Source organism: Bradyrhizobium hereditatis (assembly GCF_020329435.1).
Taxonomy (GTDB): Bacteria; Pseudomonadota; Alphaproteobacteria; order Rhizobiales; family Xanthobacteraceae; genus Bradyrhizobium; species Bradyrhizobium hereditatis.
This window is the reverse complement of record NZ_JAGKJK010000004.1, coordinates 1-57,671: the sequence shown is the minus strand read 5'-3', so window position 1 is coordinate 57,671 and position 57,671 is coordinate 1. Positions and strand designations below refer to the sequence as shown.

Sequence of the window (57,671 nt, the reverse complement as noted above, 5' to 3'; positions counted from 1 at the left end):
CCAAGGCGCAGCGCTACGCCTTCTTTGCCGAGCGCGAGGCCTCCAAGATCGCCGGCGTGCCCGAGGGCACCAAGCCGCGCAAGGTCGACCGCGTCGCCATCATCGGTGCCGGCACCATGGGCGGCGGCATCGCGATGTCCTTTGCCAATGCCGGTATCCCGGTCACGCTGATCGAGACCGGCGAGGAGCAGCTCAAGCGCGGCATGGGCATCATGCAGAAGAACTGGGAAGCCACCGCCGCGCGCGGCGGCATCCCGGCGGATGCGCCGGCCAAGCGCATGGCGCTGATCGACGGCAAGGTGGGCCTGGAGCACGTCAAGGACGCTGACCTGGTGATCGAAGCTGTCTTCGAAACCATGGCGGTGAAGAAGGAGGTGTTCGGCAAGCTCGACCAGTACGCCAAGCCGGGCGCCGTGCTCGCCTCCAACACCTCATATCTCAACATCGACGAGATCGCCAAGGAGACCAAGCGTCCGCAGGACGTGCTCGGCATGCACTTCTTCTCGCCCGCCAACGTCATGAAGCTGTGCGAGATCGTCCGCGCCGAGAAAACCGCGCCGGATGCGCTCACCACCGCGGTGGCGATCTCGCGCAAGATCGCCAAGGTGCCGGCGGTGGTCGGCGTCTGCGACGGCTTTGTCGGCAACCGCATGCTCGCCCAGCGCGGCAAGCAGTCCGAAAAGCTGCTGTTCGAAGGCGCGCTGCCGCAGCAGGTCGACGCTGTCGTGACCAAGTTCGGCATGCCGATGGGGCCGTTCGCGATGAGCGATCTCGCCGGCCTCGACATCGGCTGGCGCTCGCGCAAGGACCGCGGCATCAAGTCGGAGATCGCGGATGCGCTCTGCGAAGCCGGCCGCTTTGGCCAGAAGACCGGCAAGGGCTACTACAAATATGAAGGCGGCTCGCGCGCCCCGCTGCCGGATCCGGAGGTCGAGAAGCTGATCGAGGAGACTTTGCAGAAGCTCGGCAAGAAGCGCCGCGCCATCAGCGACGAGGAAATCCTCGAGCGCATGATGTACCCGATGATCAACGAGGGTGCGCGCATCCTCGAAGAAGGCATCGCGGCGCGTCCGAGCGATATCGACGTGATCTGGCTCTATGGCTATGGCTGGCCGATCTACCGCGGCGGCCCGATGTACTGGGCCGACCAGGTTGGGCTCAAGCACATCGCCGACCGTCTCTCCTATTACGCCAAGGAAACCAACGATCCCTCGCTCGAACCGGCGCCGCTGCTCAAGCGCCTCGCCGCGGAAGGCAAGACGTTTGCGTCACTCGCCGCGCAGTCGAAAGCGGCTTGATCTTGGCGAGTATCGGCACAATCTCTCCGTTCCCTCCCCCCTTGCGAGGGAGGGTTAGGGAGGGGGGTGGCCGCGTCGGGACTGCCCGAGTGGCCCCCCTCCCCCAACCCCTCCCCGCAAGGGGGAGGGGAGCCCATCCGCTCGTGCCTGCCTCACTCGTCACGAGGCATCCATGACCTACCCCGGCGAACAGTTCTATCCGCAAGGCGTCCGCTGGGACGATGTGATCGAACGCGGCACGCTGCCGGATCTGTTGTCGACAGCCGCCGCCGAGTTCGGCTCGCGCCCCGCGATCGAATTCCGGGAACGGCCGATCAGCTACAGCGACCTAGAAGCATTGGTGGAAACCGCCGCCAGCGCCTTCCTGCGCGCCGGCTACGGCAAGGACAGTTCGGTCGCGCTGTTTCTCGGCAATTCGCCCGATCACCCCATTAATTTTTTCGGCGCGCTGAAGGCTGGCGCGCGCGTCGTGCACCTGTCGCCGCTCGACGGCGAGATCGCGCTCTCGCATAAGCTCACCGATTCCGGCGCGCGGGTGCTGGTCACCAGCAATCTCTCGGCGCTGTTGCCGACCGCGCTGAAATTCCTCGATAGGGGCCTGCTCGACCGCCTGATCGTTTGCGAGGACGATCATTGGGGCAAGGTCGGCACGCCACAGACAGCACTGCCCGATAATCCGCAGATCATCACCTACAGGCAGTTCGTCGATAGTGCGGCTAGGCCGGCGCAATGGCCCGCGATCTCGGCAGACGACGTCGCGCTCCTGCAATATACCGGCGGCACCACCGGCCTGCCGAAGGGCGCGATGCTCAGTCACGGCAACCTGACCGCTGCGGTCTCGATCTATGACGTCTGGGGCAGGCCGTCCCGCGCCGAGCGCAACGCGATCGAACGCGTGATCTGCGTGCTGCCGCTATTTCATATCTACGCGCTGACGGTGGTGCTGCTGTCCTCGATCCGGCGCGGCAATCTGATTTCGCTGCATCAGCGCTTCGACGTCGAAGCAGTGATGCGCGATATCGAGGTCAAGCGCGCGACCGCTTTCCCGGGCGTCCCCACCATGTGGATCGCAATCGCGGCACTACCCGATCTCGACAAGCGTGATTTGTCCTCGCTGGTCAGTGTTGGCTCCGGCGGTGCGCCGCTGCCGGTGGAGGTCGCGCGGATTCTCGAGCAGAGGGTCGGCATGAAGCTGAAGAGCGGCTGGGGCATGACCGAGACCTGCTCGCCCGGCACGGCGCACCCGAAGGAAGGGCCGGATAAGCCCGGCTCGATCGGGCTGATGCTGCCGGGCATCGAGATGGACGTGGTGTCGCTGGAAGACCCGACCAAGGTGTTGCCAGTGGGCGAGACCGGCGAAATCCGCATCCGCGGTCCGAATGTGACACAAGGCTACTGGAACCGGCCGAAGGAAACCGCAGAGGCTTTCGTCGGCGACCGTTTCCTTACCGGCGACATCGGCTACATGGACGCCGACGGCTATTTCTATCTGGTTGACCGCAAGAAGGACATGATCATCTCCGGCGGTTTCAACGTCTATCCGCAGATGATCGAGCAGGCGATCTATACGCATCCTTCCGTGCAGGAGGTGATCGTAATCGGCATCCCCGATGACTATCGCGGCGAGGCCGCAAAGGCCTTCATCAAATTGCGCGATGGCGCCAAGCCGTTCACGGTCGATGAGTTGCGCGCATTCCTCACCGGCAAGCTCGGCAAGCACGAGCTTCCGGCCGCGGTCGAATTCGTCCAGGAGCTGCCGCGCACGCCGGTCGGAAAACTATCGCGTCACGAGCTGCGCATGCAGCAACAGCCTTCGCGCACCGCCAACACCAAAAAAGACGTCGCTTAGCCGGAATGTAATTCATTCGCTCACAGGAGGATCCGATGGATCTCGCGTTCAGCAAGGAAGAAATCGCGTTTCGTGAAGAAGTAAGGGCCTTCTTCCGGGACAACGTGCCGCCGGAGACTCGGCGCAAGATGGTCGAGGGCCGTCATCTTTCCAAGGAAGAGATGATCACCTGGTGGCGCATCCTCAACAAGAAGGGGTGGGGCGTTTCGCACTGGCCGAAGGAATATGGCGGAACGGGGTGGACCTCCGTTCAGCACTACATCTTCAACGAAGAGCTGCAGATGCATCCGGCGCCCGCGCCGCTCGCCTTCGGCGTCAGCATGGTCGGTCCCGTCATCTACACCTTCGGCAACGAAGCGCAGAAGAAATACTATCTGCCGCGCATCGCCAATGTCGACGACTGGTGGTGCCAGGGCTTCTCGGAACCGGGCTCCGGATCGGACCTCGCCTCGCTCAAGACCAAGGCCGAGCGCAAGGGCGACAAGTACATCATCAACGGCCAGAAGACCTGGACCACGCTCGCCCAGCACGCCGACATGATCTTCTGCCTCTGCCGCACCGACCCGACCGCGAAGAAGCAGATGGGCATCTCCTTCATCGTCTTCAGCATGAAGTCGAAGGGCGTCACCGTGCGACCGATCGAGACCATCGACGGCGGCCATGAGGTCAATGAGGTCTTCTTCGACGACGTCGAGGTGCCGGTCGAGAACCTGATCGGCGAGGAGAACAAGGGCTGGGACTACGCAAAATTCCTGCTCGGCAATGAGCGCACCGGCATCGCCCGCGTCGGCGTCTCCAAGGAGCGTCTGCGCCGGATCAAGGATCTGGCCTCCAAGGTCGAACAGAATGGCCGGCCTGTCATCGAGGACCCGGGCTTCCGCGAGAAGTTAGCTGCCTGCGAGATCGAGCTGAAGGCGCTCGAACTCACGCAGCTCCGCGTCGTCGCCGACGAAGGCAAGCACGGCAAGGGCAAGCCCAACCCGGCGTCCTCGGTCTTGAAGATCAAGGGCTCGGAAATCCAGCAGACCACCACCGAGCTCTTGATGGAGGTGATCGGTCCATTCGCCGCGCCTTACGACGTGCATGGCGATGACGGCTCCAACGAGACCATGGACTGGACCGCCCAGATCGCGCCGAGCTACTTCAACAACCGCAAGGTCTCGATCTACGGCGGCTCCAACGAGATCCAGCGCAACATCATCACCAAGGCGGTGCTGGGGCTTTGATCCTCTCCCTCTCCCCGCTCTTCGCGGGAGAGGGCAGGGGTGAGGGGCCTCTCTCAGAGCAATGATTGTCGAGAGACCTGTACCCCCTCACCCGGCGCCGCGCCGACCTCTCCCCGCAAGCGGGGCGAGGTTGAAACAGAGTTCGTAGGATGGGTGGAGCGAAGCGATACCCATCAAGGCAAGACCGAACAGTGCGATGGGTTTCGCTTCGCTCTACCCATCCTACGGGTTCGATTTGAGAGAGCAAAAGAACATGGATTTTGATTTGACCGAGGAGCAGCGGCTTCTCAAGGAAAGCATCGACGGTCTGTTGACCGACTCCTACGATTTCGATGCGCGCAAGAAGTACCAGAAGGAGAAGGGCGGCTGGAGCAAGGCCGTCTGGGGCAAGCTCGCCGAGCAGGGCCTCTTGGGCCTGCCGTTCGCCGAAGCCGATGGCGGCTTTGGTGCCGGCGCAGTCGAGACCATGATCGTGATGGAAGCGCTCGGCAAGGCGCTGGTGCTGGAGCCGTATCTGGCGACTGTCGTGATCGGCGGCGGCTTCCTGCGCCATGGCGGCTCGGCCGAGCAGAAGGCCGCGCACATCCCCGGCATCATCGACGGCAGCAAGACCTTTGCTTTCGCGCAGCTCGAGAAGAACTCGCGCTACGACCTCGGCGATGTCACCACCACGGCCAAGAAGAAGGGCGACGGCTGGGTGATCGACGGAGAAAAGTTCGTCGTGCTCAACGGCGAGAACGCCGACACGCTGATCGTCACCGCGCGCACCAAGGGCGGCCGGCACGACAAGACCGGCATCGGCGCATTCATCGTGCCGGCTGACGCCAAGGGCATCACCCGCAAGGGCTATCCGACCCAGGACGGCCTGAATGCCGCGGATATCACCTTCACCGGCGTCGAGGTGGGGGCGGATGCCGCGATCGGCGATCCCGAGAACGCCCTGCCGCTGATCGAGCGCGTGGTGGACGAAGCCCGCACCGCGATGTGCGCCGAAGCGGTCGGCGCGATGGATGAATCGCTGAAGACCACCGTCGAATATCTCAAGACGCGCAAGCAGTTCGGCGTGCCGATCGGCAGCTTCCAGACCCTGCAGCACCGCGCCGCCGATATGTTCGTGGCGCTGGAGCAGGCCCGCAGCATGTCGATGTTCGCGACCATGGCGTCCGATTTCGACAACGCGAAAGAGCGCGCCACCGCGGTCGCCGCCGCCAAGGTGCAGATCGGCAAGTCAGGCAAGTTCATCGGCCAGCAGTCGATTCAGCTTCACGGCGGCATCGGCATGACCCAGGAAGCCAAGATCGGCCATTACTTCAAGCGGCTGACTATGATCGAGAATACGTTTGGTGACACCGACTACCACCTCCGCCGCGTGGCGGAAGGCGGGTTGGTGTAGCGGAACTGTCATTGCCGGGCTTGACCCGGCAATCCATCGCTCTTCGAAAAGATGGATGCCCGGGCCTTCGCCGCGCCGAAGGGGCTTCGGCCCCGCAGGCGGGTCAAGCCCGGGCATGACGAGTCTTTGCGCTCGTCAACAGCAAACTTTAGGGAGCCAACAACAATGAAAAACACCCCGTTCGATCTCACCGGAAAAGTCGCCGTGATCACCGGCTCAAGCCGCGGCATCGGCCGCTCTTCGGCGGAGCTGCTCGCAAAGCTCGGCGCCAAAGTCGTGATCTCCAGCCGCAAGGCGGACGCCTGCCATGAAGTCGCTGACGGCATCAAGAAGGCCGGCGGCGATGCCCATGTGATCCCCTGCAACATCTCGCGCCGCCAGGAAGTCGAGGCGCTGATCGCGGGCACGATGAAGCATTACGGCAAGATCGACATCCTCGTCTGCAACGCCGCGGTGAACCCCTATTACGGTCCGCTGCTCGACATCACGGACGAGGCCTTCGACAAGATCATGGGCTCCAACGTCAAGAGCAACATTTGGCTCTGCGCGCTGGCGATCCCGCAGATGGCCGAGCGCGGCAACGGCTCTGTCGTGATCATCTCCTCGATCGGCGGCCTGCGCGGCTCGACCGTGATCGGCGCCTACGGCATCTCCAAGGCGGCGGATTTCGCGCTGTGCCGCAGCCTGGCCGGCGAATGGGGTCCGAAGGGCGTCCGTGTCAATTGCGTGGCGCCGGGCCTCGTCAAAACCGATTTCGCCCGCGCGCTGTGGGAAGATCCGGAGAATCTGAAGCGCCGCACCGCCGGCACGCCGCTCCGCCGCATCGGCGAGCCCGACGAAATCGCAGGTGCAGTGGCCTATCTCGCTTCCGATGCCTCCACCTTCATGACCGGCCAGACCATCGTGGTGGATGGTGGTGTTACGACGGCGTCGACGTGATTAATCCCTCTCCCGCTTGCGGGGGAGGGTGCCGAGCGAAGCGAGGCGGGTGGGGGACTCTCCACGAACTCGATTTGCATTTGTGGCGCTAATCTCTGACGCCATCATCTGCGGCGGCACCCCCACCCCGACCCTCCCCCGCAAGCGGAAGAGGGGGCGCACCGAACGCGCGGCAAGCTTCTCATATTGACCTTCGCGCCCCAATCGGATTGCCTCTCACCAACCAACAATCCTCCCGGGGAAGCAACGTCATGTCCTTTGTGCTGGCCATCGATCAGGGCACCACGTCCTCGCGCGCCATCGTGTTCCGTAGCGATATTTCCATCGCCGCCACGGCGCAGCAGGAATTCCCGCAGCATTTCCCTGCTTCCGGCTGGGTCGAGCACGAGCCGGAGGATATCTGGACCTCGACGTTACAGGTCTGCCGCGAGGCGCTGGAGAAGGCCGGCCTGAAAGCGAAAGACATCGCCGCGATCGGCATCACCAACCAGCGCGAGACCACGGTGGTGTGGGACCGCGCGACAGGTAAGGCCGTGCACCGCGCCATCGTCTGGCAGGACCGCCGCACCGCCGACATCTGCGCCAAGCTCAAGGCCGAGGGTCACGAGCCCGCGATTTCGGCCAAGACCGGCCTGATCATCGATCCCTATTTCTCCGGCACCAAGGTCGCGTGGATCCTCGACCACGTGCCGGGTGCACGCGAGCGCGCCGGCCGCGGCGAATTGATGTTCGGTACCGTTGATTGCTATCTGTTGTGGCGGCTCACCGGCGGCAAGGTGCACGCCACCGACGCTACCAACGCCTCGCGCACGCTACTGTTCAACATCCACACCGGCGAGTGGGATGAGGATCTCTTGAAGCTGCTACGCGTGCCGCGCTCGATGCTGCCGGAGGTGAAGGATTCCTCCGCCAAGTTCGGCGATAGCGATGCCGGCCTGTTCGGCGGTTCGATCGCGATATCAGGCATCGCCGGCGACCAGCAGGCCGCGACCATCGGCCAGGCCTGCTTTACGCCCGGCATGATCAAGTCGACCTACGGCACCGGCTGCTTCGCGCTGCTCAACACCGGCACGACACCGGTCGCCTCAAAGAACAAGCTGCTCACCACCATCGCCTATCAACTGAACGGCAAACGCACCTACGCGCTCGAAGGCTCGATCTTCGTCGCAGGAAGCGCCGTGCAATGGCTGCGCGACGGGCTCGGCATCATCAATCAGGCCTCCGAGACCGGCCCGCTCGCCGACAAATCCGATTCCATGCAAAGCGTCTATCTGGTGCCGGCTTTCGTCGGCATGGGCGCGCCCTACTGGAATCCGCGCGTGCGTGGCGCGCTGTTCGGCCTCACCCGCAACACCGGCCCCGCCGAGCTGGCGCACGCCGCACTCGAAAGCGTGTGCTACCAGACCTACGATCTCTGGGCCGCGATGCGCGCCGACTGGCCGGATGCGACCGCCGCCAACATCGTGCTCCGCGTCGACGGCGGCATGACCGCCTCCGACTGGACGATGCAGCGCCTCGCCGATCTGCTCGACGCTCCCGTCGATCGCCCGATGATTCAGGAGACCACGGCACTCGGCGCGGCCTATCTCGCCGGGTTGAACGCCGGCGTCTATCCCGAGCCGGCAAAATTCGCCGACAATTGGCGGCTGGAGCACCGTTTCAAGCCGGCGATGAGCAAGGCGACGCGCGAGCGCAAGCTGGCCGGCTGGGCGAGGGCGGTCAGGGGCGTGCTGGCGAGCGACGAGGGGGAGTAGCGTCGGATGATCCTGCCTGACGGTTATTCCGACATCCCCGCCGGCAAGGTCGCCGCCATCGTCACGCATCTGGAGATCACCGCGCGCCCGGCGCCACGTCCCGATCCCGCCAGCGCGTGGACACTACGTCGGGTCGAGACGCCGCCGCTCGACTGGTTTCGCGATCTCTATCGCCGCGTCGGCGAGGAATGGCTGTGGTTTTCGCGAATCAGGATGCCCGATGCCGAGCTTGCGGCTCACCTGCACGCGCCGCAGCTCGAAGTCTATGCGCTGGTTGATGCAGGCCGCGACGAGGGCTTGCTCGAGCTCGATTTTCGCGAGCCCGGCCAATGCGAGATCGTCATGTTCGGCGTCGCCGCAAAACTGGTCGGCACCGGCGCGGGCCGCTGGCTGATGAACCGCGCGCAGGACATCGCCTGGTCGCGTCCGATCGATCGCCTCTGGCTGCACACCTGCACCTTCGATCACCCCGCAGCACTCGCCTTCTACCAGCGCTCGGGCTTTCGCGCGTTCCGACGGCAGATCGAGGTGAGAGACGATCCGCGACTGGACGGCACCGTGCCGCGGGTTGTGGCGCCGCATGTGCCGGTGATTGAGTGAAGCACTGACGCGTCCTCATCAACCGCTGTCATCCCCGCGAAGGCGGGGATCCAGTATTCCATAGACATCTGCGACAGAGCCGAGCCGCCGCGGCGTACTGGATACTCCGCCTTCGCGGAGTATGACGCGGTGTGCTTGGTGCACCCCTCAAAGCGATTTCCCTAAAACACTTCCTGCTTCGCCTTCGCCAGCGAAAACCCGCGACGCTCCGTATTGAAGCACGTCACGCCCGCCTGCTCGGACTTGCACGTAAACCCGCCGCGCTGCCACACCTCGCCGTAAGCGAGCACCGGCAGCGACTTGTCCATCACGGTGTCGCCGTGGCAGATGCGCGCGGCGGGGCCCTTGGCGTTCATCTCGAAGGCGCCGCCGTAGTCGAGTTCGCAATCGGCGGGGCGGCGCGGCTTGGTGTCCATCGCGCTGATGTCGCAGCGGAGCACGTTCTGCTTGTCGTAGTCGAAATACTGGCAGGCGATGTTTTTCGACGGCGACTGGAAGCCGGCGGGGACGGTTTGCGCGTGCGACGTGGCAGCAAGTGTCAGCAAGAACAGCGCAGAGAACATGGATAAGGTGCGCATCAGGACGAACCTAGCGAGTTGCATTATGAAGCAGCGTACTTAGGATGATCCGTAACGCAACCCCGACCCCGCATGTCATGCCCGGACTTGATCCGGGCGTCCATCAATCCTCGAAAGAGTCTTTCGAGGAGGATGGATTGCCGGGTCGAGCCTAGCAATGACGAGTGAGCAACATGATCCTGATCGGCCAATACGACTCCCCCTTCGTCCGCCGCGTCGCGATTGCGATGCGGTTCTATGGCATCGACTTCGAGCACAGGCCGTGGTCGACCTTCGGCGATGCCGACAAGATCGCGGCATATAATCCGCTGCGCCGCGTGCCGACGCTGGTGCTGGATAGCGGCGAAGCGCTGCTCGAGAGCGCGATGATCCTGGACTATCTCGACGATCGCGTCGGCGAGGGGAAGGCGATGATCGCGAAGAGCGGCGAGGCGCGCTGGAAGCATTTGCGGATTTGCGCGCTGGCGACAGGGCTCGGCGACAAGGGCGTCAGCCTCTTGTACGAGCGCGTGCTGCGCAAGGAGCAGCTCGAGCTCTGGGTCGAGCGCTGCAAGTCGCAGATATCAGGCGTGCTGGAGGCGTTGGAGAGGGAGCGCGCTGCGGTGAAGACGCCTTATTGGTACGGCGAGAAGATCGGCCACGCTGACATCGCTGTCGGCTGCGTGCTGCGTTTCGTCGGCGAGGCGCATCCTACGCTGTTCGATGCGCGCTATCCGGCGTTGAAGGCGCATTCCGAACGCTGCGAGGCGCTGCCGCCGTTTCAGGAAATCGTCCAGCCACTATCGCCGCCGAAGGGCGATTGAGCTGGACGGGGTCGCGCCGGGCCACGGCCGCGGAGCCAGGCCCGATCCTACTTTGCATGGGGTTGTTTTCGCGATTTTTTTGGGGCCGGGTGCGGCGCGTCCGGGGAGTCGCGCCGCCGGGTGGCCAGCCTCGCTTTCACACCTTAGGCCGCATCGCTTCCGGCGTGTCCGGCTGCGCTAGCGGATGCGCTTTCGCAAATTCCGGTAGCGCCATTGATGTCTCGAAGATGCGCTTCACGGTCGGATAGGTCTTCAGGTCGATCTGCTGCGTCACCGCCACCGTGACATGGCCGACCATGCAGATATCGGCGAGCGTCGGCGCATCGCCATGGCAGAAGCGACCGGTATCCTTGTGACCGGCGAGATGCCCCTCCAGCGCCGCCAGCGTTTCCACGATCCAGTGGCGCCGCCAGGCCGCCTGCTGCGTGTCGCGCAGATTCAGCTCGTGGTCGAGATAGCGGCGCACCCGCGGCGTTAACAACGGATGGCCCTCGCAGGCGACCATCAGCGCCAGCGCGCGCACCCGGGCGCGGCCGATCGGGTCGGCGGGCAGCAGAGGCGGGGAGGGATATTTCTCGTCGAGATATTCGAGGATGGCGAGCGACTGGAACAGCGTGGTGCCGTCGTCAGTCACCAGCGCGGGTAGCGCCATCTGCGGATTGACCTTGCGGTATTCGGGATCGCGATGCGCGTTGGCGTCGATGTCGACGAAGACCACCTCGGCCGGCAGGTTCTTCAGATTGAGCGCGATGCGAACGCGAAAGCTCGCCAACGATCGCCAGAACGAGAAGAATTTCATGGGGAGCCTCGGGCACTATGTCATGCCCGGACTTGATCCGGGCATCCATCACCTTCGCGAGAGTCTTGTGAAGATGGATCACCGGGTCAAGCCCGGTGATGACGAGTTGTTAGCCCGCCCCGACGGCCTTCTTGCGCCAGGCCAGATGCACGGCGCAGGTGCAGCCGGGCGGGTGCGAGGTGACGTCGTTGGCGGGGATGATCTCCGCCACTGGTGCCGGTGCCGCCTGCTCCTGCGCCGGAATGTAATTCAGCACCGGCGCCAGCCAGCGCTCGGTTTCGGCGACGCTCATGCCCTTGCGTGCGGCGTAGTCCTCGACCTGGTCGCGCTCGATCTTGCCGACGCCGAAATAGAAGCTTTCGGGGTGGCTGAAATAAAGCCCCGAGACCGACGAGCCCGGCCACATCGCAAAGCTTTCGGTCAGCTTCACGCCGGCGGTCTTTTCCGCATCGAGCAGGCGGAACAGCGTTGCCTTCTCGGTGTGATCGGGCTGCGCGGGATAGCCGGGCGCCGGACGGATGCCGGCATATTGCTCCAGGATCAACTGATCGGAAGTCAGCGCCTCATCCGGCGCGTAGCCCCAAAACTCCTTGCGCACGCGCTGGTGCATCCGCTCGGCAAAGGCTTCGGCCAGGCGATCGGCCAGCGCCTTGCACAGGATCGAGGAATAATCGTCGTTGGCGTTCTTGAAGCGGTCGGCGACCGCGTCCTCGCCGATGCCAGCCGTGACAACGAAGCCGCCGATATAATCTGCTACGCCCGAGGATTTGGGCGCGATGAAGTCCGACAGCGCGGCATTGAAGCGGCCTTCGCGCTTCTCGAGCTGCTGGCGCAGCGTATGGAAGGTCGCGATCTTCTTAGTTCGCGTGTCGTCGGCATAAACCGCGATGTCGTCGCCCTCGGCATTGGCCGGCCAGAAGCCGATGCTAGCGCGCGCCGTGAACCATTTCTCCTTGATGATGCGATCGAGCATCTTGCGCGCGTCGTCATAGAGCGAGCGTGCGACCTCGCCGATCTTGGGATCGTCGAGAATGGCCGGGAAGCGCCCGGTCAGTTCCCAGGTCTGGAAGAACGGCGTCCAGTCGATGAATTCCGCGAGCTCCGCCAGATCGTAGGCCTCAAAACTCTTCAGGCCGAGGAAGGACGGCTTTTTCGGCGGCGATTTGGCGAAATCGATCGGGACCGCGTTGGCGCGGGCATCGGCAAGCTTCAACCGCTTCTTGTCGGCCTGGGCGCGCAGATGCGCTGCGGAGATCTTGGCGTATTCGGCGCGGATCTCGGCGGCATAGGCCTCGCGCTTGTCGGGCGAGAGCAGCGAGGACGCAACGCCCACCGCGCGGCTGGCGTCATTGACGTGAACCACCGGCCCACCCGGATAATTCGGGTCGATCTTGACCGCGGTGTGGACGCGGCTCGTGGTGGCGCCGCCGATCAACAGCGGCATCTTCATGCCCTGCCGCTCCATCTCACCGGCGAGAAAACTCATCTCGTCGAGCGAGGGCGTGATCAGGCCGGAGAGCCCGATGATATCGGCGCCTTCCGCCTTCGCGGTCTCGATGATCTTATTGGCGGGCACCATGACGCCGAGGTCGATCACCTCGAAATTGTTACATTGCAAGACGATGCCGACGATGTTCTTGCCGATATCGTGGACGTCGCCCTTGACGGTGGCGAGCACGATCTTGCCGGCGGCGCTGCGGCCTTCGGCGCCCGTGCCGTTGGCAAAGTTGCGCGCCTTCTCCTCTTCCATGAACGGCATCAGATAGGCGACCGCCTGCTTCATCACGCGGGCGGATTTCACTACCTGCGGTAGGAACATCTTGCCGTCGCCGAAGAGATCGCCGACGATGTTCATGCCGGCCATCAGCGGTCCTTCGATCACGCTGAGCGGGCGATCGGCCTTCTGACGGGCGGCCTCGGTATCTTCCTCGATGAATTCGGTGATGCCGTGCACCAGCGCGTGGCTGAGCCGCTTCTCGACCGGCCATGCGCGCCAGGCGAGATCCTGCTCCTTGCTCTGCTTCTCCTTGCCGCGGAATTTCTCCGCCAGCGCCAGCAGCCGCTCGGCCGCGCCGGCATCGCGATTGAGGATGACGTCCTCGCAAGTTTGCCGCAGCTCTGGGTCGATATCGTCATAGACGATCATCTGCCCGGCATTGACGATACCCATGTCCATGCCGGCGTGGATGGCATGATACAGGAACACCGAATGCATCGCCTCGCGCACCGGCTCGTTGCCGCGGAACGAGAAGGAGAGGTTGGAGACGCCGCCGGAGACATGCGCGCCCGGCAGGTTTTGGCGAATCCAGCGCGTCGCCTCGATGAAGTCGACGCCGTAATTGTTGTGCTCTTCGAGGCCCGTCGCGATCGCAAAGATATTCGGATCGAAGATGATGTCCTCAGGCGGAAAGCCGACTTGATTGATCAGAATGTCGTAGGCGCGCTTGCAGATCTCGATCTTGCGATCGAACGTATCGGCCTGGCCGATCTCGTCGAACGCCATCACCACGACGGCGGCGCCATGGCGGCGCGCGATCCGGGCTTCGTGGATGAATTTCTCCACGCCTTCCTTCATCGAGATCGAGTTCACCACCGCCTTGCCCTGAACGCATTTCAGGCCGGCCTCGATCACGTTGAATTTCGAGGAGTCGACCATCACGGGCACGCGCGCAATGTCGGGTTCGGCAGCGACGAGGTTGAGGAATGTCACCATCGCGGCCTCGGAGTCGAGCAGGCCCTCGTCCATGTTGACGTCGATGATCTGCGCGCCGTTCTCGACCTGGTCACGCGCCACCTGCAGCGCCGCGGTGTAATCGCCAGCGGTGATCAGCTTGCGGAATTTCGCAGATCCCGTGACGTTGGTGCGCTCGCCGACATTGACGAAGGGAATTGCCGGCGTCAGTTCGAACGGCTCGAGACCGGAAAGCCGAAGCCGCGGCTCGACAGTCGGGACAACGCGCGGCTTGTGCGGCGCGACTGCGGCGGCAATCGCCGCGATATGGTCCGGCGTGGTGCCGCAGCAGCCGCCGACGATGTTGACGAGGCCGGCTTCCGCGAACTCGCCGATCAGCCGCGCCATGTATTCCGGCGTCTCGTCATACTGGCCGAACTCGTTGGGCAATCCGGCATTCGGATAGGCACAGACCAATGTATCGGCGATACGGCCGATATCGGCGATATGGGCGCGGAGATCTTCGGCGCCGAGCGCGCAGTTGAAGCCGACGGTGATCGGCTTGGCGTGGCGGATCGAATTCCAGAACGCTTCCGGCAATTGCCCCGAGAGCAGGCGGCCGGACTTGTCGGTAATGGTGCCGGAGATCATCACGGGCACGTCGATACCGCGTTCTTCAAGGATTTCGGAGATCGCGTAGAGCGCCGCCTTGGCGTTCAGCGTATCGAAGATGGTCTCGACCATGAGTAGATCGGCGCCACCATCGAGCAGGCCGTTGACCTGTTCACCGTAGGCCTTGCGCAGGTCGTCGAAGGTGACCGCGCGATAGCCGGGATTGGCGACATCAGGCGAGATCGAAGCGGTGCGGTTGGTCGGGCCAAGGGCACCGGCAACGAAGCGCGGCTTGCCATCCTCGGCGCTGACGCGTTCGGCGGCGGCGCGCGCGAGTTTCGCGCCATCGCGGTTCAGCTCATAGGCGAGGTCCGACATGTCGTAGTCGGCCTGAGCGATCGAGGTCGAGGAGAATGTATTGGTCGCAACGATATCGGCCCCAGCGCGCAAATAGGCGGCATGGATGTCCTCGATCGCCTTCGGCTGCGTCAGGATCAAGAGATCGTTGTTGCCCCTGACGTCGCGGTGGAAATCCTTGAAGCGCTCGCCGCGGAATGCAGCCTCGTCGAACTGCAGGCCCTGGATCATGGTGCCCATGGCGCCGTCAAGCACCAGGATGCGCTCGCGGGCGGCGGCAAGCAGGGCAGTTCGCTTCGGTGAAATCGGAACACTCATCGGATCAGGCGGCTTTCTGTGCGCCATTGGGACGAATTCCCAAGAGATGGCTGATCGCGAACACAAGGTCCGCGCGGTTCATGGTGTAGAAGTGGAAGGTATCGACGCCGTGCTTGGCGAGCTTGTGCACCTGGCCGGCCGCCACGGTGGCGGCAACCAGCTTGCGGGTCTCGGCGTCGTCATCGAGGCCTTCGAACTTGTCGGCGAGCCAGTCCGGCACCGTGGTGCCAGCGCGGGTCACGAAGCCGCGCGCCTGCTTGAAATTGTGCATCGGCATGATGCCCGGGACGACCGGAATATCGATGCCGCGGGCGCGGACGCGATCGAGGTAGCGGAAGTAGAGATCGTTATCGAAGAACACTTGTGTGATGGCGCGCGCCGCGCCGGCGTCGACCTTGGCCTTCAGCGTATCGATGTCGGCATCGATGGTCGGGCTCTCCGGATGCTTCTCCGGATAGGCCGACACCGAAATCTCGATATCGGGATAGCGCTTCTTGATGCCTTCGATCAGGTCGGGCGAGCTCTGATAGCCGTCCGGATGCGCGTGATAGGGAGTGCCGATGCCGGTAGTGGGATCACCGCGCAGGGCGACGATGTGGCGGACGCCGATCTCGTGGTAGCGCGCCACCACCTCATCGATCTCGCCCTTCGGCGCGCCGACGCAGGTCAGATGCGCTGCCGGGACCAGCCTCGTCTCTTTGAGGATGCGGGCAATGGTCGAATGGGTCCGCTCCCGGGTCGATCCGCCGGCGCCATAGGTCACCGAAACGAAATTCGGGGCGAGCGGGGCCAGGCGGTTGATGGTCTCCCACAGGCTCCGCTCCATCTCTTCGGTCTTGGGCGGAAAGAACTCGAAGGAAATCTTCGGCGAATGCAGCGCGCGATGGCCGTCGAAAGCGGGGGGCATAATCTCGGTCATGGCACTTCACAAGGCTCCGAAAGGGTGAGCGAACGTCAGGCGTAGCTGTGCGCAGCTAAAATAGGCCAAACGCGACCGACCAAACAGCCCATCGGGGATGGGAAGTGGCCCCAACTGATACGAAACAATAGGGATGATGACGTTGGTGAAATTTCTGGTGGGCCGATCTTAGTTCGTTTGTCATAGCAAAAACAGTACACTATGGAAGGGGACTTTCCCGATATGGCTATATTTCAGGTGGGCCAAGGCGGATACTATCGAATTTGCTGCACTTTGTCCCACCGTCGCTATTGCGATCCGGTGTGCCTTTCCCCAGAAGCGCGGGCCTGATCTGCGCCGACCGGGCCTTTGTCGCTCTCGCTGATAGCACTAGCTTAGGCCGCATGATCCCGCTTTCCGTCCTCGATCTCTCCGTCGTCACCACGGGCACCCGTCCGGCCAACGCGCTGCGTAACAGCATCGATCTGGCGCGTCATGTCGATGGGCTCGGCTATGTCCGCTACTGGCTGGCCGAGCATCACAACCTGGCATCGGTAGCGAGCCCGGCGCCGGATTTGATGATCGGCCAGATCGCGGCGGTGACGAACAACATCCGCGTCGGGTCCGGCGGCGTGATGCTGCCCAACCATGCGCCGCTGGTGGTGGCCGAGCGCTTCAAGATGCTGGAGGCGCTGTTTCCCGGCCGCATCGATCTCGGCCTCGGCCGCGCGCCGGGCACCGATGGCGCGACGGCGCACGCGCTGCGCAGCCGGCTCGACCGCCGCGAGGGCGACGACTTTCTCGAACGGCTCCATGAGCTGACGCTGTGGGAGACCCGCGATTTCCCGCCCGGCCATCCCTACAACCATGTGGTGGCGATGCCTGACGATACGCCGCTGCCGCCGATCTGGCTGCTCGGCTCCTCCGACTACAGTTCGGAATTGGCGGCGCAGGTCGGCATGGGCTTTGCGTTCGCGCATCATTTCGCGTCCTATGACGCGATTGCAGCGATGACCAATTACCGCAGCCATTTCAAGCCGTCCGGCTGGCGCCAGACGCCGCACGGCATTCTGGCGGTCGCCGCAATCGCCGCCGACACCGACGCGGAAGCCGAACAGCTCGCGACCTCGATGGATCTCAACCGACTGCGTCGCGATCGCGGACAATATCTGCCGCTGCCGAGCATCGAGGAAGCGCTGGCCTATCCGTATTCGGATGCCGAGCGAGCCTCGATCGCGCGCAACCGCTCGCGGCTGTTCGTCGGCAGCCCGGCCACCGTCATGGCGAAGCTGCAGCCGATGATCACCGCCAGCCAGCCGGATGAACTGATGATCATCACGGCCCTCTACGACCACGACGCGCGCAAGAAGTCGTATGGTCTATTGGCTGACGCGTTCGGGCTGAGCAAGAAAGCCGCCGCCTAAAGCCAACTACTCTTCTTCGAATTCGTCACACCGCTTTGTCTTGTTTAAGCATGGTCATTTTCGGAAAAGCGATAATCACTCTTCCGAATTCATCCTCCAGTCGTGACGACTTTTCTTTGAATCTCCATCTCATTTTGAATCTCCATCTCATTTTTTGAGCATACCCCGCGCTGGTTTCGGACCTCAGAAGCAACCAAACGTTGTCAAAGGAGTTGTCGAGGTCTCCAACCAGGGAGACAAACCATGGAACTGAAATCCGCTATTGTGGGGTTGGCCGCCCTCGGCGGCGTTTTGCTCACCGCCGGTTCGGCTTCCGCAGCGATGCCGAACGGCCTTCCGCAGGCCAACGAGATTTCACGTCAATCCAACGATGTCGAGCAGGTCCGCTGGGTCTGCAACGCGTGGGGACGCTGCTGGTGGCGTCCGGGTCCGAGATGGTACGGCGCCTATGGCGGTTGGGGCCCGCGCCCCGGGTGGGGTCCGGGATGGCGCGGCGCCTATGCTTGGGGTGGCCCGCCAGTTTGGCGTCCGCGTCCGGTTTGGCGCCCGGGATGGGGCTGGGGCCCGCGCCCAGGATGGGGCTGGCACTACGGTTGGTGATTGGAGAGGCGGCGACGCCGGCCGACAACGCCGCGAGTACCGCTTCCCAATATTCGTATCGGCTGCGGCGCCAAATGACCCGCGCAACCCGCCGTTCGCCGGTAAGCGTTCGGTGGACGTCACGTGTCTGTGCTCTCCACGCCCACCGCAACAGTTCGTCGGTTGACGGCTGTGCAGGCAGTAGGAGCGCGCGCAGAGGCGTGCGCGTCCCCTAATCCAGCTTCTCGCTGAACGTCGCGCGGAATGGATGCGCCGGGTAGACGCCGACGATACGGAATTCGCGCGAGAAGAATTTCAGTTCCTCCAGCGCGAAGGCAAGGCCCTTGTCCTCGGGATGGCCGTCGACGTCGGCATAAAACTGCGTTGCAAAGAAATTGCCGTCGATCATGTAGCTTTCCAGCTTGGTCATGTTGACGCCGTTGGTGGCGAAGCCGCCGAGCGCCTTGTAGAGCGCAGCCGGCAGGTTGCGCACGCGGAAAACAAAAGTGGTGACCAGCGGCCCCGAGCCCTGCTTGGCCCAGTTCGACTCGCGCGCCAGCACCACGAAGCGGGTGGTATTGTGGGCCTCGTCCTCGATGTCCTCGGCGAGAATATCGAGGCTGTAGATCTGCGCCGCCAAACGGGAGGCGATCGCGGCCACGCTTTTGTCCTTGCGCTCGGAGACGTCGCGCGCGCTGCCGGCGGTATCGGCTGCAACGATCGGCTTGATGCCGAGCTGGCGAATGATGCGGCGGCACTGCCCGAGCGCGTGGACGTGGCTTTCCACCGTCTTGATGTCCGAGAGCTTGGTCCCCTTCGGCGCCATCAATTGGTGGCGGATCGGCAGAAACCATTCGCCGACGATGAAGAGGCCCGAGGCCGGCAGCAGATGATGGATGTCGGCGACGCGCCCCGCGACCGAATTCTCGATCGGGATCATGCCGAGATCAGCCTCGCCCGAGGCGATCGCCGACAGTGCGTCCTCGAACGTCGCGCACGGCATCGGCTCGGCTTTGGGATAGGCCTCGAGGATGGCGATATGGGAATTGGCGCCAGGCTCGCCCTGGAATGCGATTTTCAGCTTCTTGGTCATATCTTGCTTCTCCGGCGGCCTTTTAGCAGCCGGTCAGGTCTTGGCTAGTATGTTGCGGGCGGTTTCGAGGTCGGCCGGGGTGTCGACGCCGCGCGGGATGCTGTCGACGATAGTGATGTCGATCCGCATCCCGGCCTCCAGCGCGCGGAGTTGCTCCAGCTTTTCCTGCTGCTCAAGCGGGGATGGGGGCAAGGTTACGAACCGCTCCAGCGCGGCGCGGCGGTAGGCATAGAGCCCGATATGGTGGTAGCGCGGCCCGTCGCCGTAAGGCGCGGTAGCGCGGGTGAAATAGAGCGCGCGCAGCCGGTTCGGCCCGATCGGCGAGCCGATCGCCTTCACCACGCTCGGCGCCTGGTCCTCTTCCTGGGTATGGATCTGCGAGGCCAGGGTAGCGATATCGACCGCGGGATCGTCGAGCGGCGGCAGCGCGGCGCGGATGGTGTCCGGCACGATCGTCGGGAAATCACCCTGCAGATTGACCACGATCTCGGCCTTACCCGCCGGGTCAAGCGCCAGCATGGCCTCATGGATCCGGTCGGAGCCGGAAGCGTGCGAGGCGCGGGTCATCACCGCCTCGCCGCCGGCGGCCCTTACCGCGTCCGCAATCTCGGGGGTATCGGTCGCAACCGCCACCCGGCCGATATTGGCCTCCTCGGCCCGCCGCAGCACATGCACGATCATGGGCAGGCCGGCGATATCAAGGAGCGGCTTGCCCGGTAGTCGGGTTGCCGCCATCCGGGCGGGAATCAGCACCAAAATACGGGAATCGGTCATCGTCTGAGAGCCCGGCCGGACTAGTGGATTTGGTGGGGATGGGGCGAAATTCGGCGCGTTTATACGGGTTGCCAGAGCCCGGGCAAACCGATATCTCAGGCCCTGCTGAGGGTGCGGCGCGAACGGCTGATTCCTCATGCCTATCCGCGGCCGCCTCACCGGCCTTCAGTCGATCTTCCCGGCCTGGAGCCTGATCCGTTATGGACTCCTTTGAACTTAACAAGATTCTCGGTGCCGTCCTCGGCACCTGCCTTTTCGTCCTGGTGACGAGCTTTGCCGCCCATGCGATTTTCGCCCCCGTGAAGCCGGAAAAGCCGGGCTTTGAGATCGCCGTGAAGGAAGACACCCATGGCGCCGGAGCCAAGGAAGCCGCAGCAGCGCCCTCCGAGCCGATCGAGAAGCTCCTGCAGACCGCTTCCGTCGAGAAGGGCGCCGCCGCTGCCAAGAAGTGCGCCGCCTGCCACACCTTCGAAAAGGGCGGCCCCAACCGCGTCGGCCCCAACCTCTACGGCGTCATCAACGAGCCCAAGGGCCAGGGCCGTGGCGGGTTCAATTTCTCGGCTGCCTTGAAGGGCAAAGGCGGCAACTGGACCTTTGACGATCTCAACAAGTTCCTCGCCAATCCCAAGGCTTTCGTGCCGGGCACGGCGATGGGCTTCGCCGGTATCCCGAAGGACAGCGAGCGCGCGGACGTCATCGCCTATCTGAATTCGCTGTCGGAAAAACCGGCACCCTTGCCGACCGCGGCGAAGTAAAATTTCAAGCGTCCGGCATGGACGTTTGGGAATGACATGACGGCCAGGCATTGCCTGGCCGTTTCGCTATGGGGGATCGCATCGTTGCTAGCGGAGTTGTTACCGGGACTATTCGCCGCAGCGGCGGTGTTCCCAAGCTGCTATCATGAGGAAAAAGCAACGTAATTCGTCGAACCCTTGCCTTATATTGGGTCCTCACTAACTCCGCCCCGTGCTCGCGTGGTTCGCGTCTGGGGCCGCCGCGGACTTCGACAGCACGAATACCGGCGTTAGCAACAGGAATTCTGCACTTGGCATTCACCCGACGACATCTTCTCCAGGGCGGCGCGGTTGCCGCTATGGCCCCTGCGCTGGGCCTGAGCCCGGGCATCCCTGCAATTTCGTCCGTGCACGCACAATCCGCCACGGGCGAACCGGCCTTCCGGCATGCGCTGTCGCTGTTCGGCGAAATCAAATACCCGGCAGGCTTCAAGCGCTTCGACTACGTCAATCCGGAGGCGCCCAAGGGCGGCACCGTACGTCAGATTCAGATCGGCACGTTTGACAACTTCAACCTTGTGGTTGCCGGCGTCAAAGGCTCTCTCGCAGGCGGCGTTCAACTGATCTACGAATCGCTCATGACGCAGTCGCTGGATGAGGTTTCGACCGAGTACGGCGAGCTGGCCGAAGCCGTCAGCCATCCCGACGATTTTTCATGGGTCACTTATCGTCTCAGGCGCGAGGCGAAATGGCACGACGGAAACCCTGTTACGCCTGAGGACGTGATCTTCTCGCTGGATGCGTTCAAGAAAAACCATCCGCAGTATTCGGCCTACTATCGCCATGTGGTGAAAGCCGAAAAGGTCGGTGATCGCGACATAAGATTCAGCTTCGATGCGCCCGGCAATCGCGAACTCCCGCTGATCGTCGGACAACTCACGATCCTGCCGAAGCATTGGTGGGAGGGCACCGACAGCGAGGGTCGCAAGCGCGATATCTCGGCCACGACGCTGGAGAAGCCGCTCGGTTCGGGCCCTTACCGCATCAAGGAGTTCGTGCCGGGCAGGACGCTGACGCTGGAGCGCGTCAAGGACCATTGGGGCCGCGACTCCGCCACCAACGTCGGTCGCAACAATTTCGACGAGCTGCGTCTGGAATATTTCCGGGACTCGACTGTCGCGCTCGAAGCCTTCAAGGGCGACCAGGTCGATTGGCGTACCGAAAATAGCGCCAAGAACTGGGCGACGGCTTACGACTTTCCGGCCGTCAACGACAAGCGCGTGCTGCTCGAGGAGTTTCCCAACCGCAGCTCTGGAATCATGCAGGCATTCGCGCTGAACGTCCGGCGTGACCAGTTCAAGGATCCGCGGGTGCGCCGTGCGCTGAATTTTGCGTTCGACTTCGAGGAAATGAACAAGCAGATATTCTTCGGTCAGTACAAGCGCATCAGCAGCTATTTCGACGGCACCGAGCTGGCTTCGAGCGGCCTGCCGCAAGGCACGGAGCTGGAAATACTCGAGACCGTCCGCGCCGAGGTGCCGCCCGAAGTATTCACCAAGCCCTATACCAATCCGGTCGGCGGCAATCCCGAAGCGGTTCGCGAAAATCTTCGTGAGGCGATGCGCCTGCTCAAGGAAGCCGGCTATGAGGTGCGCGAGCGCAAGCTGGTCGACACCAAGACGGGAGCGCAGTTTGCGCTCGAATTGCTCGGTGCAGACCCATCCTTCGAACGGGTCATGCTGTTTTTCAAACCTTCGCTGGAGCGGCTAGGCATCGCTGTCAGCGTGCGCACGATCGATCCGACACAGTATGAAAACCGGCTTCGCAGCTGGGATTTCGATGTCGTCGTCTCGTCGTGGGCGGAATCCTTGTCGCCAGGAAATGAACAGCGCGAATATTGGGGATCGCAGGCGGCGGACATGGCAGGTTCGCGCAACATCATCGGCATCAAGAATCCGGCGGTCGACAAACTGATCGAGCGGCTGATCTATGCCAAGGGCCGCGAAGACCTTGTGGCCGCGACCAGGGCGCTCGACCGCGTGCTGCTCTGGAATCACTATGTCGTGCCGCAGTGGAACTATCCCAAGGTTCGTACCGCGCGGTGGGATCGCTTCGGCCGGCCGTCCGAATTGCCGAAGTATGGCTTGTCTGGCTTCCCATCGCTGTGGTGGTACGACGCGGACAAGGCTGCGCGAAACGGAAGACGCTCTTGAAGGACAGCTTGCGCATGGCGCAGTTCTCTCGCCGGCATGTGCTCGGTCTCGGTGTCGGCGCGCTGGCGGCTGCACGCCTCTCTCCCGCGTTCGCGGACAATGGCGGCAAGAAACTCCACGGTCTTTCGGCATTCGGCGAACTGAAATATCCCGCCGACTTTCGTCGTTTCGACTACGTCAACGCGGATGCGCCGAAAGGCGGGATGTTCTCGCAACTCGTTGGCGCGGGTGGCTCGACCTTCAATTCGCTCAACGCCTTTATCGTAAAGGGCGACAGGGCGAACGGAATGGAGCTCACTTTCGCATCGCTGATGGCGCGGGCGTTCGACGAGCCGGACGCGGTCTATCTCCTGGCGGCGGATGATTTGACCGTCTCCCCCGACGGGCTGGTATTCCGTTTCCAGTTGCGCCCAGGCATTACCTTTCACGACGGCAGCGAGATCACCGCATCGGACGTTGCGTTTTCGCTGACGACGCTGAAGAGCAAGGGACATCCTGCGTACTCTTCCGTGCTGCGCGATCTCGCCGATGCCACCGTCGAAGACAAGCGGACGGTCCAGTTGCGTTTCCAGCCGACCCGCGGCCTCGATGTGCCGGCACTTGCGGCGGCGATGCCGATCTTTTCGGAGAAATATTACTCGACGCGACCGTTCGACGAGACTTCGCTGGAAGCGCCACTCGGATCAGGTCCCTATCGGGTCGCTCGGTTCGAGCAGGGGCGCTTCGTGGAATTCGAGCGCGTGAAGAACTGGTGGGGTGACAACCTTCCGGTTTGTCGCGGCTTGTATAATTTCGATATTCTGCGGGACGAGTATTACCGGGACCGTGAAGCGGGCTTCGAGGCCTTCACCGGTCGCAACTACCTGTTCCGCGAGGAGTTCACCTCGCGAGTCTGGGCCACGCGCTACGATTTTCCTGCGATCCGCGACGGCCGCGTCAAGCGCGACGTGATTCCGGACGAGCGTCCTTCCGGCGCGCAGGGTTGGCTGCTCAACACGCGACGGGACAAGTTCAAGGACAGGCGCGTTCGCGAGGCGTTGACGATCGCCTTCGACTTCGAATGGACCAACAGGAACCTGATGTACGGTTCTTACCAGCGCACTCATTCGGTGTTCCAGAATTCCGATATGATGGCGCGTCGCGAGCCGTCGCCGGAAGAGATCGCGCTGCTGGAGCCGTACCGCGACCGTCTGCTGCCGGAAGTGTTCGGACCGGCATGGATACCTCCGGAGACCGACGGATCCGGGCAGGATCGCAAGCTGTTGCGCAGCGCCGGTGAACTGCTCAATGCCGCGGGCTGGACCGTGAAGGACGGCCGCCGGCTCAACGCCAAGGGCGAACAGCTGTCGGCCGAATTCCTGCTGACCGAGCGTTCGTTCGAGCCGCATCATCAGACTTTCATCAAGAACCTTCGTGTGCTCGGGATCGACGCCAATATTCGGCTGGTTGACCCGGCGCAGGCCGAAGTGCGGCTCAAGGATTTCGACTTCGATATCGCCATCGCGCGATTCATCTTCCCGCAGATTCCGGGAAGCTCGCTGCGCAACTACTTTTCGAGCGATTCCGCCAAGACCAAGGGATCCAACAACCTTGCCGGAATCGCTGATCCGATCGTCGATGCGCTGGTCGAGAAAGCGGTGGGCGCGCAGACGCAGGGCGCACTGAACAACACCTGTCGTGCCCTCGATCGTGTGCTGCGCTCCGGTCGCTACTGGATTCCGCACTGGAACAAGGCTTCGCACTGGATTGCCTATTGGGACCAGTTCGGTTTCCCGCCCACCAAGCCGCGCTATGCCCGCGGCGCGCCGGAAACCTGGTGGTACGAACCGACAAAGGCCGCAAAACTCGAGCAGGCGAAGTAGTCCATGACCGCCTATATTGCCCGCCGCGTTCTCCTGATGCTGCCGACACTGCTCGGCATACTGTTCGTCTCCTTCGTGGTCGTGCAGTTCGCGCCCGGTGGGCCGGTCGAGCGCGTGATCGCGCAGCTCTCGGGTGCAGATACCGGGGCCGCCTCTCGTGTGTCGGGCTCTTCCGGCGGCGACTTCGGTGCGCGGCCGCAGACCGGCGCGGCGGCGGACGCCGTCAATTCAAAATACCGCGGCGCGCAGGGGCTGGATCCGGAGTTCATCAAGAAACTCGAGGCGCAGTTCGGGTTCGACAAGCCGGCGCATGAGCGCTTCCTCCTGATGGTGTGGAATTTCGCGCGCTTCGATTTCGGCAAGAGCTATTTCCGCGACGTCAGCGTGATCCAGTTGATCAAAGAGAAGCTGCCGGTTTCGATGTCGCTCGGCATTTGGATGACGCTCCTGACCTACCTGATCTCGATTCCGCTCGGCATCCGCAAGGCGGTCGCCGACGGGACAAAGTTCGACACCTGGACCTCGGCGGTGATCATCATCGGCTTCGCGATCCCGGGATTCCTGTTCGCGATCCTCCTGATCATCCTGCTCGCCGGCGGCTCGTTCCTCAACATCTTCCCGCTGCGCGGGCTGACATCGGATGGCTGGGCGCAGTTTCCCTGGTACTGGAAGATCATTGACTATTTCTGGCACCTCACCTTGCCGCTTATCTCGATGGCGCTCGGCGCGTTCGCCACCATGACGCTGCTGACCAAGAATTCGTTCCTCGACGAAATTCGCAAGCAGTATGTGATGACGGCGCGCGCCAAGGGCTGCAGCGAACGTCAGGTGCTGTACGGTCACATCTTTCGCAACGCGATGCTGATCGTGATCGCGGGCTTTCCGGGCGCGTTCATCCACGCCTTCTTCTCCGGCTCGCTGCTGATCGAGACCATCTTTTCGCTCGATGGCCTCGGCCTGCTCGGCTTCGAAAGCGTGCTGAACCGCGACTATCCCGTGGTGTTCGGAACGCTGTTCATCTTTTCGCTGGTCGGGCTCGTGATCAACCTGGTCTCGGATCTCACCTATATGTGGATCGATCCGCGGATCGACTTCGAGGCGCGCGAGGTCTGATGACGATCACCGCACCCCAGCCGGTCGAGACTTCAACGCAATCGCCGCTCGGCGCGGCGATTCCGGCCACGCGTCATCCGTTCGAGCCTTCCCCGCTCAATCGCCGCCGCTGGCAGAACTTCAAGGCTAACCGGCGCGGTTATTGGTCGTTCTGGATATTCCTCGCGCTGTTTGTGATCTCGCTGTTCGCCAATTTCATCGCCAACGACAAGCCGCTCGTCATCAGATATGATGGCCGTCTCTATTGGCCCGTTGTGTTCAATTACGCCGAAACCACCTTCGGCGGCGATTTCGAGACCGCCGCCGACTATCGCGATCCGTACCTGCAGAAGCAGATCGCCGAGAAGGGCGGCACAATCATCTGGCCGCCGATCCGCTACTCCTACGATACGCACAATCTCGACCTGCCGACCCCAGCGCCGTCGAAGCCGACCTGGATGCTGACCGAAGAGCAGTGCAAGGAGGTGGTACAGAGAAAGGGACTGAAGAGCTGCCGCGACCTCGAATACAACTGGCTCGGGACCGACGACCAGGGCCGTGACGTGGTAGCGCGCCTGATCTACGGTTTCCGCATTTCGGTGCTGTTCGGGCTGACGCTCACCATCCTCTCCTCGATCATCGGCATCGCCGCCGGCGGCGTGCAGGGCTATTTCGGCGGTTGGATCGACCTCACGTTCCAGCGGCTGATCGAAGTGTGGACCGCGATCCCCTCGCTTTATCTGCTCCTGATCATCTCGGCGGTGCTGCCGCCGGGCTTCTTCATCCTGCTTGGCATTCTCCTGTTATTCTCCTGGGTATCGCTGGTCGGCCTCGTGCGCGCCGAATTCCTGCGCGGACGGAATTTTGAATATATCCAGGCGGCGCGGGCGCTCGGCGTCTCCAATGGCGTCATCATGTTCCGTCACCTCCTGCCGAACGCGATGGTGGCGACCATGACGTTCCTGCCGTTTATCGTGTCATCCTCGGTGATGACGCTGACGGCACTTGATTTCCTTGGCTTCGGCCTGCCGCCAGGTTCGCCGTCGCTCGGCGAATTGCTGGCGCAGGGCAAGGCCAACGTGCAGGCGCCGTGGCTCGGTTTCACCGGCTTCTTCTCGGTGGCGATCATGCTGTCGCTCCTGATCTTCATCGGCGAAGCCGCACGCGACGCCTTCGATCCGCGCAAGACCTTCCGGTGAGGTGACAGCGAATGGATGTCATCAATCAGTCCCTGCTCGATGTCCGCGACCTCTCCGTAGCGTTCGGCAATTCGCTTGCGGTCGATCGGGTCTCGTTCACCATCAAGCGCGGCGAATGCGTAGCGCTGGTCGGCGAGTCCGGTTCCGGAAAATCCGTCAGCGCCTTGTCGATCTTGAAGCTGTTGCCGTATCCCGCCGCCTCGCATCCTTCCGGCAGCATCCGCTTCCGCGGCCGCGAGCTTCTGACCGCGGCGGAAGGCGAGATGCGCGAGATCCGCGGCAACGACATCTCGATCATCTTTCAGGAGCCGATGACCTCCCTCAATCCACTGCATACGATCGAGGCGCAGATTGGCGAGATTCTTTCCCTGCATAGCGGCATGAGCGGGCAGATGGCGCGGGCGCGCACACTGGAGCTCTTGAGGCAGGTCGGCATTCCCGATCCCGAAACCCGGTTGAAGAGCTATCCGCATCAATTGTCCGGCGGCCAGCGCCAGCGTGTCATGATCGCGATGGCGCTCGCCAACGAGCCGGACCTGTTGATCGCGGACGAGCCGACCACCGCACTCGACGTCACGGTACAGGCGCAAATCCTGGCGCTGCTTGCCGAGATCAGGTCGCGGCTCGGCATGAGCATGCTGTTCATCACCCATGACCTCGGCATCGTCCGCCGCATCGCCGACGTCGTCTGCGTGATGAATTCCGGCAAGATCGTCGAACAGGGGCCGGTCGAAGAGGTCTTCACCGCGCCGAAGCACGCCTATACGCGCGCGCTGCTCGCGGCCGAGCCGAAGCCTGATCCGGCGCCGCCGCGGCCGAACGAGCCGGTGGTGATGTCGGCCGACAATCTCAAGGTCTGGTTCCCGATCAAGCGTGGGCTGCTGCGCACCACTGTCGGCCACATCAAGGCGGTGGATGGCGTCAGTGTCGCGATACGCAAGGGCGAGACGCTCGGCGTCGTCGGCGAATCCGGCTCGGGCAAGACCACGCTGGGGCTGGCGCTGCTCCGGCTGATTTCCTCCGATGGTCCGATCGTATTCCTCGGCAACGACATCCAGGGCCTGCGCTTCAAGGCGATGCTGCCGTTCCGCCGCGACATGCAGATCGTGTTTCAGGATCCGTTCGGGTCACTGAGCCCGCGCATGTCGGTCGGCGATATCGTCGCCGAAGGCCTTTCCGTTCATCAGAAGTCGCTGTCGTATGAAGAGCGCGAGGCGCGCGTCGTCAAGGCGCTGCGGGACGTTGGCCTCGATCCCGAGACGCGCTTCCGCTATCCGCATGAATTCTCCGGCGGCCAGCGCCAGCGCATTTCGATCGCGCGCGCGGTGGTGCTGGAGCCGAACTTCGTCGTGCTGGACGAGCCGACCAGCGCGCTCGACATGCTGTTCCAGGCGCAAATGGTCGACCTCCTGCGTGAGCTGCAGCGCAAGCGCGATCTGACCTACATGTTCATCTCGCATGACCTGCGCGTCGTCGCCTCGCTGGCCAGCCACCTGATCGTGATGCGTCACGGCAAGGTGGTGGAGGAGGGCCCGGCCGCCGAGCTGTTCAAGAACCCGAAGAGTGACTACACCCGGGCGCTGTTCGCGGCTGCATTCAGGATCGAGGCGGTGCCGGGCGACGTGGCCGCTACGTGACCGTCATTCCGCGGCACGCGCGATAGCGCGTGAACTATGATGCGCAGTTGCGCATCTGAGAAACTCGCTCAAATTACCTCCGGATTCCGGGTTCGCGCTGCGCGCGCCCCGGAATGACGAGCAAGGCTATAGCCGCTTGATCGCCGTCACTTCGCATCCCGCTGCCTTGATCCGTGCGATGGCTTCGCGCGTGTTCTCCACCACCGTCGCCATGTGATGCGCGTTGGCATGCACGATGGTGTCGGCGTCGCGGACGATCGCGACATGGCCTTTCCAGAAGATCAGGTCGCCGCGCTGCAGCCGCTTTATCTCGTCCGCACTCAAGGCCCGGCCAAGGCTATCCTGCTGCATGTCACTGTCGCGCGGGCAGCCGGTGCCGGCGGCATTGAGCGAGACCTGGACGAGGCCGGAGCAGTCGATGCCGAGCGAACTCTTGCCGCCCCACAGATAGGGCGTACCGACGAAGCGCTCGGCGACCGCGACGAAATCCTGCTCGCTTCCCTCGAGGCTGCCGACATGGTGGCGCGGCAGATAGAGGCCTTCGCACGTCACGGCGAAGGTGCCATCGTCGCGCGTGACCGTAACCTTGGCGCCCATCGGCAGCGTCTCGGCCGGCGGTAGTTTGATTGAGGGGCCGGGGAACGCGAACGTTCGTAGCACGGTGACCTTGTGCGTCGGCGCGGCGCCAGGCGTGGCGAGTGCGGCATCGGGAATCCAGCCGACATAACCGTCGCTGCCGAGTTGCCCCCAGGCAAAGCCTTCGCCGTTCCGATCATAGACCGTGACGCGTTCGCCCTTCAGCGCCTGCGTCGACAGCATGGCGTCTGACGCAGGCTGCTCGCGCAGCGGCGCGATCGCTTCGGTTACGCAAAATTCCTCGCCTTCCACGAAGCGCGCAGCTTGCACCTTGCCTTCGAGATATTTTGCGGCGACTTCGGGCCGTGCAGGTGTCAGGCGCGGATCATGCATAGCGTTCGCTCAAGACTTTGTAGATCGCGCGCGCGGCCTGGCATTCGCCGCCTTCGGGGCGCGCGGGTTTTGCGGACGGCGTCCAGCCGTAGATATCGACATGCAGCCAACTCTTCGCATCGGTGACGAAGCGCTGCAGAAACAGCGCGCAGGTGATCGAGCCGGCAAAGGTGCCGCTTGGCGCGTTGTTGATGTCGGCGACCTTCGAATCCAGCCAGGAATCATAGGGCGGCCACAGCGGCATTCGCCACAACGGATCGTTCTCCCGCTTCGCATGGCTTGCCACGCTTTCGGCCAGCGTCTCATCATGGGTGTAAAAGGGCGGTAAATCCGGCCCCAGCGCCACGCGCGCCGCGCCCGTCAGGGTGCCGAGGTCGATCAGAAGATCCGGCTTCTCCTCGTCCGCCAGCGCCAGCGCATCCGCGAGCACCAGCCGCCCCTCGGCGTCGGTGTTGCCGATCTCGACCGTCGGCCCCTTGCGCGACTTGAAGATGTCGAGGGGGCGGAAGGCGTTGCCGGCGACCGCATTCTCGACCGCGGGGATCAGGACGCGCAGCCGCACTTTCAGCTTCGCGTCCATCACCATCTGCGCGAGCGCCAGCACGTTGGCGGCGCCGCCCATATCCTTCTTCATGATCAGCATGCCGCTGGATGGCTTCAAATCGAGCCCGCCGGTATCGAAGCAGACGCCCTTGCCGACCAAGGTCACTTTGGGATCGGCGGGATCGCCCCAATGGAGGTCGATCAGGCGCGGAGCGCGCGCCGAGGCCATGCCGACGGCGTGGATCAGCGGAAAATTCTGTTTCAGGAGATCGTCGCCGATGATGCAGCTGAAGCTGGCGCCGAAGCGCGCCGCCAGCGCCTCGGCGGCATCCGCCAGCTGCTCCGGTCCCATGTCGTTCGACGGCATGTTGATCAGGTCGCGAGCCAGCGCTGCCGCTTCCGCCATTCGCGCAATATCGCCGACATCGACGCCTTCGGGCGGCGCCAGCCGGACGTCTGATGTCTCCGCCTTGCGATAGCGGCCGAAACGGTAGCTGCCCAGCGCAAAGGCGAGCGTCGCCAGCCGCAGGTCATGCGGCGCATTGGCGAAGCGATAGACGCCGGGCGGCAAGAGCCCGGGCAGCGCGCCAGGCCGGAACAGGTCGCGAGACTTGGCGGTCTCATCCTCCAGCCCGAACACGACCTGCGCAATCTGGCCGTCGGGTGCGGGCAGCGTCAGGCATTTGCCGGGCTTGGCGGTGAAATCATTGGCAGCCGCAAACTGCCGGGCCTGCTCGGGAAGCTCTTTCGCAATCGCGCCCCAGGTCGTCTTGGTCGCGAAGGTGATCGGAATGGCGGGAGCGGTGGCCGCGGCCTCGAACAGGGATGGCATGCTTATCTCGCGAAGGGGACGGGGCAGGGCGGGATGGTGAAGCTGGCATAGCACGGCCGATTAACCGGCCGTTAGGGTTAACAGTCTATTGCTCGCTTGTTCGGTTCCCTCCGTCAGCCATTTTCGGTGAGTTGCCATGCGTCGACCGTCCAGCCATGTCGGGTCCCTTGCCGGATCGCTCGCCCGGTTCCTCACCACCGCGGCCGCAACTGCGATGCTGGCCACTGGCCTTGGCGGCTGCCAGACCATGTCCGACATCACGGGGTCGCTGAACTCGTCATCGTCAAAGGCACAGGCTGTTCCCGAGGATCCGCGCCGTGCGGCGGAAGTTTATGGCGAGCGGTATCGCGCCAATCCCAAGGACGCCGAGGCGGCGCTGGGTTACGGCCAGGCACTCCGCGCCACCGGACAGCGGGAGCAGGCCGCCGCGGTACTCGAACAGGCCACCATCGCCCATCCCAGCAACAAGGCATTGCTTGCCGCTTACGGCCGCGCGCTCGCTGACAATGGCAATTCGCAGGCAGCCTTCGATGTGCTCAGCCGCGCCCATTCGCCGGCCAATCCGGACTGGCGCATCCTTTCGGTGCAGGGCACCACGCTCGACAAGATGGGCAAGCACGAGGAGGCCCGTCGCTATTATGCGAGCGCCCTGAAGATCGTGCCGGAAGAGCCCTCGGTGCTGTCCAATCTCGGCCTCTCCTACATGCTGACGCGGGAATTGCCGCAGGCCGAGGAGACGCTGCGGCGGGCCTATTCCAATCCGCGCGCCGATGCAAGGGTGCGGCAGAACCTGGCGCTCGTCGTCGGCCTGCAGGGCCGCTTCGCGGAAGCAGAAACCATCGCCAAGGGTGATCTGCCGGCCGAGGAGGCCGCTGCCAACGTGGCCTACTTACGAGAAATGCTGAGCCGCAAGGACAAGGACAATTCGCGTCCGCCCGGCCGCAAGGCAGCCGTTCCGGTCGCAGCGCTCGACCGACCCGATTGAGCAGCAAGCTGGTCTCGCAAGCTGCCGAGCCGATTCACCTCGGCGAAGCGATCATGCATGCAATGATTTCGGTGCCCGCCTTCGAACCTGCGGTGTCCGCAGCCGTCGGCATGGGCGCCGATCAAGGTGAAATACGTCGCCGATCCGATCGGTAGCAGGTCGTGGATCTGCCTACGCATCTCAGCAATCGCATCGAAGCTGTCGCGACGGTCCGAAGGCCCCGAACCGCAACGTCGCAAGGGGCGGGACACCCGCGCGCAAGGAACGTCCTGTTCTTGACTCGAAGAGCCGGCGCGGCGCGCGCCGCCCCGGTCGTCTCACGGCATCATCTGGAGCTTGATGTAGGTCGGTCCGAGAATGACAATGAACAGGCACGGCAGGAAGAACAGGATCATCGGCACGGTCAGCTTCGGCGGCAATGCAGCGGCCTTCTTCTCGGCCTCGGTCATGCGCATATCGCGGTTTTCCTGGGCCATCACGCGCAGGCTCTGGCCGAGCGGGGTGCCGTAGCGTTCCGACTGCATCAACGCCAGACAGACCGACTTGACGCCCTCGAGGCCGGTGCGCTTGGCGAGGTTCTCGTAAGCCACCTTGCGGTCCTGCAGGTAGGATAGTTCCGCCGTGGTCAGCGCGAATTCCTCCGACAGCGCGATCGATTGCGAGGCGATTTCGGTCGAGACCTTGCGGAAGGCGACTTCGACGGACATGCCGGATTCGATACAGATCAGCAGCAGGTCGAGCGCGTCGGGAAAAGCGCGCCGGATCGAGAGTTGACGCTTGCTGATGGCGTTCTGAAGGAACAGCATCGGCGCCTGCAGGCCGAGATAGGCGGCGCCAATGCAGATGCCGATCTTGATCGTCAGCGGCTTGTCGAGCGGCGTGATCACGAAGATGTAGAGCGCTGTGGCGAGGAACAGCGCGATCGGTGTCACCGCGCGGGCGAACAGGAACGTGACATAGGGCGCCTGGCCGCGATAGCCGGCCATCACCAGCTTGTCGCGCGCGGCTTCCTGCGCCAGCCACTTGGTCAGGTTGAAGTCTTCCACCACCTTGGAGACGATCTGCTTCGGGGTTTGCCGCAGCGACACCTTCTCCGATTTGTTGAGGCGCTCGCGCTCGCGCTGCCGCAGCCGCTCGCGTTCGCTGGCTACCGCCTTCATGCGCTTGGCAAGACCCTCGCCGGCGAACAGCGGCATGATCAGCGTATAGGCGGTCGCACTCGCCGCAATGGCGGCGAGCAGCATGGTCATGAACCGCGCGTCGTGCATCTTGGTGATCAGAAAATCAATCATGGCCGCACCGTCAGAAATCGAAATTGATCATTTTCTTCATCACCAGGACGCCGATCGTCATCCAGCCGACGCAGCACAGCAGCATGAACTGGCCGAGGGGGGTGGTCCAAAGCAGCGAGATGTAGTCCGGCGTCGAAATCCAGACCAACAGCATCACGGCCGGTGGCAGCGAGCCGATAATGCCCGCGGAGGCCTTGGCTTCCGTCGACATCGCCTGGATCTTTTCCTTCATCTTCTTGCGGTCGCGCAGCACCTTGGAGAGGTTACCCAGCGCTTCCGACAGGTTGCCGCCGGATTTCTGCTGGATCGCGACCACGATGCCGAAGAAGTTTGCCTCCGGCAGCGGCATCCGCTCGTACAGCCGCGCGCAGGCTTCGCCGAGCGGCATGCCGATAGTCTGGGTTTCGATGATGGCGTTGAACTCGCTCCTGAGCGGCTCCGGCGAGTCGGCGGCGACCACCTTGATCGATTCGAACAGCGGCAGACCGGCCTTGATGCCGCGCACGATGACGTCGACGGCGTCGGGCAGCGCCTTCAGAAACGCCGTCTCGCGGCGCTTCTTGAGATAGCTGAGCAGCCAGCGCGGCAGGCCGAGGCCCGCGGCGAAAGCCATCACCACGGCGCCGAGCAGCGAGCCTCCGACGACGAATGCGATGACGAATCCAACCGCGCCGAGAACGCCGGACACCATCCAGAATTTCTGCGTCGTCCAGGATCCGAGACCCGCCTGGGTAAGACGGGTAGAGAGGCTGACGGACTTGTCCTTCTTGTGGCGCGCCTCGAGCTCCTTCAGCGATCCCTCGACCTGCTCGCGGCGGGAACGCTGGGTCTTCTCGGCCTGTCGCGCCGGAGCGTCGTTGCGAGCGATCGAGGCGCGGCGGGATTCCGCCTTCCGCTCGCCTGAGAGCATCGGATAGATGAATACCCACGCCAGGCCGCCGATGGCGGTGGCGGCAAGAAAGGCCAGTGCGAGTGTCTGCATACTCTATCGCCCCTCAACCCTTGTCGGTGACTTCGGCGGCATCGAGCGCGGCGGCAAGCCGCTTCTCCTCGTTGTAATACCGCGCCCGTTCCCAGAACTTCGGACGTCCGATGCCAGTCGAGCGGTGCCGTCCGATGATCTTGCCGTTGGCGTCCTCGCCGACGATGTCGTACAGGAACAGGTCCTGCGTGATGATGGTGTCGCCTTCCATGCCCATCACTTCGGTGATGTGGGTGATGCGGCGTGAACCGTCGCGCAGGCGCGCCGCCTGCACGATGACGTCGATCGAGGCGCAGATCATCTCGCGGATGGTGCGCGATGGCAGCGAGAAGCCGCCCATGGTGATCATGGATTCGCAGCGCGACAGCGCTTCGCGGGGGTTGTTGGCGTGCAGCGTGCCCATCGAGCCGTCGTGGCCGGTATTCATGGCCTGCAGGAGGTCGAACGCCTCGGGTCCGCGGACTTCGCCGACGATGATGCGTTCGGGGCGCATACGCAGGCAGTTGCGGACCAGTTCGCGCATCGTGACCTGGCCTTCGCCTTCGATGTTGGGCGGGCGGGTTTCCAGCCGCACCACGTGGGGCTGCTGCAGTTGAAGTTCGGCGGCGTCCTCGCAGGTGATGACGCGCTCGTCATGCTCGATGTACTGGGTCAGACAGTTGAGCAGCGTGGTCTTGCCGGAGCCGGTGCCGCCAGAGATCAGCACATTGCAGCGAACGCGGCCGATGATCTGCAGGATCTGCGCGCCCTCCGGCGAGATCGCGCCGAACTTGACCAGCTGATCAAGCGTCAGCTTGTCCTTCTTGAACTTACGAATGGTAAGCGCAGGGCCGTCGATCGCCAGCGGGGGAACGATGGCGTTGACACGGCTGCCGTCGGCGAGGCGGGCGTCGCAGATCGGCGAGGATTCGTCGACGCGCCGGCCGACCTGGCTGACGATGCGCTGACAGATGTTGAGGAGCTGCTGGTTGTCGCGGAAGCGGATGCCGGTCTTCTGGATCTTGCCGCCGACTTCGATGAATACCGTGCCGGCGCCGTTGACCATGATGTCGGCGATGTCGTCGCGCGATAGCAGCGGCTCCAAGGGGCCGTAGCCGAGCACGTCGTTACAGATGTCGTCGAGCAGCTCTTCCTGCTCGGCAATCGACATCACGATATTCTTGATCGCGATGATCTCGTTGACGATATCGCGGATTTCCTCGCGCGCCGATTCGCCGTCGAGCTTTGCGAGCTGCGCGAGGTCGATCGCCTCGATCAGCGCGCCGAAGATGGTCGCCTTGACCTGATAGTAATTATCGGACCGTGCCGCTGCGGCAGCAGCGGCGGCCGGCTGCGGCTTGGCGGGGGCGATCGGCGGCGAGGCGACGGTCGGCGCGGCGACCTCGCGCATTGGGGCCGCGGCGGGAGCCGGCTCCGGCGCCTGTAAGGCGGGCTTCAGCGCCCGAATATCATCATTTCCGCTACGCTTACCGAACACGATGGCACTCCACGCGGGCGACCTACTTCTTGGCCCGCAACTTCTCGATCAAAGGCGACAGCAACGAACTTTTCGGCTTCTTGGTTTCGCCGCGGCCGGTGAGCCGCTGCGCAATCTGCAGGAAGATCTCGGTGGTGCGATGGGTTGCGGAAATTTCCGCGATCATCTGGCCGTTGTTGGCGGCCGAACCGAAGATTTGCGGCTCGAACGGGATCGTGGCGATCGGATGATTCTCGATCGCCTTGGCGAACTCGACGGCGGGGATTTCCGGGCGCTTGGGGATGCCGACCTGGTTGAGGCAATAGAGCGGGGCGCGATCGTTCGGCCGCGACGCCTTCAGAAGATCGAAGATGTTCTTGGTATTGCGCAGATTGGCAAGATCCGGCGCGGCGACGATCAGGATGTCGTCGGCCGCAATCAGGGCGCGCTTGGTCCATCCCGACCATTGATGCGGAACGTCAAGCACGATGCAGGGCATCGTGGTGCGCAGCGTATCGAAGATCGAATCGAATGCCTCCGCGCCGAAATCGTAGACCCGGTCCAGCGTCGCCGGCGCCGCCAGCAGGCTGAGATGGTCGGTGCATTTCGACAAAAGGCGATCGAGGAACGCAGTATCGATCCGGTCGGGCGAGAACACCGCATCCGCGATGCCCTGGGCCGGATCCTGGTTGTAGTCGAGGCCAGCGGTGCCGAAGGCGAGGTCGAGATCGGCGACCACCGAATCCAGCGCCAGATCGCGCGCGATCGCCCAGGCGACGTTGTGGGCGACAGTGGAGGCGCCGACACCACCCTTGGCGCCGACGATGGCAATGATGCGGCCGACGGCCTTGGCTTCCGGTGACGAGAACAGGTTGCAGACCGAACGCACGACGTCGATGGCGGTGACCGGGGCGATGACATAGTCGCTGACGCCGCGGCGGACCAACTCGCGATAGAGCATGACGTCGTTGACGCGTCCGATCACGATCACACGGGTGCCGGCGTCGCAGACGGTGGCGAGCTGGTCGAGGCCGGCGAGAATGTCATTGCGGCCTTCGGTCTCCAGGATGATGACGTTCGGGGTCGGGGCCGCGCGATAGGCCTCGATGGCGGCGGCCATGCCGCCCATCTGGATCTTGAGATGAGCCTTGCCGAGGCGGCGGTCTTCGCCTGCCGACTGCACGGCGGCTGCGGTTTCCACGGTCTCGCAGAAGGCCTGCACCGACACCCGCGGCGCCGGCGCGATGTGATCCTCGGTCGACGGCGCCGTGATATCTGGCTGCTGCGGTTCTGTGTTGCGCGAGTAAGTGATCATTTGCCGGTATCGCTAAGTTTGGCCTTGTCGCTCTCGGGATAGGTCGTCGCGGTCGTAGTACCCTTGCGATATTTGTCGAAGGCTATGGTGCGGCGTGGTGTAAAGGCCGGAGTTTCGGCACGCGGCTGCACGAGATCCGACGGGTTGTCGACCATCGAGGCCAGATTGCGCTGATTGGCGCAGCCCAAATTGTAGTACTGCTTATTGTCGAAATAGCTCTTGTTGTTGATCGAGGGGCCGATGTCCTCCGGCCACAGCCCGCACGGGCCGGCCACCGCCGAAATCTTCGGATAGTTGAGGCGGATCGCCGCCATATGCCTGGGATCTTCGGGGCGATACTGGCGGACATTGATCGCGCGCGGCGGCACGCCGGCGGCGGCGAGGGTCGCCTGGATCTCGCGCAACGAATCCTCCGCCGCCCGCGCGTTCGGCGTATTGACGGGAACGTCGATGCTGATGACGCCGGTGCCTTCCCGCATCCAGGTCTGACCCAGATACATCACATCGGCGCGCTGGGGAGCGGTAAGGCCGCCGCGGCCGCGTCCGACGAAAACGACGATCGACTGGTCGGCTTCCTGCACCGCGATCGGATGCCGCAGGCGATAGTCGCCGGGCACGCTCGCCGTCGTCACGACGTCGCTCGAGTGCTTGCAGGCGCCGAGTGCCATGGCAAGGCCGATCAGCGCTCCCGTCAGGCAGAGGGGGCGCCTGATATCGGCGGGCCGCTTTGATTTCATCCAGAGTGTCATCGTCCCCGCCTCAGTCCGTAATAAAGCCGTAGGTGCCGCGATAATTCCGGGCCTTTTCGACCCGGCCCGGAACGCCGTAGATGCGATTGATGCTGCCGAGCAGATCGGATTGCGGATCGGATGCGCTGGCAAAGCCATCATCGGGACGCGACAAATCCTTCTGTGCCACCGCACGCACCACATAGGGCGTGACCAGAACGACCAGTTCGGTCTGGTTGTTGATGAAGTCGCGGCTTCGGAACAGCGTGCCGAGAATCGGCAATTGCGCCAGGCCGGGCAGGCCGTTGATCGCCTGCTTGGTCTGGTCCTGGATCAGGCCGGCCATCGCCATCGCGCCGCCGGACGGAATTTCCAACGTCGTCTCGGCGCGGCGGGTCTTGATCGAGGGAATTGTCGTTCCGCCTGCGCCGCCGGTGAGAGCGTTCTCGGACGAGACTTCCGACACTTCGGTCATGACTCGAAGGCTGATCCGTCCTTCCGTCAGCACGACCGGCGTAAAGTTGAGGGAAATGCCGAATTTCTTGAAGCTGACTGTCTGGACGCATTGTCCGATGCCGCCGGACGCTGTTGTTTGGCAGGTCACGCCGGTCGGTATTGGAAATTCGCCGCCCGATATAAAAGTTGCGGACTCGCCCGAAATGGCCGTGAGGTTAGGTTCGGCAAGGGTCCGCACCACGCCGGCGCTTTCCATCGCGCGCAGCGTCGCCCGCACGGATGGTCCCCCGCCGAAAGTCCCTTGAATGCCATTGCCGGCGACGAGCGGCGCATTGTTGGCGGTAAACGGGTTGTTGTTGACGAACGAAACAACGGATGTGCCGTAAGTCATGCTGGCGGCGAGATCGATGCCCAACTGCTTGATGATTGAACGCTGGACTTCAGCAAGCGTGACTTTCAACATCACCTGGTCACGGCCGCGAACTGCGATCGAATTGACGAGCTTTTCATTGCCGCCCACCAGGCGGGCGGCAATATCGGCGGCCTGCTGCGCTTCGACTGGAGTTGCCGCGGTGCCGGTCAGGACCACGCCGTCGCCAATGCCTTCAACGTTGATGTCCGAATTCGGCAGCGACTGCTTCAGCGCGGCGCGCACGCCGTTGAGGTCGCGCTTGACTGCGATGTCATAGGCCGCGATCTGCGCGCCTGTGGAATCGAAAAAGACGATATTGGTCTGGCCGACCGCTGCGCCGATGATATAGGCGCGCTGGGTCGAGCGGACCACCGCGTTGGCGATCTTCGGGTCGGCGACCAGCACGTCCTTGATCTCCCGCGGCAGGTCGATCACGATCGATTTGCCGATCCCGAGCGAAACGAACCGCGCATTCATCTGACCGTCGGCTGCGATCGGCGCGGCGCGATAATCGCTAGCCAGCACCGGCGTCAGCGCCGGATTGAGCGTGAGAGCAGCTACGGCCGAAAACGACAGGGCGCGGACGATGAACGTTCGCATCATCGGCTGAATTTCCCTGCACTTCATATCGTGCGTCCTTTCGGTCACTTCTGCATCGTCTGCTGGCTGGCAACGCCGTAACGGACGACATTAAGGTTTTCGCCGCGTTTGTTGAGGTGTGTTTCGTCAGGCTCGACTGCGTTGATGTCGGCAATGCTGCGCAGCGCCAGCGTCAGCGAGCCGCTCTGGCGGGAGCGCGCCAGCGTCTCGGCCTGCTCGGGCTTCAGCTCGAGAGTCACGGTCTTGCCGACCAGCGAGCTGGCGCCTTCCTTCTCCTTCGGCGCCTGGTCGATCGCGAGAACGCGGATATTGCTGAGAATGATCTCCGAACTGGAGACATCCGGGCCCCTGCCGTCTGGATTCTTCTCGCGTTTGGTAAGGATGACGTCGACGCGATCGTTCGGCAGGATGAACCCGCCGGCGCCGGTTTCAGGCGAAATTTCGGTGGAAATGGCCCGGTAGCCTGCAGGCAGGATCGCTGCCATGAAGCCGGAGCCGTCGGCCTTCACCAGCTTCTGCTCGCGTATAGGCTCGCCCGCGATGAACGGCGAGCGCGCGATCGAGCCGGTGATCTCCTTGACCGCATCGGCCTTGCTGGCGCGGCTGATGAAATTGCTGCTGGCGGTCGCGGCCGGCCAGGTCTGCCATTGCAGATCGTCCGGCTTGACCGACTGGCCGAGGCCGATATCCGATTTTGCGACGAGAATATCGACGGTCTGCATCTGCACGACCTGTTGGGCCGTTGCAGACTTGTCGTCGGACCCGCTGGCGAGATATGCGGCAATGCCGCCGGCGCCGATGGCGATCGCCAGGACCACGATGCGTGGCTTATTCATACGCTTCACTTTCCACATTACGCCGCGACGCTTCCGTCGCCGTGATGGGAGTTGACCAGCTATTCGTCAAAGCATGGTTAATGAGGCGTGTGTAAATTGCCTTAACGGAAAGTTAGCGACGCTATCAGCGCATGGCGAGATGCGCGAGGTCGACCGCCTTGATCCATTCGGTCTCCGGATAGACGATCAGCGCCCCGAGCGCGAGCGCGATGCCATAGGGGATTCCGCTTTCCTTGTCGTGCAGACGGCTCAGCCAGGCCTGTCTCGTGAGCAGGGCAGGCAGCGGCCATTGCCTGAACTGAATCAGCAAGACTGTCAGCGCTCCGCCGAGCAGCGAGACATAGAGCAGGTAATTGAGCAGATGGTCGAAGCCGAACCAGAGCGCCACGCTGGCTGCGACTTTGGCGTCGCCGCCTCCGATCCACCCCATCGCAAAGCAGGCAAAGGCCACCACCAGGACGGTCGCGCCGGCGCCGAAATGCATCAGGATATCGTGCAGGCCCATGCCGCCTAACACCGCAAGGGCGACGAAGCCGGCGATCAGCGCCAGCGACACCCGGTTCGAAATCGTCATCGTGAACAGGTCGCTTGCGGCCGCGAAAGCCATCAGCGCCGGAAACAGCAGGAGGCGGGCGGTATCGAGGATCATGAATTCACGCTTGCTGCGGTTGACCGGGATCCAGGCTCCGGCCGAGCCTAGCCAGGAGAAATGAACAATCGGGAAACGCCGGAATTCGCTGGTGGTCGCCGCATCCGGCGATGCTTGCCGTATCCGGCGCGGCGGCATTGCAGAAACGAAAAAGGCCCCGGCTTGCCGGGGCCTTTGGCGATTGATCGCAACCGTCGCTTACTTCAGCGAGTTCGAGATCGAAACGAAGTTCGTCGACAGCTTGCCGCCGAGGCCGTTGACGGCGGAGATGATCGCGATCGCGATGCCGGCGGCGATCAGGCCGTATTCGATGGCGGTAGCGCCGGACTCATCCTTCACGAAACGCGAAATGAGATTCTTCATAGATGATAGCTCCTGTGTACACGTGGCTGGTCGAACTTAAGTTTGGTCTTGCCGGCGTTCTCAGCACCGCGACCATGCCGTCACCGTAGGGTGCGACAATTTCGACGCAGTTAATTCGACCGTGCAAAAATGCCAGGAACTTGCTGTTATTGAGCACAGTAAACGTCGCATTAAGGCGTTCGATAAAACGCGAGCGCGACTTCGCCAATCGTTCGTTGCACTCGCGCGCCTTAGCGCTCGACTCCTTTGATTCACGGCTCCTTAAGCGCGAGCAGATACGCCTGAGGTCTCCAATCGAGCGAGGCCGCAATGTCCAGCATGCCAATGGAAGTCATCGAGGTAATCGGCCAGACGATGACGAAGGTCATTCCGGTCACGGTCGTGCTCGCAGTCGTCTTCACGGTACTTTCGCATTTCTGGGCATGCAATCCGGGTAAACCCTGGTGGCGCAAACGCGAGCTCGCTACCGACATCTGCTACTGGTTCTTCGTGCCGGTATTTGCGCGCATCTTGCGCATCGGACTGTTGGTGCTCGGCGCCGCAATCATCTTCAACATTCACGAGCCGGACGAACTAATCGCATTCTACGACAACGGTCATGGACCGCTGGCGCAGCTTCCGCTCTGGGTGCAGGCGATATTGTTTCTCGTCGCGTCCGACTTCATGCTGTACTGGCTGCACCGCATGTTTCACAGCGGCGGCTTCTGGAAATATCACGCGATCCATCACTCCTCCGAGGATCTCGAGTGGATCTCCGCGGCGCGGTTTCATCCCGTCAATCTGTTCATCGGAACGATCCTGGTTGATGTCATCCTGCTGATCGCGGGCATCTCCCCCAACATCATGCTGTGGGTCGGGCCGTTCACCACCTTCCACTCCGCCTTCGTCCACGCCAACCTGAACTGGACGCTCGGACCGTTCAAATATGTGCTTGCCACGCCGGTCTTCCACCGCTGGCATCACACATCGCTCGAAGAGGGCGGCGATACCAATTTCGCGGGCACCTTCCCAATCTGGGACATCCTGTTCGGCACGTTCCGCATGCCTGAGAACCGGCTGCCCGAAAGTTACGGGGTGGACGATCAGGCGATTCCTGCCGAAATCGGTGGCCAATTGGCCTATCCGTTCCGTCAATAATCCGGCTGGCTGTTTCGCATGAGCACCGAAGCCGGCGTGATCCAGCGTGAGAAGGTCTTCAGCCTTGCCGACGTGCCGGCATGGCTCTGGGTCGGCATCGGCGTTTACGCTTCGGTGCTGATCTGCGGACAGGCGCTTCTCAATGATTCCGACACCTACTGGCAGATCGCGGTGGGCCAGTGGATCCTCGATCACCACGCAATGCCGCGCGTCGACATCTATTCCTTCACCAAGGCGGGCGAGCCGTGGACATCATCCTCCTGGCTAGCCCAGGTGCTTTATGCGGTGAGCTACGAGCTGGCGGGGTGGGCCGGACCGGTGGTGCTCGCTTCGATCAGTATTGCCGCGACCTTCGCATTCCTCGTTCATATTCTCGGGCGCCGTATCTCGGCGGCTTATGCGGTTGCCATTGCGATGGTGGTGATGGCGCTTTGTCTGGGGCATTTTCTGGCGCGTCCGCACATCTTGGCGTTGCCGGTCATGCTGGCGTGGGCGCACGGGCTGCTATCGGCGAGCGAGCGCGGCGAGGCGCCGTCGCCATGGCTGCTTCCGTTGATCGCGCTGTGGGCGAACCTGCACGGCGGGTTCGTGTTTGGCCTGGTGCTGGTGGGTGCGTTCGCGCTTGATGCGCTGTGGAATGTCGAGCGCGCACAGCGAAGGCCGCTGATGCTGCGCTGGGCGGCGTTCGGCGTCGGGGCGCTGGTGGCCTGCTGTGCCACGCCATACGGCTGGGGATCGATCCTCGCCGCGCGCAAGATTCTCGATCTCGGCGAACTGCTGCGTCTGATCTATGAATGGATGCCGGCGGACTTCAGCAAATTCAGCACGTTCGAGCTGGTGATCCTGGCGCTGATCGCGGGCGCGCTTTACAGCGGCGTCAAGCTCACGCCGCCGCGGATTGCGCTGGTGCTGGGCCTCTTGCACATGGCGCTGTCGCATGTGCGCAATATCGAGATATTTGCGTTGTTGCTGCCGATCGTCGTGGTCGCGCCTGTTGCATCGCAGTTCGCACTGCGGCCGGCATGGCCGGTTCGCGCCACCGTCCCGGCGGGGGTGATGGCAGCGATTGTGGTCCTGCTCGGCGGCTGGACTTGGCTACTCGCGGTCAACACCCGCTTTGCGCCGCCCGAAAGCCAGTCGCCGGCCGCGGCCGTCGATGTGCTGAAAGCGCACAATCCCAAGCGCGTTCTCAACGATCTGCCGTTCGGCGGCTATCTGATCTGGCGGCAGATCCCCGTATTCGTCGACGGACGCGCCGAGCTCTACGGCGAAGCGTTCGACATGGCCTTTTACCGCGCCATGCAGCTCAAGGACGTCAACGGGCTCCTTGCCATGCTGAAGAAGTGGGACATCGACGCCGTGCTGCTGACGCCGCACACCCCGGCGGTCGGCCTGCTCGACAATATCGGCGGCTGGCGGCGCGCCTACGCCGACGAGAACGCGGTGTTGCACGTTCGCACCGCCAACTGATCCGGCCGGCTTCACGAACTGGCAAGCGAGCCGCGATTCTGCTACGCGGGCTGGATGAACCTGCCGGTCGAAATCATCGAGATGCTGGGCCAGACCTTGGCCAAGGTGGTGCCCGTCACGATCGCGCTGGCGCTGGTGTTCTCGGTGCTGGCGCATTTCTGGGCCTGCAATCCGGGCCCGCCCTGGTGGCGCAAGCGCGAACTCGTCACCGACATCTGCTACTGGTTTCTGGTGCCGCTGTTCGCGCGCGTCTTCCGCATCGGTCTGTTGGTGCTCGGCGCCGCGCTACTGTTCGGGATCCAAGACGCCGACGCGCTGATCGCCTTCTACGACAACGGCCATGGTCCATTATCGCGGCTGCCGCTGTGGCTGCAGGCGATCCTGTTTCTGGTCGCAGCCGATTTCATGATGTACTGGCTGCACCGCATGTTTCACGGCGGCGGCTTCTGGAAGTATCATGCCATCCACCACTCGTCGGAAGATGTGGACTGGATTTCGGCGGCGCGCTTCCACCCCGTCAACCTGCTGCTCGGCACCATCGGGGTCGATGTCGCGCTGCTGCTGGCCGGGATTTCGCCGGGCGTGATGCTCTGGCTCGGGCCGTTCAACATCTTCCATTCGGCCTTCGTGCACGCCAACCTGAACTGGACCCTTGGCCCGTTCAAATACGTCGTGGCGACGCCGGTATTCCACCGCTGGCACCACACCGCCCGCGCGGAGGGCGGCGACACCAATTTTGCCGGCACTTTTCCGCTCTGGGATGTTCTGTTCGGCACGTTCCGAATGCCGCAGGATCGCCTGCCGGACCAGTACGGCCTGGACGACCCATCCACATTCCCCCGCGAAATCCTGGGACAACTGGCCTATCCGTTCCGCAAATAGGGCGAGCCGCGCCAAAACAAGTAGGCACCGCTTCTCCCTTGGGACAAAGGCGAAGCGCTTGCCCGGAGATTCCCTGGTCAGGGGGACGGCGGCCGCGGATTTCTTGTCCCACTCCGGGGCCTATTTGCCCTTTGTTCATGAATTGTCGTCAGATTCACGGCGTCGGGCGCCGGTTCCGCTGCGTATCGCCACTGCCGGCTTGTTGATGCCCCGGGGTAAAGTATGTCGTTCAAGTCCCAGCGTATTGGATTGTGTTCCCTAGTCGCAGGCATCCTGCTGTGGCCGGCTGTCAGCCTGGCCGCGCCCGATCCGGATCGCATCGCCGTCTATGTCGACCAGGCAAAGCTCGTAAAGCTTCCTGCCAAGGTCTCTACCATCGTGGTTGGAAATCCGCTGATTGCGGACGTGACCCTGCAGAGCGGCGGCATCGTCGTCGTGACCGGCAAGGGCTACGGCGCGACCAATTTCATCGCCATGGATCGCAGCGGCGAGGTGCTGGTGGACCGCCAGATTCAGGTCGAAGGCCCGCCCGATCAACTCGTCACCGTGTATCGCGGCGTCGAACGGGAATCCTATAGCTGCATGCCGATCTGCCAGCGCCGCGTTACCCTCGGCGACGGCGACGGCTACTTCAGGACTGCCATCGGTCAAGCCGGTTCGCTCTCCGGCCAGGCCGCGGGAGCCGCGGCGATTGGCGGCAGGTGAACCCTTTGCGGTAGAACCCGCCGGCGCTCTGCCGGCGCGGTTAAGATGCCCTTAATGGCACGGGTCGGTCTGGCTGGATCGCCCGAAACAATTCAACAATCAGTTTCGGATAGGTTTCTGCGGCAAATCCCCTCGCGTTCTGAGGTCTCCTCGATGCCGCCTTCCACCGCTCTCAAGACGAACATGCTGCGCCGGTTTCGTCGCAATCGAAGGGGCTCGGCTGCCGTCGAATTCGCGCTGGTGGCGCCGATTTTCTTCGGCGTGCTGTTTGCGATCATCGAACTCGCATTGGTGTTCTTTGCCAGCCAGATCCTCGAGACCGTGACGCAGGATACGGCGCGTCTGGTCATGACCGGCCAGGCGCAAGGCGCCAGTCTCACCAAAGAGCAGTTCAAGGACGCGGTTTGCGCCAGACTGCAGGTGATGTTCGATTGCGTGAACGGAGTCTATGTCGACGTGCGGAGCTATCCCGCGTTCGCCTCTATCAACATTTCCCCTCCGGTCGATTCTTCCAAGTCCTTCGTCAACGACATGAAATACTGTCCCGGCAAGGACGGCGATGTCGTCGTGGTGCGGCTGTTCTATCAATGGCCAATATTCGTCACCGGGCTGGGCTTCAATCTTACGAACCTCGCCAATAACAAGCGTCTTCTGACCGCCACCGCTGCGTTCCAGAATGAGCCGTTTCCTACCCCCGGTGCCACCTGCTCATGAGCTTTTCAGTGAAAACGAAAATGCCGTCATCGACATGGTTGTTGCGCCTGCGGCACCACGTTGCCGCTCTGCGCAGCAACTGCAGCGGTCTCGCCGCGGTCGAGTTCGCCATGATCATCCCGCTCATGGCAATGATGTTCCTTGGAACGTACGAGTTCTCGGCCGGCGTCGCCATCGACCGCAAGGTAACGATCATGGCGCGAACGCTGTCGGACCTGACGTCGCAGAACACCGAGGTCGATGACGCGAAGTTCACCAACTTCTTCAACGCCAGCGCGGCGATCATGACGCCTTACCCGTCGGCACCGGTGGAGAGCACGATCTCGGAACTCTGGATCAATCCCAGTACGCTGCAGGCGCGGGTGCAATGGAGCAAGGGCGCCTATGCACGATCACCGACCAGCGTTGTCGAGATCCCGGACGCGCTGAAGATCGGCGACACCTACCTGATCTACAGCGAGGTCAAGTACAAATATGTCCCCACCGTCGCCTGGTTCATCAACAAAGTGAGTGGCATTACGCTGAGCGACGTCAGCTTCACCCGCCCGCGCCAAGGGATTTGCGTGATGTACAAAACCACCACCTGCGAAAAGAAGTGAGCGGCTCGCCCAATCGAATCAATGCAAAGAAAAAGGCCGCGCCATGGGCGCGGCCTTTGTTTTATTCGGCTGAATTGTTCAGCAGCAGTCTTCGGGACGTGTCGCGCGTCCCGGAGACCGCTTATCCGGCGGCGCGCAGATTGTCGGCCGAAGATTTGCCAGAACGGCGATCTGCCACGATTTCGTAGGAGATCTTCTGGCCTTCACGCAACGTTCCGAGGCCGGCACGCTCGACAGCGCTGATGTGTACGAACACGTCATTGCCGCCGTCATCCGGCTGGATAAAGCCATAGCCCTTGGTTGCGTTAAACCACTTCACGGTTCCCATGCTCACTGGGGTAGTCCCTTCTCAGATATACAAGTCGTAGCCCACCTCTCGACGGGCTGGTGAGATCGAATTTTTGGAAGGGTCGTCAGCGTCTAAACCGGCTGTACCGGTGGATAGCTAATGTCGTCCGGCCGAAAATCGATGCTTAATATTATTCGATTGCGCCGTTCAAAACAATCCTGACGTGCACAAAAAGTGATTCGGCCGGCCAGCCGTCCGCGTTCGCGCGCGATATGAGCGTATCGGGCGCGCTTTCACTGACGTTAAGGGTTCGTTTACCGACGGCGGAACTGTCCGCCGCGCGGCGGCGCCCCTCGCGGAGCGCCGGCAGTCGGTGGACGCTCATCCTTGTGACGGAAGATCAGGCGTCCTTTCTCCAGATCGTAAGGTGACATTTCAACTGTGACCCGATCGCCTGCGAGCGTCTTGATCCGGTTCTTCTTCATCTTGCCTGCGGTATAGGCAACAATCTCGTGTCCGGCATCGAGCTGCACGCGATAGCGCGCGTCGGGGAGGATTTCGGTCACCAGTCCTTCGAACTGGATCAGCTCTTCTTTAGCCATGATGGTCTCCAGGTCGATCGAGGCTAGCGCTGCGGTCGGTGGCTGCGGTTCGGTTGATTATTCGGACGGCTCTCGCGATGCAAGAAGGCGACGCCTTTAATGCCTTCGCTGTGGCCGGCCTGGCTCTTGCCGCCCTCACGCGCCGGACGCGGCTGCTCGTGCCGGTTCGGCTGCGGCGGCGCATTATTACCACCACCACGGCGGCGTCGGCGAGGGCCTTTTGTCGCCTGTACCTGTTCATTGGAACGGCCGCCATGCGCCCGCGGGCCAGGCCGTCCGTTGCGGTGCTGGACGGGATGTGGCGAGGCGGGAGCCGCGTCGCGCGCTCCGGGTGTCCGACGGTCTTCCCGCGGCAATGCGATGCGAATCAGCCGCTCGATATCACGCAGATAGCCCATCTCCTCGGCTCCTGCGATCAGCGAGATCGCAACGCCCTCTGCGCCGGCGCGCGCGGTGCGGCCGATGCGGTGGACGTAAGTTTCGGGCACGTTGGGCAGGTCGAAATTCACGACATGGCTGATGCCGTCGACGTCGATGCCGCGGGCGGCGATATCGGTAGCAACCAGGGTCCTGATCTCGCCGGAACGGAACGCCGCCAGCACGCGTTCGCGGTGGTTCTGCGATTTGTTGCCGTGGATGGCGTTGGACTCGATGCCGGCCTTGGCCAGCACCTTCACGACCTTGTCGGCGCCGTGCTTGGTGCGGGTGAACACCAGGGCGCGATCGACCGGTTCCTGCTTGAGAAGCTGCGCCAGCACCGCCGGTTTGGCGGCGAAATCGACCTGGATGATGCGCTGGGCGATGCGGTCGGCCGTTGAGGCCACCGGGGTCACCGCCACGCGGGCGGGATCGCGCAGCATTGACTCGGCGAGTTCCGCAATGTCCTTCGGCATGGTGGCCGAGAAGAACAGCGTCTGCCGTCTGATCGGAAGTTTCGCCACGACTTTGCGGATGTCGTTGATGAAGCCCATGTCGAGCATGCGGTCGGCCTCGTCGAGCACAAGGAACTCGACCTGGTTGAGCTTCAGCCCGTTGCTCTGGACGAGATCAAGCAGGCGGCCGGGGGTCGCCACCATCACTTCCACGCCCTGCATCACCGAGCGGACCTGACGGCCCATCGGCACGCCGCCGATCGCCAGCGCCGAGCTCAGTCGAATGTGACGGCCATAGGCGTTGAAACTGTCAAGGATCTGGCCCGACAATTCGCGGGTTGGCGACAGCACCAGCACGCGGCAGCTCTTCGGCTGCGGCCGGATGCGGTTCTCCAGGAGCCGGTGCAGGATCGGCAGCGCGAACGCGGCGGTCTTGCCGGTTCCGGTCTGGGCGATGCCGACGACGTCACGGCCGGTCAGCGCGATGGGAATGGTCTGGGCCTGGATGGGCGTGGGCGTGTGGTAGTTTTCTTCCTTGAGTGCACGCGAAATGGGATCGGCGAGGCCGAAATCCTGAAAGGAGGTCAAAAGAGGGGTTCTTTCCATTAAAAAGCAGGCGCCCGGCCTCAGGCCAAGAGCGCGCGCGGGTGTGTCTTAAGACACCCGCGTGTTTGGGGCGTCGGTTGTGCTAGCTGAAGGGGGCAAGCCAGAAACCGAAAAAACGGGATCAGAACACGCGGCTCGCAAGGACCTGATGATTCTCTAGGTCGCGTCCATCATATGGCGCACGCGGCCGGCGCTTTCAAGGCGAATTCCGTCCCGTGGCGTCCACGCGGTTAAGGAATCCAAACAGGAGACGGGCGGGGCTGCCCGTCATAGAACCGAACGACCAAAATTCGTGCAAGAAATTTAGCCAAATTGTGGCTTTTGCACAAAAATTAGATCGTTTGCCATCAAAGCATACATTTTCGTGGGCTAAAAAACAGGCAGATTTGCCGCCACGGGTTTCCGCCGAATCGAGATTTCTCAGCGATTCGATGGGCTTACCGGGCTTTCGAACCGTGGCATGGTTCTTGCGATTCCGTTAACCGCAGGCGGCCGTGGGGCCGTTTCGGCAGCGTTAAACGTCTGCGTCAGGGAGATGACACCTCATGCTTACTCGATTGACTCACGATATTGCGACGATGAGCCGTCGTCGCTGGCTGGCGGCCACCGCCGGCCTGGTTTTGGGCTTGGCCACCTTCTCCGGCGCCAAGGCGCAGGAGACCATCAAGGTCGGCGTCCTGCATTCGCTTTCCGGCACCATGGCGATCAGCGAAACCACGCTGAAGGACACCATTCTCTTCCTGATCGACGAGCAGAACAAGAAAGGCGGCGTGCTCGGCAAGAAGCTAGAAGCTGTCGTGGTCGACCCCGCCTCGAACTGGCCGCTGTTTGCGGAAAAGGCCCGCGAGCTGATCACCAAGGACAAGGTCTCGGTCGTGTTCGGCTGCTGGACCTCGGTGTCGCGCAAGTCCGTGCTTCCCGTATTCAAGGAGCTGAACTCGATCCTGTTCTACCCCGTGCAGTACGAGGGTGAGGAGAGCGAGCGCAACGTGTTCTACACCGGTGCGGCGCCGAACCAGCAGGCGATCCCCGCCGTCGACTACCTGATGAAGGATGAGAAGGTGAAGCGCTGGGTGCTGGCCGGCACCGACTACGTCTATCCGCGCACCACCAACAAGATCCTCGAAGCCTACTTGAAGTCGAAGGGCGTCAAGCAGGAAGACATCATGATCAACTACACGCCGTTCGGCCATTCCGACTGGCAGACGATCGTGGCCGACATCAAGAAGTTCGGCTCGGCCGGCAAGAAGACCGCCGTTGTCTCCACCATCAACGGCGACGCCAACGTTCCCTTCTACAAGGAGCTCGGCAACCAAGGCATCAAGGCGACCGACATTCCGGTTGTCGCGTTCTCGGTCGGTGAAGAAGAGCTCGCCGGCATCGACACCAAGCCGCTGCTCGGCCATCTCGCCGCCTGGAACTATTTCCAGTCGATCAAGACGCCGGAGAACGAGAAGTTCATCAAGGCGTGGCAGGCCTACACCAAAAATCCGAAGCGCGTGACCAACGATCCGATGGAAGCGCATGTCATCGGCTTCGAGATGTGGGTCAAGGCGGTCGAGAAGGTGAAGTCGACCGATCCGGACAAAGTGATCGACGCGCTGCCCGGCATCGAAGCCAAGAACCTGACCGGGGGCACCTCCAAGATGCTGCCCAACCATCACATCACCAAGCCGGTGTTCATCGGCGAAATCAAAGCCAACGGCCAGTTCGACGTGGTGTGGAAGACCCCGGGTCTCGTTGCTGGCGACGCCTGGTCGAAGGAGCTGGAGGGCTCCAAGGACCTGATCGGCGACTGGGTCGGCAAGAAGTGCGGCAACTACAACACCAAGACCAACAAATGCGGCGGTCAGGGCTCCTAATCCCTGTCTGACCTGCAGCGATAACTTCCAAGAGAACTAAGAACGGAGAGGGCGGCGATGCTGCCGCCTTCTCCTCACACTCCTGCCGGGGTCGTATTGTGTCTGCCAATTTCCTTGACCGCTTTCGAGCGCTCCTGCTCGCTATCCTTTTCGCTGTGACCTTCACGGCGCCAGCGCTGGCGGGGTCGTTCGAGGACGCGGTCGCCAAATTCGCCAATGACGATTTCTCCGATACCGATGAGGCGATCAGCGCGGTCGCGGCGTCGGGCAATCCTCTGGCTTTTCCCATCATCAGTGCGCTGAAGGAAGAGCGGCTGTCGGCCGATCCGGATACGAAGAAGGTTTTCGTGACGGGAACTTATGGCAAGGTCATCGACGCCGCCACCGGCGCGGCCGTGGACAAGCTGCCCGAGAATGCTGCCCCCGTCCGTCTCAACAACCGCCTGCGCCGCGCGGTAGACGCTGCGCTCGGCAGCCTGACGCTGTTGTCGACGGATCCCGCCAAGCGCATTGCCGCCGCGCAATCGGTGTTCAAGAGCCACGAGGAGAGCGCGCTCGCTGTGATCGATGACGCGCTGGCCAAGGAGACCAACAAGGCGGTCAAAGCGGCGTTCGCCGAGGCCCGCGCCGCCATCCTGCTCTACAAGTCTGACGCCACCGAAGTCGAAAAGCTCGAAGCCGTCGCCATCGTCAAGGCGAAGGGCGATCAGGAGGCGATGGCGCTTCTGACCGGGCTGCCCAGCGACCAGCCGCCCAATGTCGCCCGCGCCGTGACCAGCGCGATGGCCTCGATCCAGAGCAATCTTGCGATGTGGTCGATGGTGCAGAACGCCTGGTACGGCCTGTCGCTCGGCTCGGTGCTGCTGCTCGCCGCGATCGGTCTCGCCATCACCTTCGGCGTCATGGGCGTCATCAACATGGCCCATGGCGAGATGGTCATGCTCGGGGCCTACACCACCTTCGTGGTCCAGGAAGTCATTCGCACCCGCTATCCCGGCCTGTTCGACTATTCGCTTCTGATCGCGGTGCCGCTGGCCTTTCTGGTGGCCGGCGCCGTCGGAGTGCTGATCGAGCGCGGCATTATCCGCTTCCTCTACGGCCGTCCGCTGGAGACGCTGCTTGCGACCTGGGGCCTGTCGCTGGTGCTGCAGCAGGCCGTGCGCACCGCGTTCGGCCCGACCAATCGCGAGGTCGGCAATCCCTCCTGGATGAGCGGCGCGTTCGAGCTCGGGCAAATCACCATCACCTACAATCGGCTCTGGATCCTCTGCTTCACGCTCGCGATCTTCGTCATTCTGCTAGCCATGCTGCGCTACACCGCGCTCGGGCTCGAGATGCGCGCGGTGACGCAGAACCGGCGCATGGCGGCCTCGATGGGCATCGCTACCTCGCGCGTCGATGCACTGACCTTCGGCCTCGGCTCCGGCATTGCAGGTATCGCCGGCGTGGCGCTGTCGCAGATCGACAATGTCAGCCCCAATCTCGGCCAGAGCTACATCATCGACAGCTTCATGGTGGTCGTGTTCGGCGGCGTCGGTAATCTCTGGGGCACGCTGGTCGGCGCCTTCACGCTCGGCATCGCCAACAAGTTCCTGGAGCCGGTGGCGGGCGCCGTGCTTGGCAAGATCGCCATCCTGGTGCTGATCATCCTGTTCATCCAGAAGCGTCCGCGCGGCCTGTTCGCGCTCAAGGGACGGGCGGTGGAAGCATGACGCCGCACGTTCTCACCCGCTCGCTCGACCGCTCTGCGACGATCTTCATCCTGATCGTCGCCGGGCTCGGCATTCTCATTCCGCTATCGAATCTGCTCTTGCCAGCCGGTTCGATGTTCCAGGTGCCGACTTACCTCGTGGCGCTATGGGGCAAATATGTCTGCTACGCCATCCTAGCGCTCTCGATCGATCTGATCTGGGGCTATTGCGGCATCCTCTCGCTCGGCCACGGCGCGTTCTTCGCGCTCGGCGGTTACGCCATGGGCATGTACCTGATGCGGCAGATCGGCAGCCGCGGCGTCTACGGCAATCCGGTCCTGCCCGATTTCATGGTGTTCCTGAACTGGCCGGAACTGCCCTGGTACTGGTACGGCTTCGACATGTTCTGGTTCGCCGCGCTGATGGTCTTCGTCGTGCCGGGCCTGCTGGCGTTTCTGTTCGGCTGGTTCGCTTTCCGCTCCCGCGTCACTGGCGTCTATCTCTCGATCATCACGCAGGCGATGACCTATGCGCTGCTGCTCGGCTTCTTCCGCAACGATTTCGGCTTCGGCGGCAATAACGGCCTGACCGACTTCAAGGACATTCTCGGCTTCAACGTGCAGGCCGAGGGCACGCGCTGCGCGCTGTTCTTCCTGAGCTGCGCCGCGCTGATCGGAGCCTTCCTGATCTGCCGCGCGGTCGTCAGCTCCAAGCTCGGCAAGGTGCTGCTCGCAATTCGGGATGCGGAATCGCGCACACGCTTCCTGGGTTATCGCGTCGAATCGTACAAGCTGTTCGTGTTCACGCTGTCGGCCTGCATGGCGGGAGTGGCAGGTGCGCTCTATGTGCCGCAGGTCGGCATCATCAACCCGTCGGAATTCTCGCCGGGCAACTCGATCGAAGCGGTGATCTGGGTCGCGGTCGGCGGCCGCGGCACGCTGGTGGGCGCTGCGCTTGGCGCGGTCGTCGTCAATTACGCCAAGACATTCTTCACCTCGGGTCCGCTGGCGCCGTATTGGCTGTTCATGCTGGGCGCGTTGTTCATCCTGGTGACGCTGCTCCTGCCCAAGGGGATTATCGGCACCTTCAACACATGGTGGGACCAGCGGAAGATCGAGCTCGGCAATGGCGCCGCCGCAAGCGCTGCGCGCGAAGACGGCGCGGCGCCGAAACCCAATCCGGCGGAGTGAGCACATGAACGCCATGGAAACCCGCACGACATCGGCCATCCTCTATCTCGACGGCGTGCACGTCTCGTTCGACGGCTTCCACGCCATCAACAACCTGTCGCTGACGCTCGAGCCCGGCGAGATGCGCGCCATCATCGGCCCGAACGGTGCCGGCAAGACCACGATGATGGACATCATCACCGGCAAGACCAAGCCGGACGAGGGCGTGGTGCTGTTCGACGGCACGACCGACCTGACGCGCCTCGACGAGACCCGCATCGCCGAACTCGGCATCGGCAGAAAATTCCAGAAGCCGACCGTGTTCGAGAGCCAGACCGTGCAGGACAATCTGCTGCTCGCGCTCAACGTCGACCACAGCGTCAGGGGCACGCTGTTCTGGCGCGGCAACAAGGCCGAATCCGAGCGCATCGACAAGGTGCTGGAGACCATTCGCTTGACGGACGCGCGCCATCGCCTCGCCGGAAGCCTGTCGCACGGCCAGAAGCAATGGCTCGAGATCGGAATGCTGCTGGCGCAGGATCCCAAAGTATTGCTGGTCGACGAGCCCGTCGCCGGCATGACCGATGTCGAGACGCATCTGACGGCGGAGCTGCTCAAAGAGATCAACCGCAATCACACCGTCATGGTGGTCGAGCACGATATGACCTTCGTGCGCGAGCTCGGCGTCAAGGTGACGTGCCTGCACGAAGGAACGGTGCTCGCGGAAGGGACGATCGATCAGGTCTCGTCGAACGAGCGGGTGATTGAAGTGTATCTGGGAAGGTGAGGAACATGCTGATGGCTCCTCGTGGAAGCTGTCATCGTCCGCCACCGGGTCGGCCGAATGGCCGCCCGATGACAGGCTCCGGCCGGACGATCCAGTACTCCGAGACGGTGACCTTGACCGCGGAGGCTCGGCGTACTGGATACCCCGCCTTCGCGGGGTATGACGCAATCTCTCAGCCGGAGCGCAGTACCAAATGCTAAAGGTCGACAATATCAGCCTCTACTACGGCGCGGCGCAGGCGCTGCGCGGCGTGTCGCTGACCGCCGAGCCCGGCAAGGTGACCTGCGTGCTCGGCCGCAACGGCGTCGGCAAGACTTCGTTGCTGCGCGCTTTGGTCGGGCAATACCCGATCTCTTCGGGCAGCATCACGTTCGACGGCGAAGACATCAATCCGCTGAAATCCTACGAGCGCGCGCGGCGCGGCATCGGCTTCGTACCGCAGGGCCGCGAGATTTTTCCGCTGCTCACGGTGGAAGAGAATCTCAAGACCGGTTTCGGGCCCTTGAAGCGCGACCAGCGCAACATTCCCGACGACGTGTTCTCGCTGTTTCCCGTGCTGAACACGATGCTGGGCCGGCGCGGCGGCGACCTCTCCGGCGGGCAACAACAGCAATTGGCGATCGGCCGGGCGCTGGTGATGCGACCGAAATTGTTGCTGCTGGACGAGCCGACCGAAGGCATCCAGCCCTCGATCATCAAGGACATCGGCCGCGCCATCTCCTATTTGCGTAACCTCGGCAACATCGCGATCGTGCTGGTCGAACAATATCTCGACTTTGCCTGCGAGCTCGGCGACAATTTCGCTGTCATGGACCGCGGTGCGGTGAAATATGCCTGCGACCGCGCCAATCTCGATCCTGCCGAGATCAGCCGCCAGATGGCGCTGTGAGGCTCGCGGATCGGGCCTAAGTCGTAACGCCGTTGGGGGACGGATGCGGACCGAAATTGCGCGCGCGGCATCAGCCACCTTCGCGGCCAACCGCGCCCAGGGCGCGGTGCGGTTCGCCGTTCACCTGCAGGATGGCGTCACCCGTCGCGGGGACCTGCATGAATCCGGCTCGCTGCGCGTGCGCTTTCCTTCGCCCGAGGAAGAAGGCCTGTCCGGAGTATTCGTCAACACTGCGGGCGGCATTGCCGGCGGCGATCGTTTCGACATTGATATCAGGGCAGGCGAGGGGGCGCGGCTGACGCTGACAACGGCGGCGGCCGAGAAGGTCTATCGCGCGCCCGGTCCCGCCGCGGAGCTCAAGATCGCCCTGAAAGCGGAGAGCGGCGCGCATCTCGCCTGGCTGCCGCAGGAGACCATCCTGTTCGACCGGGCGCGGATTGTCAGGCGCATTGATATTGATCTCGCCGAAGACGCCTCGCTCCTGCTCTGCGAGATCGTGGTGTTCGGTCGCGCAGCCATGGGCGAGAAAATGCAGCACGGCGAATTCGTCGACCGCTGGCGCATGCGCCGCGGCGGCAGGCTGGTGTTTGCCGAGACGATCCGGCTCGACGGCGACATCGGCGCAAAGCTGGCACGGCCGGCGATCGCCAAGGGCGGCGCAGCCATCGCCACGGCGCTTATCGTGCCCGGGGATGAAGGCATCGTGGAGCGGATACGCGAGGCGTCGGAAATGTTCGGTGGCGAGGTCGGCGTCTCCTGTTGGAATGGATTTGCAATGGCACGCTTCTGTGCCCAAGATGCGGCCCGGCTGCGCACGGACATGATGACGGTGCTCGGCCGCGCGTCCCCCGCCGCGTTGCCGCGCCTGTGGCTCAACTGACTGTTCTCAACACCAGAGTGCTCGCATGAATCTTTCCCCCCGCGAAAAGGACAAGCTCTTGATCTCGATGGCCGCGATGGTGGCGCGCCGCCGGCTCGAGCGCGGCGTCAAGCTCAACCATCCGGAGGCTGTCGCTATCATCTCCGATTTCATTGTTGAAGGCGCCCGCGACGGCCGCACCGTGGCCGAGTTGATGCAGGCCGGCGCGCAAGTGCTGACGCGGGCGCAGGTGATGGAGGGCATTCCGGAAATGATCCACGATATCCAGGTCGAGGCGACGTTCCCGGACGGGACGAAGCTCGTGACAGTGCATGAGCCGATCAGGTAACGCGGCGCGCGCGTCATTCCGGGACGGCCGCAAAGCGGCCGAACCCGGAATCCAGAGGTTAATCATTTCGAGATTCCGGGTTCACGCTTCACGTGCCCCGGAACGACAGAGGAGGATACATGATCCCCGGCGAACGCTTCATCAAGGACGGCGAGATCGAACTCAATGTCGGCCGCAAGACCGTGACGCTCACGGTTGCCAACACCGGCGATCGTCCCATTCAAGTGGGCTCGCACTACCACTTCTTCGAAACCAACCCCGCCCTGAAATTCGACCGCAAGAAAGCCCGCGGCATGCGCCTCGACATCGCCGCCGGCACCGCCGTCCGCTTCGAGCCCGGCCAGACCCGCGACGTGCAACTCGTGGCGCTAGCAGGAAAACGCACCATCTACGGCTTCCGCGGCGAGGTGATGGGCAAATTGTGATCCAGGGCGCTTCGACGATGTGCAGTGAGGTGAGCCCGCTGGCAGGGCTCCCTCCCCCCTTGCGGGGGAGGGTTGGGGAGAGCGGTAAGCCGCGGGCGACGGCGCCAGACTCGACGCGATGCTCTATCAACGAAGTCGGTGACACGACTGCTGTCGCTCAGGGTCTCATCCATGTTCGTCAAGCAGCGGAGCAAGCGGCACCCCTCTCTCTAACCCTCTCCCACAAGGGGAGAGGGAACCCTTCCGCCGGTGCGTCCCTTACATGTGCCAGTCACGCGAAGGTGCAACTTGCGGAAGCCGTGACACGGCGTGAGGTGAGCACGCTGCGAAGGCTCCCTCCCCCCTTGCGGGGGAGGGCTGGGGAGAGGGGTATGCCGCGGGTGACGATGGGAGAAGGTGTCCGGCGGTGCCTCAACGAGACAGCAGCACTCGTGGAGAGTCCTGTTCTTGCTGATCGTCACACAGCGGAGCAAGCGGCACCCCTCTCCCTAACCCTCTCCCGCAAGGGGAGAGGGAATCCTTCCGCCGGTGCGTCTCTTACACGCGTAAGTCGTGCGGAGGTGCAGTTTGTAGAAGCTGCGATCTTCCGTGAGATGAGCCCGCTGGTCGGGCTCCCTCCCCCCTTGCGGGGGAGGGTTGGGGAG

At 63.1% G+C, this 57,671-nt stretch carries 51 protein-coding genes (1 of these 51 running past the window's edge); 31 read left to right on the top strand and 20 right to left on the bottom strand.

What is annotated here, in order from left to right:
• The 7 genes from J6524_RS10615 to J6524_RS10585 all read left to right on the top strand — a co-directional run.
• On the top strand, positions 1–1,298 hold the 3' portion of the coding sequence (locus tag J6524_RS10615; protein WP_225670300.1) for a 3-hydroxyacyl-CoA dehydrogenase NAD-binding domain-containing protein. The gene continues 799 nt to the left of window position 1, outside the view; 1,298 of the gene's 2,097 nt are visible here — the last part of the coding sequence; its start codon lies beyond the left edge, outside the window; the stop codon is at positions 1,296–1,298.
• Positions 1,299–1,470: 172 nt separating this feature from the next.
• Positions 1,471–3,147, top strand: a complete 1,677-nt coding sequence (gene pimA / locus J6524_RS10610) for a dicarboxylate--CoA ligase PimA (protein ID WP_225670299.1) — start codon at positions 1,471–1,473, stop codon at positions 3,145–3,147.
• A 35-nt stretch (positions 3,148–3,182) separates the two neighbouring features.
• Positions 3,183–4,373, top strand: a complete 1,191-nt coding sequence (gene pimC / locus J6524_RS10605) for a pimeloyl-CoA dehydrogenase large subunit (RefSeq protein ID WP_225670298.1) — start codon at positions 3,183–3,185, stop codon at positions 4,371–4,373.
• Positions 4,374–4,626: 253 nt separating this feature from the next.
• Positions 4,627–5,766 carry a pimeloyl-CoA dehydrogenase small subunit gene (pimD, locus tag J6524_RS10600; protein WP_225670297.1) on the top strand — a complete coding sequence of 380 codons (1,140 nt, stop codon included), beginning with the start codon at positions 4,627–4,629 and terminating at the stop codon, positions 5,764–5,766.
• 165 nt (positions 5,767–5,931) lie between these two features.
• On the top strand, positions 5,932–6,705 hold the full coding sequence (locus J6524_RS10595; protein WP_225670296.1) for an SDR family NAD(P)-dependent oxidoreductase: 774 nt from the start codon (positions 5,932–5,934) through the stop codon (positions 6,703–6,705).
• A 251-nt stretch (positions 6,706–6,956) separates the two neighbouring features.
• Positions 6,957–8,459, top strand: a complete 1,503-nt coding sequence (glpK, locus tag J6524_RS10590) for a glycerol kinase GlpK (protein ID WP_225670295.1) — start codon at positions 6,957–6,959, stop codon at positions 8,457–8,459.
• A gap of 6 nt (positions 8,460–8,465) precedes the next feature.
• Complete coding sequence (locus J6524_RS10585; protein ID WP_225670294.1) at positions 8,466–9,059, top strand: GNAT family N-acetyltransferase; 594 nt, start codon at positions 8,466–8,468, stop codon at positions 9,057–9,059.
• A gap of 161 nt (positions 9,060–9,220) precedes the next feature.
• Here the strand turns inward: J6524_RS10585 and J6524_RS10580 are convergent, their stop codons facing one another.
• A complete protein-coding gene (locus tag J6524_RS10580; RefSeq protein WP_225670293.1) occupies positions 9,221–9,637 on the bottom strand; it encodes a DUF6636 domain-containing protein in 417 nt (138 codons plus the stop codon).
• 173 nt (positions 9,638–9,810) lie between these two features.
• Between J6524_RS10580 and J6524_RS10575 the strand changes: the two genes are divergently transcribed.
• Positions 9,811–10,440 carry a glutathione S-transferase family protein gene (locus tag J6524_RS10575; protein WP_225670905.1) on the top strand — a complete coding sequence of 210 codons (630 nt, stop codon included), beginning with the start codon at positions 9,811–9,813 and terminating at the stop codon, positions 10,438–10,440.
• Positions 10,441–10,576: 136 nt separating this feature from the next.
• On the opposite strand, the gene maiA is transcribed toward J6524_RS10575, so the two are convergent.
• The 3 genes from maiA to metF form a co-directional block, all read right to left on the bottom strand.
• The gene (gene maiA, locus J6524_RS10570) at positions 10,577–11,239 is read right to left on the bottom strand and encodes a maleylacetoacetate isomerase (RefSeq protein ID WP_225670292.1); all 663 of its coding nucleotides are present in this window, start codon (positions 11,237–11,239) and stop codon (positions 10,577–10,579) included.
• 109 nt (positions 11,240–11,348) lie between these two features.
• Positions 11,349–15,197 (bottom strand): methionine synthase, encoded by a 3,849-nt coding sequence (gene metH / locus J6524_RS10565; protein WP_225670903.1) that lies wholly within the window; start codon positions 15,195–15,197, stop codon positions 11,349–11,351.
• 4 nt (positions 15,198–15,201) lie between these two features.
• Complete coding sequence (gene metF / locus J6524_RS10560; protein ID WP_225670291.1) at positions 15,202–16,116, bottom strand: methylenetetrahydrofolate reductase [NAD(P)H]; 915 nt, start codon at positions 16,114–16,116, stop codon at positions 15,202–15,204.
• Between the two features lie 383 nt (positions 16,117–16,499).
• On the opposite strand from metF, the gene J6524_RS10555 reads away from it, so the two are divergent.
• Positions 16,500–17,519, top strand: coding sequence for an LLM class flavin-dependent oxidoreductase (locus tag J6524_RS10555; RefSeq protein WP_225670290.1), 1,020 nt, complete (start codon positions 16,500–16,502; stop codon positions 17,517–17,519).
• Positions 17,520–17,762: 243 nt separating this feature from the next.
• On the top strand, positions 17,763–18,119 hold the full coding sequence (locus J6524_RS10550) for a hypothetical protein (protein WP_225670289.1): 357 nt from the start codon (positions 17,763–17,765) through the stop codon (positions 18,117–18,119).
• Positions 18,120–18,330: 211 nt separating this feature from the next.
• Here J6524_RS10550 and J6524_RS10545 read toward each other — a convergent pair whose 3' ends face one another.
• Positions 18,331–19,191, bottom strand: a complete 861-nt coding sequence (locus J6524_RS10545) for a prephenate dehydratase (protein WP_225670288.1) — start codon at positions 19,189–19,191, stop codon at positions 18,331–18,333.
• A gap of 33 nt (positions 19,192–19,224) precedes the next feature.
• On the bottom strand, positions 19,225–19,965 hold the full coding sequence (locus J6524_RS10540; protein WP_225670287.1) for a 3-deoxy-manno-octulosonate cytidylyltransferase: 741 nt from the start codon (positions 19,963–19,965) through the stop codon (positions 19,225–19,227).
• A 200-nt stretch (positions 19,966–20,165) separates the two neighbouring features.
• Between J6524_RS10540 and J6524_RS10535 the strand changes: the two genes are divergently transcribed.
• The 6 genes from J6524_RS10535 to J6524_RS10510 all read left to right on the top strand — a co-directional run bounded on the left by J6524_RS10535 (position 20,166) and on the right by J6524_RS10510 (position 28,702).
• A complete protein-coding gene (locus tag J6524_RS10535; RefSeq protein WP_225670286.1) occupies positions 20,166–20,720 on the top strand; it encodes a c-type cytochrome in 555 nt (184 codons plus the stop codon).
• A gap of 290 nt (positions 20,721–21,010) precedes the next feature.
• Positions 21,011–22,912, top strand: coding sequence for an extracellular solute-binding protein (locus J6524_RS10530; protein WP_225670285.1), 1,902 nt, complete (start codon positions 21,011–21,013; stop codon positions 22,910–22,912).
• 14 nt (positions 22,913–22,926) lie between these two features.
• Positions 22,927–24,774: an extracellular solute-binding protein gene (locus tag J6524_RS10525; protein ID WP_225670284.1), complete on the top strand. Its 1,848-nt coding sequence runs from the start codon at positions 22,927–22,929 to the stop codon at positions 24,772–24,774.
• Positions 24,775–24,777: 3 nt separating this feature from the next.
• Positions 24,778–25,887 (top strand): microcin C ABC transporter permease YejB, encoded by a 1,110-nt coding sequence (locus tag J6524_RS10520; RefSeq protein WP_225670283.1) that lies wholly within the window; start codon positions 24,778–24,780, stop codon positions 25,885–25,887.
• Positions 25,887–27,065, top strand: coding sequence for an ABC transporter permease (locus J6524_RS10515; protein ID WP_225670282.1), 1,179 nt, complete (start codon positions 25,887–25,889; stop codon positions 27,063–27,065). Before J6524_RS10520 ends, J6524_RS10515 begins: the two co-directional genes overlap by 1 nt.
• 11 nt (positions 27,066–27,076) lie before the next feature.
• Positions 27,077–28,702 (top strand): ABC transporter ATP-binding protein, encoded by a 1,626-nt coding sequence (locus J6524_RS10510; protein WP_225670281.1) that lies wholly within the window; start codon positions 27,077–27,079, stop codon positions 28,700–28,702.
• A 126-nt stretch (positions 28,703–28,828) separates the two neighbouring features.
• On the opposite strand, the gene J6524_RS10505 is transcribed toward J6524_RS10510, so the two are convergent.
• A complete protein-coding gene (locus J6524_RS10505) occupies positions 28,829–29,671 on the bottom strand; it encodes a C40 family peptidase (protein ID WP_225670280.1) in 843 nt (280 codons plus the stop codon).
• Entirely contained in the window at positions 29,664–31,046 is a 1,383-nt protein-coding gene (locus J6524_RS10500) for a leucyl aminopeptidase family protein (protein WP_225670279.1), read from the bottom strand. The genes J6524_RS10505 and J6524_RS10500 overlap by 8 nt, the downstream gene beginning before the upstream one ends.
• Positions 31,047–31,182: 136 nt before the next feature.
• Between J6524_RS10500 and J6524_RS10495 the strand changes: the two genes are divergently transcribed.
• Positions 31,183–32,031, top strand: coding sequence for a tetratricopeptide repeat protein (locus J6524_RS10495; RefSeq protein ID WP_225670278.1), 849 nt, complete (start codon positions 31,183–31,185; stop codon positions 32,029–32,031).
• Positions 32,032–32,348: 317 nt separating this feature from the next.
• Here the strand turns inward: J6524_RS10495 and J6524_RS10490 are convergent, their stop codons facing one another.
• From J6524_RS10490 to J6524_RS10450, 9 genes are all read right to left on the bottom strand, one after another.
• Positions 32,349–33,323 (bottom strand): type II secretion system F family protein, encoded by a 975-nt coding sequence (locus J6524_RS10490; protein WP_225670277.1) that lies wholly within the window; start codon positions 33,321–33,323, stop codon positions 32,349–32,351.
• Positions 33,324–33,333: 10 nt separating this feature from the next.
• Complete coding sequence (locus J6524_RS10485; protein ID WP_225670276.1) at positions 33,334–34,305, bottom strand: type II secretion system F family protein; 972 nt, start codon at positions 34,303–34,305, stop codon at positions 33,334–33,336.
• 13 nt (positions 34,306–34,318) lie between these two features.
• Complete coding sequence (locus J6524_RS10480) at positions 34,319–35,782, bottom strand: TadA family conjugal transfer-associated ATPase (protein WP_225670275.1); 1,464 nt, start codon at positions 35,780–35,782, stop codon at positions 34,319–34,321.
• A 22-nt stretch (positions 35,783–35,804) separates the two neighbouring features.
• Positions 35,805–37,076, bottom strand: a complete 1,272-nt coding sequence (locus J6524_RS10475; protein WP_225670274.1) for a CpaE/TadZ family protein — start codon at positions 37,074–37,076, stop codon at positions 35,805–35,807.
• On the bottom strand, positions 37,073–37,813 hold the full coding sequence (locus J6524_RS10470; protein ID WP_225670902.1) for a CpaD family pilus assembly protein: 741 nt from the start codon (positions 37,811–37,813) through the stop codon (positions 37,073–37,075). Before J6524_RS10470 ends, J6524_RS10475 begins: the two co-directional genes overlap by 4 nt.
• Positions 37,814–37,835: 22 nt before the next feature.
• Positions 37,836–39,299 (bottom strand): type II and III secretion system protein family protein, encoded by a 1,464-nt coding sequence (locus J6524_RS10465; RefSeq protein WP_225670273.1) that lies wholly within the window; start codon positions 39,297–39,299, stop codon positions 37,836–37,838.
• Between the two features lie 17 nt (positions 39,300–39,316).
• Positions 39,317–40,108: a Flp pilus assembly protein CpaB gene (cpaB, locus tag J6524_RS10460; protein ID WP_225670272.1), complete on the bottom strand. Its 792-nt coding sequence runs from the start codon at positions 40,106–40,108 to the stop codon at positions 39,317–39,319.
• Positions 40,109–40,232: 124 nt separating this feature from the next.
• The gene (locus J6524_RS10455; protein ID WP_225670900.1) at positions 40,233–40,757 is read right to left on the bottom strand and encodes an A24 family peptidase; all 525 of its coding nucleotides are present in this window, start codon (positions 40,755–40,757) and stop codon (positions 40,233–40,235) included.
• A gap of 198 nt (positions 40,758–40,955) precedes the next feature.
• Positions 40,956–41,120, bottom strand: a complete 165-nt coding sequence (locus J6524_RS10450; RefSeq protein WP_225670271.1) for a Flp family type IVb pilin — start codon at positions 41,118–41,120, stop codon at positions 40,956–40,958.
• 309 nt (positions 41,121–41,429) lie between these two features.
• On the opposite strand from J6524_RS10450, the gene J6524_RS10445 reads away from it, so the two are divergent.
• From J6524_RS10445 to J6524_RS10420, 6 genes are all read left to right on the top strand, one after another.
• Positions 41,430–42,257 carry a sterol desaturase family protein gene (locus tag J6524_RS10445; protein ID WP_225670270.1) on the top strand — a complete coding sequence of 276 codons (828 nt, stop codon included), beginning with the start codon at positions 41,430–41,432 and terminating at the stop codon, positions 42,255–42,257.
• Between the two features lie 18 nt (positions 42,258–42,275).
• On the top strand, positions 42,276–43,727 hold the full coding sequence (locus tag J6524_RS10440; protein WP_225670269.1) for a hypothetical protein: 1,452 nt from the start codon (positions 42,276–42,278) through the stop codon (positions 43,725–43,727).
• Between the two features lie 54 nt (positions 43,728–43,781).
• Complete coding sequence (locus J6524_RS10435) at positions 43,782–44,609, top strand: sterol desaturase family protein (RefSeq protein WP_225670268.1); 828 nt, start codon at positions 43,782–43,784, stop codon at positions 44,607–44,609.
• A gap of 222 nt (positions 44,610–44,831) precedes the next feature.
• Positions 44,832–45,314 carry a pilus assembly protein N-terminal domain-containing protein gene (locus tag J6524_RS10430; protein WP_225670267.1) on the top strand — a complete coding sequence of 161 codons (483 nt, stop codon included), beginning with the start codon at positions 44,832–44,834 and terminating at the stop codon, positions 45,312–45,314.
• Between the two features lie 153 nt (positions 45,315–45,467).
• Complete coding sequence (locus J6524_RS10425; RefSeq protein ID WP_225670266.1) at positions 45,468–46,028, top strand: TadE/TadG family type IV pilus assembly protein; 561 nt, start codon at positions 45,468–45,470, stop codon at positions 46,026–46,028.
• Positions 46,029–46,048: 20 nt separating this feature from the next.
• The gene (locus J6524_RS10420; RefSeq protein ID WP_225670265.1) at positions 46,049–46,627 is read left to right on the top strand and encodes a TadE/TadG family type IV pilus assembly protein; all 579 of its coding nucleotides are present in this window, start codon (positions 46,049–46,051) and stop codon (positions 46,625–46,627) included.
• Positions 46,628–46,748: 121 nt separating this feature from the next.
• Here J6524_RS10420 and J6524_RS10415 read toward each other — a convergent pair whose 3' ends face one another.
• From J6524_RS10415 to J6524_RS10405, 3 genes are all read right to left on the bottom strand, one after another.
• Positions 46,749–46,961, bottom strand: a complete 213-nt coding sequence (locus J6524_RS10415; RefSeq protein ID WP_002714433.1) for a cold-shock protein — start codon at positions 46,959–46,961, stop codon at positions 46,749–46,751.
• A gap of 269 nt (positions 46,962–47,230) precedes the next feature.
• A complete protein-coding gene (gene infA, locus J6524_RS10410; protein WP_225670264.1) occupies positions 47,231–47,518 on the bottom strand; it encodes a translation initiation factor IF-1 in 288 nt (95 codons plus the stop codon).
• Positions 47,519–47,541: 23 nt separating this feature from the next.
• Positions 47,542–48,978, bottom strand: coding sequence for a DEAD/DEAH box helicase (locus tag J6524_RS10405; RefSeq protein ID WP_225670263.1), 1,437 nt, complete (start codon positions 48,976–48,978; stop codon positions 47,542–47,544).
• Between the two features lie 596 nt (positions 48,979–49,574).
• Here J6524_RS10405 and urtA point away from each other — a divergent pair.
• The 8 genes from urtA to J6524_RS10365 all read left to right on the top strand — a co-directional run bounded on the left by urtA (position 49,575) and on the right by J6524_RS10365 (position 57,027).
• Positions 49,575–50,858, top strand: a complete 1,284-nt coding sequence (gene urtA / locus J6524_RS10400; protein ID WP_225670262.1) for an urea ABC transporter substrate-binding protein — start codon at positions 49,575–49,577, stop codon at positions 50,856–50,858.
• 98 nt (positions 50,859–50,956) lie between these two features.
• On the top strand, positions 50,957–52,570 hold the full coding sequence (gene urtB, locus J6524_RS10395) for an urea ABC transporter permease subunit UrtB (protein ID WP_225670261.1): 1,614 nt from the start codon (positions 50,957–50,959) through the stop codon (positions 52,568–52,570).
• Positions 52,567–53,739 carry an urea ABC transporter permease subunit UrtC gene (urtC, locus tag J6524_RS10390; protein WP_225670260.1) on the top strand — a complete coding sequence of 391 codons (1,173 nt, stop codon included), beginning with the start codon at positions 52,567–52,569 and terminating at the stop codon, positions 53,737–53,739. The genes urtB and urtC overlap by 4 nt, the downstream gene beginning before the upstream one ends.
• A 4-nt stretch (positions 53,740–53,743) precedes the next feature.
• Positions 53,744–54,505, top strand: coding sequence for an urea ABC transporter ATP-binding protein UrtD (gene urtD, locus J6524_RS10385; RefSeq protein WP_225670259.1), 762 nt, complete (start codon positions 53,744–53,746; stop codon positions 54,503–54,505).
• Positions 54,506–54,698: 193 nt separating this feature from the next.
• Positions 54,699–55,394 carry an urea ABC transporter ATP-binding subunit UrtE gene (gene urtE, locus J6524_RS10380; RefSeq protein WP_225670258.1) on the top strand — a complete coding sequence of 232 codons (696 nt, stop codon included), beginning with the start codon at positions 54,699–54,701 and terminating at the stop codon, positions 55,392–55,394.
• Positions 55,395–55,437: 43 nt separating this feature from the next.
• Positions 55,438–56,274, top strand: coding sequence for an urease accessory protein UreD (locus J6524_RS10375; RefSeq protein ID WP_225670257.1), 837 nt, complete (start codon positions 55,438–55,440; stop codon positions 56,272–56,274).
• Positions 56,275–56,299: 25 nt separating this feature from the next.
• Positions 56,300–56,602: an urease subunit gamma gene (locus tag J6524_RS10370; protein WP_171709680.1), complete on the top strand. Its 303-nt coding sequence runs from the start codon at positions 56,300–56,302 to the stop codon at positions 56,600–56,602.
• 119 nt (positions 56,603–56,721) lie between these two features.
• Positions 56,722–57,027: an urease subunit beta gene (locus tag J6524_RS10365; RefSeq protein WP_225670256.1), complete on the top strand. Its 306-nt coding sequence runs from the start codon at positions 56,722–56,724 to the stop codon at positions 57,025–57,027.
• The last annotated feature ends 644 nt before the right edge of the window (positions 57,028–57,671 follow it).

Coding starts and splice junctions, on each gene's coding strand:
- J6524_RS10420 (WP_225670265.1), top strand. CDS start 46,049: ATGCCGTCATCGACATGGTTGTTGCGCCTGCGGCACCACGTTGCCGCT.
- J6524_RS10510 (WP_225670281.1), top strand. CDS start 27,077: ATGGATGTCATCAATCAGTCCCTGCTCGATGTCCGCGACCTCTCCGTA.
- J6524_RS10430 (WP_225670267.1), top strand. CDS start 44,832: ATGTCGTTCAAGTCCCAGCGTATTGGATTGTGTTCCCTAGTCGCAGGC.
- J6524_RS10365 (WP_225670256.1), top strand. CDS start 56,722: ATGATCCCCGGCGAACGCTTCATCAAGGACGGCGAGATCGAACTCAAT.
- urtA (WP_225670262.1), top strand. CDS start 49,575: ATGAGCCGTCGTCGCTGGCTGGCGGCCACCGCCGGCCTGGTTTTGGGC.
- J6524_RS10500 (WP_225670279.1), bottom strand. CDS start 31,046: ATGCCATCCCTGTTCGAGGCCGCGGCCACCGCTCCCGCCATTCCGATC.
- J6524_RS10450 (WP_225670271.1), bottom strand. CDS start 41,120: ATGAAGAATCTCATTTCGCGTTTCGTGAAGGATGAGTCCGGCGCTACC.
- urtE (WP_225670258.1), top strand. CDS start 54,699: ATGCTAAAGGTCGACAATATCAGCCTCTACTACGGCGCGGCGCAGGCG.
- infA (WP_225670264.1), bottom strand. CDS start 47,518: ATGGCTAAAGAAGAGCTGATCCAGTTCGAAGGACTGGTGACCGAAATC.
- J6524_RS10575 (WP_225670905.1), top strand. CDS start 9,811: ATGATCCTGATCGGCCAATACGACTCCCCCTTCGTCCGCCGCGTCGCG.
- J6524_RS10455 (WP_225670900.1), bottom strand. CDS start 40,757: ATGATCCTCGATACCGCCCGCCTCCTGCTGTTTCCGGCGCTGATGGCT.
- J6524_RS10435 (WP_225670268.1), top strand. CDS start 43,782: ATGAACCTGCCGGTCGAAATCATCGAGATGCTGGGCCAGACCTTGGCC.
- J6524_RS10595 (WP_225670296.1), top strand. CDS start 5,932: ATGAAAAACACCCCGTTCGATCTCACCGGAAAAGTCGCCGTGATCACC.
- J6524_RS10580 (WP_225670293.1), bottom strand. CDS start 9,637: ATGCGCACCTTATCCATGTTCTCTGCGCTGTTCTTGCTGACACTTGCT.
- urtD (WP_225670259.1), top strand. CDS start 53,744: ATGAACGCCATGGAAACCCGCACGACATCGGCCATCCTCTATCTCGAC.
- J6524_RS10555 (WP_225670290.1), top strand. CDS start 16,500: ATGATCCCGCTTTCCGTCCTCGATCTCTCCGTCGTCACCACGGGCACC.
- J6524_RS10425 (WP_225670266.1), top strand. CDS start 45,468: ATGCCGCCTTCCACCGCTCTCAAGACGAACATGCTGCGCCGGTTTCGT.
- J6524_RS10370 (WP_171709680.1), top strand. CDS start 56,300: ATGAATCTTTCCCCCCGCGAAAAGGACAAGCTCTTGATCTCGATGGCC.
- J6524_RS10545 (WP_225670288.1), bottom strand. CDS start 19,191: ATGACCAAGAAGCTGAAAATCGCATTCCAGGGCGAGCCTGGCGCCAAT.
- cpaB (WP_225670272.1), bottom strand. CDS start 40,108: ATGAATAAGCCACGCATCGTGGTCCTGGCGATCGCCATCGGCGCCGGC.
- J6524_RS10485 (WP_225670276.1), bottom strand. CDS start 34,305: ATGCAGACACTCGCACTGGCCTTTCTTGCCGCCACCGCCATCGGCGGC.
- metF (WP_225670291.1), bottom strand. CDS start 16,116: ATGACCGAGATTATGCCCCCCGCTTTCGACGGCCATCGCGCGCTGCAT.
- pimC (WP_225670298.1), top strand. CDS start 3,183: ATGGATCTCGCGTTCAGCAAGGAAGAAATCGCGTTTCGTGAAGAAGTA.
- pimA (WP_225670299.1), top strand. CDS start 1,471: ATGACCTACCCCGGCGAACAGTTCTATCCGCAAGGCGTCCGCTGGGAC.
- J6524_RS10495 (WP_225670278.1), top strand. CDS start 31,183: ATGCGTCGACCGTCCAGCCATGTCGGGTCCCTTGCCGGATCGCTCGCC.
- J6524_RS10445 (WP_225670270.1), top strand. CDS start 41,430: ATGTCCAGCATGCCAATGGAAGTCATCGAGGTAATCGGCCAGACGATG.
- J6524_RS10515 (WP_225670282.1), top strand. CDS start 25,887: ATGACGATCACCGCACCCCAGCCGGTCGAGACTTCAACGCAATCGCCG.
- J6524_RS10540 (WP_225670287.1), bottom strand. CDS start 19,965: ATGACCGATTCCCGTATTTTGGTGCTGATTCCCGCCCGGATGGCGGCA.
- metH (WP_225670903.1), bottom strand. CDS start 15,197: ATGAGTGTTCCGATTTCACCGAAGCGAACTGCCCTGCTTGCCGCCGCC.
- J6524_RS10470 (WP_225670902.1), bottom strand. CDS start 37,813: ATGAAATCAAAGCGGCCCGCCGATATCAGGCGCCCCCTCTGCCTGACG.
- J6524_RS10490 (WP_225670277.1), bottom strand. CDS start 33,323: ATGATTGATTTTCTGATCACCAAGATGCACGACGCGCGGTTCATGACC.
- glpK (WP_225670295.1), top strand. CDS start 6,957: ATGTCCTTTGTGCTGGCCATCGATCAGGGCACCACGTCCTCGCGCGCC.
- urtC (WP_225670260.1), top strand. CDS start 52,567: ATGACGCCGCACGTTCTCACCCGCTCGCTCGACCGCTCTGCGACGATC.
- J6524_RS10550 (WP_225670289.1), top strand. CDS start 17,763: ATGGAACTGAAATCCGCTATTGTGGGGTTGGCCGCCCTCGGCGGCGTT.
- J6524_RS10520 (WP_225670283.1), top strand. CDS start 24,778: ATGACCGCCTATATTGCCCGCCGCGTTCTCCTGATGCTGCCGACACTG.
- maiA (WP_225670292.1), bottom strand. CDS start 11,239: ATGAAATTCTTCTCGTTCTGGCGATCGTTGGCGAGCTTTCGCGTTCGC.
- pimD (WP_225670297.1), top strand. CDS start 4,627: ATGGATTTTGATTTGACCGAGGAGCAGCGGCTTCTCAAGGAAAGCATC.
- J6524_RS10535 (WP_225670286.1), top strand. CDS start 20,166: ATGGACTCCTTTGAACTTAACAAGATTCTCGGTGCCGTCCTCGGCACC.
- J6524_RS10375 (WP_225670257.1), top strand. CDS start 55,438: ATGCGGACCGAAATTGCGCGCGCGGCATCAGCCACCTTCGCGGCCAAC.
- J6524_RS10525 (WP_225670284.1), top strand. CDS start 22,927: ATGGCGCAGTTCTCTCGCCGGCATGTGCTCGGTCTCGGTGTCGGCGCG.
- J6524_RS10440 (WP_225670269.1), top strand. CDS start 42,276: ATGAGCACCGAAGCCGGCGTGATCCAGCGTGAGAAGGTCTTCAGCCTT.
- J6524_RS10475 (WP_225670274.1), bottom strand. CDS start 37,076: ATGATCACTTACTCGCGCAACACAGAACCGCAGCAGCCAGATATCACG.
- J6524_RS10505 (WP_225670280.1), bottom strand. CDS start 29,671: ATGCATGATCCGCGCCTGACACCTGCACGGCCCGAAGTCGCCGCAAAA.
- J6524_RS10585 (WP_225670294.1), top strand. CDS start 8,466: ATGATCCTGCCTGACGGTTATTCCGACATCCCCGCCGGCAAGGTCGCC.
- J6524_RS10465 (WP_225670273.1), bottom strand. CDS start 39,299: ATGAAGTGCAGGGAAATTCAGCCGATGATGCGAACGTTCATCGTCCGC.